The organism is Cellulomonas terrae (assembly GCF_007990265.1).
GTDB lineage: Bacteria > Actinomycetota > Actinomycetes > Actinomycetales > Cellulomonadaceae > Cellulomonas > Cellulomonas terrae.
On sequence record NZ_BJWH01000020.1, the window covers coordinates 1 to 57,181 of the forward strand.

The following is a 57,181-nucleotide window of genomic DNA, read 5'->3' on the forward strand; positions in this document are numbered from 1 at the left end:
TCCTCGAGATCTTTCGATCTCATCCGAGAGGCTTTGTCGTTCTGAATCCTACCTGGCGTTCGGACCGCTTCCCGCCACCCGTTCGGGCGGCAGCTGCGGGCCGGAAGCCCGTCCCCGTCCGGTCTCAGGGCGCACGAAGCGCCTGTCAACACGATCGGGGGTGGCCACCCTAGGGACCAGCCACCGTGGTTCGATCCGCGGTGTCCGTTCCTCCCTGCCGGGCGACATCGAGAACATTACGCGCGTGTTGCGGCAGGTGGCAAATCCCGTCGCGGTGACCCCGGTCACCAGGCTGCCGAGACGGGTGAACCCGCAGGTCATGCGGCCGAGATGACGGCGGCGGGCCCCCGCCCCCGCGAGGGGGGTCGAGGACCCGCCGTGGTGCGGTGCGGCCGCGATCTACGCAGACCGCCCCAGAACCGGCTCAGGCCTGTGCGTCGACCACCGCGAGCGTGCGCTTGCCCCGCCGCAGCACCGCCCAGCGACCGTGCAGGAGGTCGTCGGCCGTGAGCACCGCGTCCTCGGCGGCGACCCGGACGTTGTTCACCGACGCGCCGCCCTCGGCGATCGCTCGTCGCGCCGCACCCTTGCTCGCCACCACACCCGTCGCCGCGAGCAGGTCCGCGATCGCGTCTCCCGCGGCACCCGGTGCGGACGGCAGCTCGGCGACCGCTGCCGCCAGCGTGGCCGCATCGAGCTCCGTCAGCGAGCCGCGGCCGAACAGCGCCTGGCTCGCTGCCACGACCAGCTCCGTGGCCGCCGCCCCGTGGACCAGGGACGTCACCTCGTAGGCGAGGGCGCGCTGCGCCTCCCGTGCCGCCGGCCTCTCGGCGACGGCCGTCTCCAGCTCGGCGATCTGCTCGCGCGTGCGGAAGCTGAACACCTTGAGGTACCGCACGACGTCGGCGTCGTCGGTGTTCAGCCAGAACTGGAAGAAGGCGTACGGCGTGGTCAGCTCGGGGTCGAGCCAGACGGTGCCGGACTCGGTCTTGCCGAACTTGGTGCCGTCGGCCTTGGTGATCAGCGGCGTCGTCAGCGCGTGCACGGCCACACCCTCGGCCTTGCGGATCAGCTCGACGCCCGAGAGCAGGTTCCCCCACTGGTCGCTGCCGCCGGTCTGCAGGGTGATCCCGTGCCGGCGGTACAGCTCGAGGTAGTCCATGCCCTGCAGGATCTGGTAGCTGAACTCGGTGAAGCTGATGCCGGCGTCGCTGTTGAGACGTCGAGCGACGGTGTCCTTGGCGAGCATGGTGCCGAGGCGGTAGTGCTTGCCGACGTCGCGCAGGAAGTCGATGGCCGACAGCGGGGCGGTCCAGTCCAGGTTGTTCACCATCGTCGCGGCGTTCGTTCCGTCGAACCGCAGCAGCGGCTCGATCTGCTTGCGGATGCGCTCCACCCAGACCGCGACGACGTCGCGCTCGTTGAGGGTGCGCTCCCCCGCCATCTTCGGGTCGCCGATCAGACCCGTCGCACCGCCGACGAGGCCGAACGGCGTGTGGCCGGCGTCCTGCAGGCGACGCACGGTGAGGATCTGGACGAGGTTGCCGATGTGCAGGCTGGGCGCGGTGGGGTCGAACCCGCAGTAGAGGGCGACGGGTCCGGCGGAGAGCGCGTCGCGGAGGGCGTCGAGGTCGGTGGTCTGGGCGATCAGCCCGCGCCACTCGAGCTCGTCGAGGATGTGGTTCACAGGGTCTCCAGGCAGTAGGCCGGTGAAGGACCGGCGGGTGGGGCGGTGAGCGAGGGCGTCCAGCCGGCGTCGTCGTCCCTCACGGGACGTCTACCGACGCCGGCGCGCGATACGCCGGGCGATACGCGGAGACCGTGCGCTCGTCCGTCAGCCAGTAGCGCCAGGGGAACCTGGTGCCCTCGCCGCCCGAGCCCGAGACCCCGACGCGGGGGCCGGTCTTGTGGGTCGGCTGGACCACGACCTGGTGGCGGTGCAGCACGATGTCACCGCCCGCCTCCGTGACGTCGGCGCCGTTGGCGCGCAGGTCCAGCCCGAGCGCGACCGCGAGCCGCGCGGGACCACGGGCGAGCTGACGCTCGGAGTCGACGACGCCGACGGCCTCCCGCCGCCGCCAGGCCAGGTCCTTGCCCTCGACGATCTCCCCGGCGCGCAGCAGGACGGCCGACGGGCTGCCGGTGGGCTCGGTGACGATGTTGAGGCAGTGGTGCAGGCCGAGGTGGCGGTACACGTACAGCCGGCCCGGCTCGGCGAACATCACCGCGTTGCGTGCCGTGCGGCCGCGGTACGCGTGGGAGCCCGGGTCGTCGGCACCGCCGTAGGCCTCGACCTCGGTGATCCGTAGCGTGACGTCACCCTCGGGCGAGCGCGCGGTGAGGTACGCGCCGAGCAGGTCGCGCGCGACCGCGTGCACGTCCCGGCTGAACCAGACCCGCGCCGGGACGGCCACGGGCGCGCGCCGACCGGCGGCATCCGGGGTCTCGAGCGGTTCCGTGGGGCTCACCCGAACATCTTGCCGCACGACTCGGCCGCGGCGATCCGGGTTTCCGGACTCGCGACGCCAGACGATCGACGGGGGAAGGACGAACAGGGGTCGACCCCGTCGGGACTGACGACACCCCTGAGGTCCGCGGCAGGAGGTGGACGGGTGGACCTCGCCCGAGGAGGACACGACCATGCTCGGAGGACGGATGGTGACGCGGGAGCGAGCGGCTACGGCGCGGGCCGGTCGGTGAGCAGGGCGCCGTACGCGTCGAGCCGGACGTCGGCGCGCTCGCGCGTGCGCTCGCGAGCGAAGTGCGCCGCCTCGTCGGCCATCCAGGTCAGCCAGTGCTCGCGGGCGTCGGACCCGTCGCGGGCGAGGCCGCGCGCGAGACGCAGGTCGGCGGGCGCCTCGACCCAGACGCGCAGCACCGCGACGGGGTCGACGGCTCGGCGGGCCGACCCGCACCCCTCCACCACGAGCAGCGCCGGTACCGGGACGTCGACCCACTCCTCGAACGTGCCCGAGTACCAGTCGTAGCGCTGGTACCGGCCGGGCGTCCCGCGGCGGAGCGGCTCCAGGACCTGGGCGGACAGGCGTGGCCACAGCGAACCCTCGAGGCCCGACCAGCCCTCGTAGAGGTCGTCGAGGTGCAGCACCGTCGCGCCGCGTGCACCGAGGGCGTCCGCGAGGGTCGTCTTGCCCGAGCCCGCCGGGCCGTCGACGGCGATGACGCGCACCCCACCGAGCCTCGGCGGCGCGGCGAGCGCGCGTTCGAGGAGGTCGTCGGCGATCACGACGCCCAGGTACGCAGCTCCGCCGCGCGGGACCGGGCACGCTCGAGCTGCTCCGCGACGCGTACCGGTGCCGTCCCGCCGTAGGCCGAGCGCGACGCGAGCGACCCCTCGACCGTCAGCACCGTGCGCACCTCGGGTGTCAGGTGCGGCGAGATGGCGGCGAGCTCGTCGTCGGTGAGGTCCCACAGCTCGATGGCCGGCTCGTGCTCCTCGCACGCCCGGACACAGGCGCCCGCGACCTCGTGCGCGACCCGGAACGGCACCCCGTTGCGGACCAGCCACTCGGCGATGTCCGTCGCCAGCGAGAAGCCCTGCGGCGCGAGCTCCGCCAGGCGGTCGGTGTCGAACTCGAGCGTCGCCACCATGCCCGCGAACGCCGGGAGCAGGACCGAGAGCTGGTCGACCTGGTCGAAGACGGGCTCCTTGTCCTCCTGGAGGTCACGGTTGTACGCGAGCGGGAGGCCCTTGAGCGTGGTCAGCAGCCCGGTCAGGTCACCGACGAGGCGGCCCGCCTTGCCGCGCGCCAGCTCGGCGACGTCCGGGTTCTTCTTCTGCGGCATGATGCTCGACCCCGTGGAGTAGGCGTCGTGCAGCCGGACGAAGCCGAACTCCTTGGTCGCCCAGAGGATGACCTCCTCGGCGAGCCGCGACACGTCGACCGCGAGCATGGCCGCGACGAAGGCGAACTCCGCGACGACGTCGCGCGACGCGGTGCCGTCGATCGAGTTCTCGACCGGTCCGTCGAACCCGAGCTCCGCGGCGACCGCGGCGGGGTCGAGACCCAGCGACGAGCCCGCCAGCGCCCCGGAGCCGTACGGCGAGCGGGCCGCGCGGGCGTCCCAGTCGACCCAGCGCTCGACGTCCCGCAGCAGCGGCCACGCGTGCGCGAGCAGGTGGTGCGCCAGCAGCACCGGCTGCGCGTGCTGGAGGTGGGTGCGGCCCGGCATCGGGGCCTCGCCTGCCCGTGCGGCCTGGTCGACGAGCGCGTCGACCACGTCGAGCACCAGCCGCGCGAGACCGCGCGACTCCTCGCGCAGGTACATGCGCACGAGCGTGGCGATCTGGTCGTTGCGCGAGCGTCCCGCCCGGAGCTTGCCGCCGAGGTCGGCACCCGCACGGTCGATCAGGCCGCGCTCCAGGGCGGTGTGCACGTCCTCGTCCTCGAGCACCGGCAGGAAGTCGCCGCTCGCGACGTCGGCCCGCAGGCGCTCCAGCGCGTCGACCATGCCGGTGAGCTCGTCGTCCGTGAGCAGGCCCGCACCGTGCAGGACGCGAGCGTGGGCGACCGACCCGGAGATGTCGTGCCCGGCGAGCCGCCAGTCGAAGTGCGTCGACTGGGACAGCGCCTGGAGCGCCTCCGACGGGCCGCCGGCGAACCGGCCGCCCCAGAGCGAGACGTTGCCCGCCGGCTGCACCGGGCCGGCGGACGACGGGGTGAGCTCGTCAGCCACCGATCCCGCCCTGCGAGCCGAGGTCGACGCCGTTGCCGAACCGCACGTCGCGCGCGGCGGCGAGCTTGGAGGACAGGCCGTAGATCTCGATGAACCCCTTGGCGGCCGACTGGTCGAACGAGTCGCCCGTGTCGTACGTCGCGAGGTTGAAGTCGTAGAGGCTCGCGTCCGAGCGGCGACCCGTGACGGTCGCCCGACCGCCGTGCAGGACGACGCGCACGTCCCCGGACACGTAGCGCTGGGTGTCGTCGACGAACACCTCGAGCGACTTCTTCAGCGGCGAGAACCACTGGCCGTCGTAGACCAGCTCGGTCCAGCGCTGCTCGACGCCCCGCTTGAACCGGGCCTGCTCGCGCTCGACGGTGACGTTCTCGAGCTCCTGGTGCGCGGCGATCAGCGCGATCGCGCCCGGCGCCTCGTAGACCTCGCGGGACTTGATGCCGACGAGGCGGTCCTCGACGATGTCGATCCGGCCGATGCCCTGGGCGCCCGCGCGGCGGTTCATCTCCTGGATCGCCTGCAGCGGGGTGACCGGGACGCCGTCGAGCGCGACCGGGACGCCGGCCTCGAACGTGATGATGACCTCGTCGGCGACCGGGGGGAACGTCGGGTCGTCGGTGTAGGTGTAGACGTCCTTCGTCGGACCGTTCCAGATGTCCTCGAGGAAGCCGGTCTCGACTGCGCGGCCCCAGACGTTCTGGTCGATCGAGAACGGGTTGTGCTTCGTGGTCTCGATGGGCAGGGCGTTGCGCGTCGCGAACTCGATGGCCTTGTCGCGGGTCAGGGCGAGGTCCCGGACGGGCGCCAGGCACGTCAGGTCGGGTGCGAGCGAGGTGATGCCGACCTCGAAGCGGACCTGGTCGTTGCCCTTGCCGGTGCAGCCGTGCGCGACGGTCGTCGCACCGAACTGGCGGGCCGCGCGGACCAGGTGCTTGACGATGACGGGACGGGACAGAGCGGAGACCAGCGGGTAGCGGTCCAGGTACAGCGCGTTCGCCTTGAGCGCGGGCATGCAGTACTCGGTCGCGAACTCGTCGCGGGCGTCCGCCACGTACGCCTCCACGGCGCCGCAGTCGAGGGCGCGCTGACGGATCACGTCGAGGTCCTCGCCGCCCTGGCCGACGTCGACCGCCACGGCGATCACCTCGGCGCCGGTGGCCTCGGTGATCCAGCCGATGCCCACGGAGGTGTCCAGGCCGCCGGAGTAGGCGAGGACGACGCGCTCAGTCATTGTTCTTCTCTCTTCGAGGTCGGGAGGGGTTCGGGCTTCAGTCTGACGGACGGGTCGCGAGGGCCAGGAACCGTGCCGCGAGCGCGACACCGGTCTCCCCCTCGCGCGCGATCACGAGCACGGTGTCGTCCCCGGCGATCGTGCCGAGCACGGCGGGCAGCACCGAGTGGTCGATGGCCGACGCGAGGAACTGGGCGGCCCCGGGCGGGGTGCGCAGGACGACGAGGTTGCCGGACGCCTCCGCGGTCACGAGCAGCTCCGCGCAGAGGCGGGCGAGACGGGCCGCGAGCATCTCCTCGTCGGGACCCGCCGCCGGCGTGCGCAGGCCGCCCTCGGCCGGGACGGCGTACGCGAGCGCGCCGGACGGGGTGCGGATCTTGACCGCGCGCAGCTCGACGAGGTCGCGCGAGAGCGTCGCCTGGGTGACGGTGACGCCCTCCGCGGTCAGCAGCTCGGCGAGCTGCTGCTGCGAGTGGACCGTGCCCCGGGTGAGCAGGGCGGTGACGAGCGCGTGCCGCGCGGCCTTGGTGTGCGGGACCGTGACGCTCATCGGCCCTCCACCAGCCACGACAGGAGCGCCTTCTGGGCGTGCAGGCGGTTCTCGGCCTCGTCCCAGACGACCGACTGCGGGCCGTCGAGCACCTCGGCGGTGATCTCCTTGCCACGGTAGGCGGGCAGGCAGTGCAGCACGAGGGCGTCCGGCGCCGCGAGCGCCATCGCCGCGGCGTCCACCCGGAACGGCACGAACGGCGTCTCCCGGTCGGCTGCCTCGGACTCCTGGCCCATCGAGACCCAGGTGTCGGTGGCGACGACGTCCGCTCCGGTGACGGCCTCGGCGATCGTGTGCACCACCGTGACCGAGCCGCCCGTCTGCGCCGCGATCGCCGTGGCGTCCGCGAGGATCCCCGCGTCCGGGAGGTAGCCGTCGGGCGTCCCGATGCGCACGTGCATCCCGGCCGTCGCACCGCCGAGCAGGTACGAGTGCGCCATGTTGTTGGCGCCGTCACCGACGTACGCCAGCGTCAGCCCGGCGAGCCCGGCGACTCCCCCGCGGTGCTGGGCGACGGTCACCAGGTCGGCGAGGATCTGGCACGGGTGGAAGCTGTCGGTGAGCGCGTTGACGACCGGGACGCCCGCGTGCGCGGCCATCTGCTCGAGCCGCTGCTGGGAGAACGTGCGCCACACGATCGCCGCGACCTGCCGGCCGAGGACCCGAGCGGTGTCCTCGATCGACTCGCGCTCACCGATGCGGGCCAGCTTCCCGTCGACGCTCAGCGGGAAGCCTCCGAGCTCCGCGATGCCGGCGGTGAACGAGACCTGCGTGCGCAGGGTCGGCTTGTCGAAGATGACGGCCACCGCGCGCGGGCCCGTCAGCGGCGTGCGGATGAACCGGTCGTCGCGGAACGCGAGCGCGAGCTCGAGGACCTCGAGCTGCTCGCGGGGGTTGAGGTCGTCGTCGCGCAGGAAGTGCCGGGTCATGACAGGTCACCGCCGACGAGGTCGCTGGAAGCACAGTCGTCGCGCAGGAGGTGCCGGGTCATGACAGGTCCTGCGGGACTGCGGCGAGGAACGCGACGAACTGGTCCGCCTGGTCCTGCGTGAGCACGAACGGGGGCGCGAGGCGGATGGTGCTCGGGGTGCACGGGTTCACGATGAACCCCGCCTCGAGCGCACGCGCCGCGACTGCGGCGGCGACGGGCGTGGTGAGCTCGATGCCGATGAGGAACCCCTCGCCGCGGACCTCCGCGACGAGCGGGTTGCCGGTTCCGGCCAGCCGGTCGCGCAGCGTGGCGCCGAGCGCGCTGACGTGGTGCAGGAGCCCGTCGCGCTCGATCACGGCGATCGTCGCGAGCCCGGCGGCCGACGCGACGGGGTTCCCGCCGAAGGTGGTGCCGTGCTGCCCGCGACCGAGCAGCGTCGCGGTCTGCTCGCCGTACGCGATGAGCGCGCCGACGGGGAAGCCGCCGCCGAGCCCCTTCGCCACCGTCACGGCGTCGGGCACGATGCCGCCGCCGACGTGCGGGAGCTGGTGGGCGAACCACGCGCCCGTCCGCCCCATGCCGGTCTGCACCTCGTCGAGGATCAGCAGGGCGCCGTGCTCCGCCGTGAGCGTGCGGGCGCGGGCCAGGTAGCCGGGCGAGAGCGGCCGGACGCCGGCCTCGCCCTGGATCGGCTCGACGAACAGTGCGGCGACCTGGTCGCCGTCGACCGCGAACGCGGCCTCGAGCGCGTCGGTGTCGCCGAACGGCACGAACTCGACGCCCGCGGGCAGCGGCTCGAACGGCTCGCGGTACGCCGCCTTGTGGGTGAGCGCGAGGGCGCCCATCGACCGGCCGTGGAACGAGCCCTCCAGCGCGAGGATCCGCGGCCGGTCGGTGCCGCCGTTGCGGCGGGCGAGCTTGAACGCGGCCTCGTTGGCCTCGGTGCCCGAGTTGGTGAGGAAGACCCGCGACCCCTCGGGGGCGCCGGCCAGGGCGAGCAGCCGCTCGGCGAACGCGATCTGGGTGGGGCTGCCGAAGAAGTTGGAGACGTGCCCGAGCGTGCCCAGCTGCGCGCTGATGGCCGCGGTCAGGGTCGGGTGCGCGTGACCGAGCGAGTTCACGGCGATCCCGCCGAGCAGGTCGAGGTAGCGGGTGCCGTCGGCGTCCCACACGTACGGACCCTCGCCGCGGACGAGCACCCGCTGCGGCGGACCGAACGTGTCCATCACGGCGTGGGTGTACCGGTCGGTCCACTGCGCCACGGAGCCGTCGGCGGCCAGCACCGGGAGGTTCGCGTCCGTGGCTTCCGGGGACCGGTGCCGGGCCCGTGCGTTCTCGAGCGCGGTCACAGGGTCACCTCGGGGTCGTGGGGGATCACGGGGATGGGAGCCGTGAAGGGGGCGTCGGCGGGCTCCTCGTCAGGCAGGACCATGGTGCCGATCCCGTCGGACGTGAAGACCTCGACCAGGATCGAGTGCGGGGCGCGTCCGTCGATGACGTGGGCGCGGCCGACGCCACCCTCGACGGCCCGCCAGCAGGCCTCCATCTTCGGGCGCATGCCGGCGTCGAGACCGGGGAGGAGCTCGGCGAGCGAGCTCGCGGAGATGCGGCGCACGAGCGAGCTCGTGTCGGGCCAGCTGGTGTAGAGGCCCTCGACGTCCGTCAGCACGATGAGCTTGCGGGCACCGAGGGCGACCGCGAGCGCGGCTGCGGCGGTGTCCGCGTTGACGTTGAGCACGGTGGTGGGGTCGTCGAGGTCGGGCGCGACGGTGGACACCACCGGGATGCGGCCGGCGTCGAGCAGGTCGAGCACCGCACCGGGGTTGACCTTGACGACGTCACCGACCTGACCGATGTCGACGCTGACGCCGTCCACCATCGCCCGGCGCCGGCGCGCCTGGAACAGCCCGCCGTCCTCGCCGGACAGGCCGACGGCGTGCGGCCCGTGCGCGTTGAGCAGCCCGACGAGCTCACGCGACACCTGGCCGGTGAGCACCATCCGCACGACGTCCATGGCCTCGGGCGTGGTGACGCGCAGGCCGCCGCGGAACTCCGACTCGATGCCGAGCCGGTCGAGCATGGCGTTGATCTGCGGTCCCCCGCCGTGCACGACGACGGGCTTGAGCCCGACCTGGCGCAGGAACACCATGTCCTGGGCGAACGCGCGCTTGAGGTCCTCGTCGATCATCGCGTTGCCGCCGTACTTCACGACGACGAGCGCGCCCGCGAACTTCTGCAGCCACGGCAGGGCCTCGATGAGGACCTCGGCCTTCTGGTCGGCGCGCAGGTCCGTGCGGGTGTTGAACGTGAAGTCGCTCATGTGGAGTACGCGCTGTTCTCGTGGACGTAGTCGTGCGTGAGGTCGTTGGTCCAGACGGTGACCACCTCGCCGCCCGCGTGCAGGTCGATGAGCACGTGCACCTCGCGGCTCGCCGCCAGGTCCACCTCGGACCGGGGCCGGAACGCTCCCCCGGCCTTGCACACCTGGACGCCGTTGATGGTGACGTCGAGCTGGTCGGGGTCGAAGGCGGCCACGCTCTCCGGCACGGTCCCGACCTGCGCGAGCACGCGGCCCCAGTTGGGGTCGTTGCCGAACATCGCGGCCTTGAACAGGTTGGAGCGGGTCACGGCCCGGGCGACCGCGAGCGCGGCGTCCTGCGTCTCGGCGCCCATGACGGTGACCGCGATGTCGTGCGTGGCGCCCTCCGCGTCGGCGACCAGCGCCCGGGCGAGCTCGCCGCAGACCTGGGTGAGCGCGGCGGTGAACCCCGCGGGGTCCGGGATCGCGCGGCTGGCGCCGGAGATCATCAGCGTCACCGTGTCGGAGGTCGACATGCAGCCGTCCGAGTCGACGCGGTCGAACGTCTCGGAGGTCGCGGTGCGCAGCGCCGCCGCCGCGGTCTCGGCGTCGACGACCGCGTCGGTCGTGATGACGCAGAGCATCGTGGCCAGCCCGGGCGCGAGCATCCCCGCGCCCTTGGCCATGCCCCCGACGGTCCACGCTCCCCGGTCGCCGTCGACGTGCAGGTGCGCGGTCTTCGGCACGGAGTCGGTCGTCATGATGGCGACGGCCGCGTCCGGGCCACCGTCGGGCGACAGCGCCTCGACCGCGACGTCGATCCCGGCCAGGAGCGTGTCGATGGGCAGGCGCTCCCCGATGAGCCCGGTCGAGCAGACCACCACGTCTCCTGCGGAGACCTCCAGGGCGGCGCCGACCTTCTCGGCGGTCACGTGCACGTCGAGGAAGCCCTCGGGGCCGGTGCACACGTTGGCGCCCCCGGAGTTGAGCACGACCGCGCTGACGACGCCGTCGGAGACGGCCTGACGCGACCAGACGACGGGTGCCCCGACGACCCTGTTCGTGGTGAACACCGCTGCGGCGGCCTGCGAGGGCCCGTCGTTGACGACGAGCGCGAGGTCCGGTCGACCGGACGACTTGAGGCCCGCGGTGATGCCGGAGGCGCGGAACCCGGCCGCCGCGGTGACACCGGGCGAGGGTAGGGCCGTGGTCTCGATGGTCACGGGGCGACTCCGTCCAGGGGAAGGCCGAGCGACTCGGGGAGGCCGAGCGCGAGGTTCAGGGACTGCAGGGCGCCACCGGCGGTGCCCTTGACCAGGTTGTCGATCGCGGTGACCGTCACGACGCGGCCCGCACGCTCGTCGACCGCGACCTGCACCAGCGCGGTGTTGGCGCCGAGCGTCGCCGCCGTGGTGGGCCAGTGCCCCTCGGGCAGGAGGTGCACGAACGGCTCGTCGGCGTAGGTCTGCTCCCAGGCGGCCCGGACGGCTGCCGGGTCGACGCCGGCGGCGAGGCGTGCGGTGGCGGTCGCGAGGATGCCGCGGGCCATCGGCACGAGCGTCGGGGTGAAGGAGATGGTCACATCTGCGGCGCCCGCGGACCGCAGGTTCTGCGCGATCTCCGGGATGTGCCGGTGGGTGCCGCCGACGGCGTACGGCTGGGCCGCGCCGAGCGCCTCGCTGGCGAGCAGGTGCGTCTTGAGGGACTTGCCCGCACCGGAGTAGCCGTTGGCGAGCACCGCCACGAGGTCGGTGGGCTCGATGAGCCCGGCAGCGATGCCCGGCTGCAGGCCGAGGGTGACGGCGGTGACGTTGCAGCCGGGGACGGCGATCCGTCGCGCGGCGGCGAGGGCCGCCCGCTGGCCGGTCGCGGTCCGCTCCCCCGGGTGCAGCAGCTCGGGGAGCCCGTACGGCCAGGTGCCCGCGTGGGCGCTGCCGTAGAACTCCTCCCAGTCGCCTGCGTCGGCGAGCCGGTGGTCGGCGCCGAGGTCGACGACGATCGCACCGTCCCCGCGCGCCTCGAGCTCGGCGGCGATGGCGCCGCTGGCACCGTGCGGCAGGGCGAGGACGACGACGTCGTGCCCGGCGAGCTCGTCGACCCCTGTCGGGGCGAGCACCCGGTCCGCGAGAGAGCGCAGGTGCGGCTGGTGGGCTCCGAGCAGCGTGCCGGCGTTGGAGTGGGCGGTGAGGGTCCCAATCTGCGCCTCGGGGTGCGCGAGCAGCACGCGGAGCATCTCGCCTCCGGCGTACCCGCTGGCACCCGCGACTGCGACCGTGAACGTCATATGCATGAACATACACAAGGCTGTACGAAGATACGAACGCGTTTCCGGAAGATCGTCGCGTGTCGCCGCGTTCCCCCAACGTGCGCGCCATCCGAGCCACCGCCGCAGGCGGTCCCGACGTCCTCGAGCTCGCCGAGCTCCCCGACCCCGAGCCCGCCGCCGACGAGGTCCTCGTCCGGGTCGCGGCCGCCGGGGTCAACTTCATCGACACGTACCGCCGGTCCGGCGTGTACACGATGACCTTCCCGCACGTCGTGGGGTCGGAGGGCGCCGGCACGGTCGTCGCCGTCGGCGCCGACGTCAGCGAGATCGCCGTCGGCGACCGCGTCGCGTGGTCGTCGGCGCCCGGGTCGTACGCCGAGCTCGTGGCCGTGCGCGCGTCGAAGGCGCTCCTCGTGCCCGAGGGGGTCTCCGACCAGGTCGCCGCGGCGCTCCCTCTGCAGGGGCTCACGGCGCACTACCTGGTGACCTCCACGTTCCCCGTCCAGGCCGGGCACGACGTGCTCGTGCACGCGGCTGCCGGAGGCGTCGGCCTCCTGCTCACCCAGCTGGCGGCGCAGCGGGGCGCGCGCGTGATCGCGACCGTGGGCAGCGTCGAGAAGGAGCGCCTGGCCCGCGAGGCCGGCGCAGCCGACGTGATCCGGTACCGCGAGCTCGACGACCTCACCCGCGACCTGCCCGCCGAGGTGCGCGCGCTGACCGGCGGCCGGGGCGTGCACGCCGTCTTCGACTCCGTCGGCAAGGACACGTTCGACGCGTCCCTGGCCTCGCTGCACCGCCGCGGGACGCTCGTCCTGTTCGGCGGCTCGTCGGGTCCCGTCCCGCCGGTCGACCCGCAGCGGCTCAACGCGGCCGGCTCGCTCTTCCTGACCCGCCCCACGCTCGACGACCACATCGCCACCCGCGACGAGCTCGACTGGCGCGCGCGCGAGCTGTTCGACGCCGTGCGCGCCGGTGCGCTCGACGTGCGCGTCGGCGCCACGTTCCCCCTGGCCGACGCGGCCGACGCCCACCGCGCGCTCGAGTCGCGCTCCACCACCGGAAAGGTCCTCCTGCTCCCGTGACGATCAACGTCCTCCCTGCTGTCCGCACGCTGAACGTCGAGGTCTGGTCCGACATCGCCTGCCCCTGGTGCTACATCGGCAAGCGTCGCTTCGCCACGGTGCTGGCCGACTTCCCGCACCGCGAGCACGTCGAGGTGACCTGGCGCGCCTACGAGCTGTCGCCGAGCACGCCGGTGGGCCCCGGGCGGCCCGAGATCGAGATGCTGGCTGCCCTCAAGGGCATCCCGCACGACCAGGTGAAGCGCATGTTCGCGCAGGTCACGGCGGTGGCAGCGGGCGAAGGCCTCGCGTACGACTTCGACCGCGCGCTCGCCGTCAACACGTTCGCCGCGCACCGCCTGGTCCACCTCGCCCGGACCACCGGTGGAGCCGACCTGGCCGAGCGCACGTTGGAGGCCCTCTTCTCGGCGCACTTCGAGCACGGCGCCGACCTCGGCGACGACGACACGCTGGTCCGGATCGTCAGCGCCGCGGGCGTCGACGCCGACGAGGCGCGCGCCGCGCTGGGGGACGACACCGGGGCCGACGCCGTCCGCGCCGACGAGGACGAGGCGCGCGCCCTGGGCGTCACCGGTGTGCCGTTCTTCGTGGTGGACCGCCGGATCGCCGTGTCCGGTGCGCAGCCGGCCGACGTGTTCGCGCGGCTGCTGGAGACGGCGTGGCGCGACGCGAACCCGGTCCAGGTGCTGGCGACGGCCGACGGGGCGGCCTGCGTCGACGACGCCTGCGCCATCTGACGGGGACGAACCGGGCGATACGGTGGCGCTGCGCACTGCCGCGCCTACCCGGAGGCTCTGATGACGACGTCGCTCCTCGACACCCTCGGCGTGACCGTCCCCTCGACGGTCCCCACGCACTGGTACAACCTGGCGGCCGACCTGCCGTCGCCCTGTCCCCCGGCACTGCACCCGGGGACGCGTGAACCGCTGACGCCGGACGACCTGGCGCCGCTGTTCCCGATGGCGCTGATCCTGCAGGAGGTCAGCACCGAGCGCTGGGTCGAGATCCCGGAGCCTGTCCGGGAGATCTACGCGCTGTGGCGACCGTCCCCGCTGATCCGCGCCCGCCGCCTGGAGCGCGCGCTCGGCACCCCGGCGCGGATCTACTACAAGTACGAGGGCGTCAGCCCGGTCGGGTCGCACAAGCCGAACACGGCCGTCGCGCAGGCGTACTACAACGCGGCCGAGGGCATCACGCGGCTCACCACCGAGACGGGTGCCGGGCAGTGGGGCGCGTCGCTGGCCATGGCGTGCGCGCTGCTGGGGCTGACGTGCGAGGTGTGGCAGGTCCGCGCGTCGTACGACGCCAAGCCGTACCGCCGGATGCAGATGGAGACGTACGGGAGCATCTGCCACCCGTCGCCGTCCGACCTCACCAACGCCGGCCGCGCGATGCTCGCGGCCGACCCGGAGACCACCGGCTCGCTCGGCATGGCCATCAGCGAGGCGGTCGAGGCCGCCGCGAGCGACCCGGACGCGCACTACTCGCTCGGCAGCGTCCTCAACCATGTCCTCCTGCACCAGAGCGTCATCGGCCAGGAGGCCCTCGCGCAGCTCGACACGATCGAGGAGAGTGCCGACGTCGTCTTCGCGTGCGCCGGCGGAGGGTCCAACCTCGGCGGGCTCGCGTTCCCGTTCCTCGGCCGCAACCTGCGCGAGGGCGCGACGACCCGGGTCGTCGCGTGCGAGCCGGCTGCGTGCCCGTCGCTGACGCAGGGCGAGTACCGGTACGACTTCGGCGACGTCGCGGGCCTCACACCCCTGCTGAAGATGCACACCCTCGGCAAGGACTTCGTGCCGCCGCCCATCCACGCCGGTGGCCTGCGGTACCACGGGATGGCGCCCATGGTGTCCCACGCCGTCGAGCTGGGCCTGATCGACGCGATCGCCGTCGACCAGGAGACCGCGTTCGCCGCCGGCATCGAGTTCGCCCGCGCCGAGGGGATCATCCCCGCGCCGGAGTCGACGCACGCCGTCGCGGGGGCCATCGCGCACGCCCGCGCGGCCACCGAGGCCCAGACGATCGTCATCGGCCTGTCCGGCATCGGGGTCCTGGACCTGCCCGCCTACCACGACTACGTGTAGGCACGACGAAGGCCCGCGCCCCCGGCAGGGACGCGGGCCTTCGTCGTTCGTCAGCGGGTGCTGACCGGTGCGCTCGTGCTCGGGCTCACGTTCGCGGTGTCGTTCGGGACGAACGTCGCGGTGTACGTGTGCCGACCGGACGGGACCGTGCCGATCGCGATGCCCAGGACCACGTTCAGCCGCTTGACCACCGTGGTGCCCTCCCGGATCTCGACCGTGCCGGACGGCACCCGACCGTTGTTCGTCGCGACCGTCACGAACGCGACCGACGGGAGGAACCAGAGGCCGGGCGTCACCGAGAGCCCGGTCGTCGTCGTCACCTTCTCCACCACGACCGTCACCGGCGCCGACTCCGAACCCGCCACGGTGCCGGTGCCGGCGTACCGCGCCACCACGTCGTAGCTGCCCGCCGGCGTGCCCGCCGGGAGCCGCAGCGTGGCCGTGCCGTTCCGCAGCGTCGACGTCCCGAGCACCGTCTGCCCGGAGACGAACTCCACGGAGCCCGTGACCCGCTCGTCGGACTCGACCGTCGCGGTCAGCAGGACCCGGGACGTCGAGCCGTAGACCTGGCTCGACGGCGATGCCGTGAGCGTGGTGGTCGACGACGGGATGCCGGCCTCGACGGTCAGCGGGAGCGTCACCGTCGTGCCGCTCGGGCTGGCCACGAGGGTGAGCGTGTGCGCGCCCCCGCTCGTGCCCGCCGGGATGGTCACCGAGACGTCGGCGTTGCCGCCGCTGACCGGTGCCGACCCGATCGAGACCCCGTCGAGCTGCACGTCCAGGCTGGTGTTCTGCGGCGAGCCGAGGCTCGTCAGGTCCAGCTTGGTGACCGGGAACGCGAGCGTGTCACCGGCGGCGACCGTCGAGGGCACGGTCGGCACGCCGACCGCCTGGCGGGCGAAGTCCGGAGCGAGGTCCGGGTTCGCCTGCAGGTAGCTGATCCACCCGTCCCGGTCGATCAGACCGGAGTCGCGCGCACCCGTGCCCTCGGTGAACACCCGGAAGTTGTCGCCTCCGGTGATGAGGAACGAGAACGTGCCGATGCGGTAGTCGGCGGCCGGGTCGATCGGCTGACCGTCGACCGTGATGGACGTGACCCGCGACCCCGCCGGGGCGGCGTTGTCGTAGGTGTACGTCACGTTGTCCGACAGCCCCAGCTGCAGGTACGGCCGGGACGGGATCGTCCCGTCCGCGTTGGTCTGCCACTGCTGCTCCAGCATGACCTTGACCTGGGCGCCCGTGAGCGTCGTGGTCCAGAGGTTGTTGACGAACGGGAGCACCCCGTTGGCCTCGGCCGTGGTCACCACACCGTCCGGTGCGTAGAACAGGTCGGCGCGCAGGCCGCCCGGGTTGACCACGCCGATCTGCGCGCCGCCGAGGTTCTCCGGAGCGAGCGTCTCCCGCAGGGCGTTGGCCACGAGGCCGCCCAGCGTGGACTCGTTGGCCCGGTCGTCACGCGCGGTGGGCGCCGCCGTGTAGCCGTTCGGGCCGTAGGTGCCGCCCGCGTAGGCCGTGGTGATGTCGGCCGTGACCGACCCGACCGGGACCGAGCCGACCTCGTTGGCGTACGCCAGCGCCGCGGTGACGATCGTGTTGACCTCCGCGACCCGCGGGTAGGTCGCGACCAGCTGGGCCGCGAACGCCGCCTCGTTCTGCGCCGGGGTGTTGCCCGGGACGCCCGGGGCGACGAGCCGCGGCACGTTCGTCTGCGTGTGCGAGACGACCTCGTCGGTGCTCGGGTCGTAGGTGAGCACGACCTTGCCGATGAACTCGCCGTAGCTGCCGGTCTGGAGGATCGGCCGCGTCGCGTCCGGGTCACCCGGTACGGGCGCCGCCCACGCGTACTGCTTGTGGGTGTGGCCCGTGAAGATGGCGTCCACCGCGGCGGAGGTCTCCGTGACGATCTCCGCGAAGGCGCCGCCGGCGGCGACCTCCTCCTCGAGCGACGACCCGTCGGGCGTCCCGGCCCCCGCACCGTCGTGGTAGGCGGCGACCAGCACGTCGGCCTCGCCGTTGGACTCGTCACCGTCGCTCAGCTGCGCGGCGACGCGGTTGACCGCGTCTACCGGGTCGCCGAAGTCGATCGTCGTGATCCCGCCCGGGGTGACCAGCGACGGCGTCTCCTGCGTGACGGCGCCGATGACGCCGACCGAGACACCGGCCATGTCGAGGATCGTGTACTCCTCCAGCGCCGGCGTCGTGGTGCCCTTGAGGTAGACGTTCGCCCCCAGGTAGTCCCAGTCCGAGGCGGCGGCCACCCGGCCGGTGAGGTCAGCGAACCCCTTGTCGAACTCGTGGTTGCCGACTGCGGACGTGCTCAGCTCGAGGGCGTTGAGCACGTCGAGCGTGGGCTGGTCGTCCTGGACCGCCGACGCGAACAGCGACGCCCCGATGTTGTCGCCTGCCGACAGGAACGTCACCGGGTCACCCGCGGCCTCGGCTGCGGCCCGCTCCTTCTCGATGGTGCCCGCGAACTTCACGGTGTGGTTGTCGATCCGGCCGTGGAAGTCGTTGATGTCGAGCAGCGTGAGGTTCACGGGCTTGGCGGCGCCGTTGACCAGGCCGACGAGCACCGGGTCGTGGTCGGAGGACCGGTAGGCGTTCGACTCGTAGAACAGCGTGCCGTGGTAGTTGTACCGGTCGTACTGGAGCGCGATGGACTCCTCGGCGTTGATCTCCCAGATGTCCGCACCCGTGGCCCGCTCCATGGCGGGGCCGTTGAGCAGCACGTGGTCGAGCGAGCCCGACAGGCCGCTGAACGAGTAGGAGAACTGGCCGTCCGCGAGCGCGGTCGCGACGTCGGTGTACCCGGCGTCGTACAGCGTCTGCATCGGGTCCTCGAGCGTGTACGCGTTGAAGTCACCGATCAGCGCGACCGACTCCGCGGAGCCCTGCACTGTCGGCACCCAGTCGCGCAGCGCCGTCGCCTGCCGGACGCGGGACTCGTTCGAGGCGCCCTGACCGTCACCGGTGTCGGCGTCCCCGGGCCACGGACCGGCCGAACCCTTCGACTTGAAGTGGTTGACGGCGACGAAGAACGGCTCGCCCCCGCCGACCGGCGTGAAGACCTGCCCGATCGGCTCGCGGGCGTTGTTGAACGCCTGGCCGTCACCGCTCTGGTCGCCCAGCGCGCGGGAGTCCCCCGTGCGCTCGACTGCGGCGGTCTTGTAGATCAGCGCGTTGGTGATGACGTCCAGCTCCGCGGCCGGCGGCAGCTCCGTCGACGACGGGACGAACGCCCAGACGTCGGAGCCGGCGGCGGCGTTGAGGGCGTCGACCAGCGTGCCGAGCGCCTCGTCGGCCACGCCGTCGACCCTCGCCGAGTTCTCGATCTCGAGCAGACCGACCACGTCGGCGTCGAGCGCGTTGATCGCTGCGACGATCTTGTCCTGCTGCCGCTGGAGGTCGTCCGGGTCCCACGCTCCGCGCGGGTCGCAGCCGCCGTTGACGGTGACCGGGTCACCCGTGCGGTCCTTGAACGAGGTGCAGTTGGCGGTCGTCGCGCCGAGGGTCGTGAAGTAGTTGAGCACATTGAACGACGCGACCTTGAGGTCGCCGCCCACGGCGGTCGGCGCCGTCGTGCGGTCATTCTCGAACGTCACCGAGGCCGGCCCGGGAACCGTGGGGTTGAGCTTCCAGACGTTGTTGCGGAAGTCGACGACGACGGGCGCGGTGATGGTCGCGGCGGCGCCGACGCGGACCGGGTTGGCCAGCGAGACGTACGGGGGCGTCAGACCGGAGTTGGCGGCGGACAGGAAGTTGGTGGACGAGCCGTCGTCCAGCACCACGCCACGCGCGGCGTTGTCCGCGGCGGCGGCGAGCGCCTCGGCCGAGCCGGGCCGGCCGACCTCGGTGGGCTGGAGCAGCGGCAGGGTGCCGGCCGCGAGGCCGACCTCGCCGTACTGGTTGGTGGAGAACGTGTTGGTGATGGTGAGGTCACCGGTCGGCTGGAACAGCATCGACTCCAGGGCCTCGCGCGCGGCGTCCGTGGTCGGCCACGACGCGGAGACCGGGGTGACCGGGTCGGCGGCGGGCAGGTCGACCAGGTCGGCGGCCGCCGCGACGGTGATCTCGGTGAGGCCGTTGAACTCGGAGACGACACCGGTGACCTGCACGTGGTCACCGATCGCGACAGCCCCGGCGGTGGCCGACGAGAACACGAACACGGCGTCGGACGCGCCCGGTGTCGCGTCGGTCGCCCCACCGGTGCCCGGCGTCTGGATCACGTAGCCGTTGAACCCGCCCGTGGGGTACGCCGCCGTCACGACGCCGTCCGTGGTGACGGTCTGTCCGGCGAGCGGGGACGTCGCACCCGTCCCCTGGACCTCGGCGATCGTGGCCGCGACCGGGGTCGGGTCGACGGGACCGCTGCCGGCGATGCCCGGGGTCGGGGTCGCGGCGGTGAAGTCGGCTGCGTTGTTCGCGGTGTTCGTCACCGTTGCGTTGCGCGTGACCGACTGGGTGTTCGAGGCACCGAGCGCCGGGCCGCTGCCCGCATACCCGGAGGCCGCCGCGCCGTAGCCGACGAAGTCGACGACGGGGTCGAGCGCCGTGCACTCGACGCCGCCGCACGCGAGGGCCGTCGTGGAGGACACGAGGGCGACCTTGCCCGCCGTGCCGCTCATCGGGATGGTTCCCGTCGCGCTGCCGGTCACCGGCGTCGTCCCGCCCGCGCCGGCCGCCTCGACGACGACGTAGGCGGCGCCGGGGGCGATCACGCCGGTGAGCGGCGTCGTCTGCCACGTCACGCCCGCCGAGGACGCGTACTGCACCGACCAGCCCGTCACGTCGACAGGGGCGGGGCTCGCGTTCACCAGCTCGATGAAGTCGTTGGTGTAGGTGGCGCCGCTGTTGCCGCCGCCGCCGTACACCTCGTTGATCAGGACCCGTGGCGTGGTACCGACCGCGGCATGTGCAGCGCCGGCCGTGATCACCCCACCCGTCAACGCCAGAGCGAGGGCGGCGACGCCCCCGCTGATCGACTTCATCGCAGGACGCACGTCGAGCTCGCTTTCGTCGGGAACGCACAAGTGGCCGCTCGTGACGGCCTGGACAACTGTCGCTGTTCGTCCGATTCGTGGCAACTACTCGCCGGTAACTATTGAGTGAACACATCCGATGATTCGTCCGGGTACGACGCAGCCCCCGTCGACGGCTGGTCGACGGGGGCTGCGGACCGGTGATCAGGCGCGCAGCGACGCCCCGAACCGGCTGTGCGCCTCGGCCACGATCGCGTCCCGGACCGCCGCCGACTCAGCTGCGGTCAGCGTCCGGTCGGCGGCCCGCAGTCGGAGCGAGAAGGCCAGCGACTTGTGGTCCTCGCCCACCTGGGGACCGGTGTAGACGTCGAACAGCCGGACCTCCTCGACGACGTCGCCGACCGGGCTCGCAGCCGCGCCGACGCGGACCGCGTCCAGCACGTCGGCAGCCGGGACCGAGGAGGCGACCACCAGGGCGACGTCCTCCTTGTTGACGGGGAACGTCGAGACCGGCACCGCCTGGACCGGATCGGGTGACGCCGCGGCGAGCACCGCGTCCAGGTCCAGCTCGAACGCGACCGCACGAGCCGGCAGGCCGAGCGCAGTCACGACGTTCGGGTGCAGCTCGCCCGCGTGGCCGGCGAGGGTGCCGTCGGCGGTCGTCAGGCGCGCGCACCGGCCCGGGTGCCACGGCGCGTGGTCGGCGTCGGCCGCCGCGGTGAGCTCCACCCCGACGACGTCCGCGACCAGACGCGCGGCCGCGATCGCGTCGGTGTGGTCGGCCCGGCGACCGGGGCCCCACCAGCCTGCCGGCTCCCGCAGACCTGCGAGGACGCCGGCGACCCGACGTGGCTGCGGCGGCACGGCGGCGTCGATCGCCGCCAGCTCCTCGTCGGACGGGCGCACGCCGCCCGGCAGGCGTGGTGCCGCGGGCGCTCCCTCGACCGGACGCGTGACCAGGCCGAGCTCGAAGATCGCCAGGTCGGTCTCCCCCCGGCTCACGTTGCGTCGCGCCGTGTCGAGCAGCGTGACCAGCAGGTTGGTCCGCAGGTACGGCTGCTCGTCGGAGAGCGGGTTGACCAGCTTCACGGCACGGCGACGCGCGTCGTCCGCGGGCAGGTTCAGCGCGTCGAGCTGGTCGGTCCCCACGAACGGGTAGCTGAGCACCTCGACGAGGCCGGCCTCGGCCAGCGCGCGTGCGACCGAGCGCCGCGCGCGCTGACCCGAGGTCAGGCCGGCGCCTGCCGGAGCGACCGGGAGCGTCGACGGGATCGCGTCGTAGCCGCGCAGGCGGGCGACCTCCTCGACGAGGTCGACTCCCGCGACGAGGTCCGGCCGCCACGACGGTGCCGTCACCGTGACCGCGTCGGCGCCCGCGTCGGCCACCTCGCAGCCGATCGACACCAGCGTCTGCCGCACCTCGTCGGCCGTGAAGGGCACGCCGACGAGCCGCGCGGGCAGGTCGAGCGCGAGCTCGAACGACGGCACGGGCACGCGACGGTCGACGTCCGTGAGCGGACCCGCGACTCCGCCGCCGTGCTCGACGAGGAGTGCGACCGCCCGCGCGACCGCCACCGGTGGCAGCGCGGGGTCGACGCCCCGCTCGAACCGCTTCGCCGCCTCGCTGGGCAGCTTGTGGCGACGAGCCGCACGCGCGACCGTGATCGGGTCGAAGTGGGCGGCCTCGATGAGCAGGTCGGTCGTCGTCGCGCTGACCTCGCTGTCCCCGCCGCCCATGACGGCCGCGAGGCCGATCGGCCGGGCACCGCGCTCCCCGCCGGGGCTGTCGGTGATGAGCAGGTCCTCGGGGTCGAGGACGCGGTCGACGTCGTCGAGAGTCCGGATCCGCTCCCCCGGGTTCGCGCGGCGCACCACGATCGGCTCGGACAGGTGCGCCAGGTCGTAGGCGTGCAGCGGCTGGCCGAGGTCGAGCATCACGTAGTTGGTGACGTCGACGGCCAGGCTGATCGGCCGCATCCCGGCCTGCTGCAGCCGGCGCTGCATCCACGCGGGCGACGGGTCGTTCGCGCGCACGCCGCGCACGACCTGCGCGACGAAGCGGTCGGCGCCCGGGACGCCGTGGATCGGGGCGGCGTCGTCGATCTCGACCGCGAAGCCACCACCGGCGGGACGCTCGTCGCCCGAGGGCAGACCGTGGTCGGTGAACGTCGCCCCCGTCGACAGGCTGTACTCGCGCGCGACCCCACGCATCGAGAAGCAGTACCCGCGGTCCGGGGTCACGTTGATCTCGAGGACCTCCTCGCCCAGCCCGAGCAGCTCGCGCGCGTCGGTGCCGACGGGCGCGTCCAGCCCGAGCTCGGACAGCACGATGATGCCCGCGTGGTCCTCGCCGAGCCCGAGCTCGCGTGCCGAGCAGATCATCCCGTCGGACACGTGCCCGTAGGTCTTGCGCGACGCGATCGCGAACGGCCCGGGCAGGACTGCGCCCGGCAGCGCGACGACGACACGGTCACCGACGACGAAGTTGTGCGCGCCGCACACGATGCCGCGCGGGTCACCCCCGGGCTCGTTGTGCTCCGGACCGACGTCCACCCGGCACCAGTTGATCGTCTTGCCGTTCTTCTGCGGCTCCGGTGTCAGCTCCACGACCTCGCCGACGACCAGCGGACCGGTCACGGCGGCCGCATGGATGGCCTCCTCCTCCAGACCGACACGGACGAGGTCCGCCGCCAGCTGCTCGGCCGTCAGGCCTGCGGGGAGCTCGACGTGCTCGGCGAGCCACGTCAGAGGGATGCGCGGCATCAGATCTCCGTCCCGAACTGCAGGGAGAAGCGGACGTCGCCCTCCACCATGTCGTGCATGTCGGCGATGCCGTGGCGCAGCATCAGGGTGCGCTCGATGCCCATGCCGAACGCGAAGCCGGAGTAGACGTCGGGGTCCACGCCGACGGCCCGCAGGACGTGCGGGTTGACCATCCCGCAGCCGCCCCACTCGATCCAGCCGGGTCCGCCCTTCTTCTGCGGGAACCAGAGGTCCATCTCCGCGCTGGGCTCGGTGAACGGGAAGAACGACGGCCGCAGGCGCGTGCGCGCCTCGGGACCGAAGATCGCCTGCGCGAAGTGGTCCAGCGTCCCCTTGAGGTGCGCCATGGTCAGGCCCTTGTCGATCGCGAGACCCTCGACCTGGTGGAAGACGGGCGTGTGTGTGGCGTCGAGCTCGTCGGTGCGGAACACCTTGCCCGGGCACGCGATGTAGACCGGCAGCTCACGCTCCAGGAGCGCGCGGGCCTGGACCGGCGACGTGTGCGTGCGCAGCACCAGCCCGGGGGCGTCCACGAAGAACGTGTCCTGCATCTGCCGCGCCGGGTGGTCCACGCCGAAGTTCAGCGCGTCGAAGTTGAACCACTCCGCCTCGAGCTCCGGCCCCTCGGCGATCTCCCAGCCCATCGCGACGAAGATGTCGGCGATGCGCTCGGAGAGCGTCTCCAGCGGGTGCCGCGCACCCCGGGGGCGGCGGTCGGTGGGGAGCGTCACGTCGACGGACTCCTCGACGAGCACGCGCTGGTCGCGCTCGGCCTCGAGCTCGGCCTGCCGGTCCGCCAGCGCGCGGGCGAGGCGGCCCTTGGCCTGGCCGAGGAGCTTGCCCGCGGTCGCCTTGTCGGCGGGCGCAAGCCCACCGATGGCGCGGTTGGCCAGCGCGATCGGGCTGCGCTCCCCCACGTGCTCGAGGCGCGCGGACTTCAGGGCGTCGAGGTCGGCCGCGGCCGCGAGGGCCTTCAGCGCGTCCTCGACGGCGGACTCGATGCCGTCGGCGTCGAGCGGGGACAGGGCGGTGTCGTCGGACATCCTGACCTTCCAGTGGTTCTGGGCGGCCTGCACGCGAGAGCGCACGGCCTTGGCCTGTACGCGACGGCACGGCCAGCGGACAAGTCTAGAGGCGCCCGACCCAGGTCCTGGCGGCCGGTCCAGCGGTGGACGGCCTGCTCACGTGCGCGTCAGTGGCGCAGCCCGGGAACGGGCCCGGGAAATCGGCGACCACCGGCCGCCTGCGCACGCGCTGTCATGGTCGCCATGATGCCACGGCGGTGGCTACCGCCCCAGCGCAAAGGTCTCGACCCGCTCGTACAGGGGTCCCCCACCCCGACCGGCGCCGGGCGCGGACGAGACGAGGGTCAGCTCGTCGACGAGCCATCGAGGACCCTCGTAGACGGCGAGCGCGCGCACGAGGCTCGCCGCGAGGTCCTCGTCGTCCGGGACCTGCGCGTCCGGCCGCTGACCCGGTCGCGTCGAGCGCCGCCGCGGCGGACGGCTCCCGGGACGCACCCGCCCGACGGTGAGGTGCGGTCGGTCCCGTGGCCGGTTGTCGGCCACCCCGACCGCCGACTCACCCGCCTCGACGCACCCGCGCGTCACCGCGCGCTGCGACTCCACGTCCCCGCCGACCCCGACCCAGAGCGTCCGGTGCGAGAACACCCCCGCGCCGCGCAGTGCCAGCTCGTACGGCTCGATCCCCACGGCGAGCTCCGCCAGGTCGGCCGTCAGTCCGGGGACGACACCGTCGGGGACCTCGCCGTAGAACGCCACCGTGAGGTGCCAGGTCTCCCGCGCGGACCAGCGCACGGCCGACGAGGTGCCCGCCGGTGCCCCCCGCACGGATGCGAGGGCCAGGTCCAGGTGGTCGAGGACGTCGTCGGGCGGCCACACCGCGGCGAAGAGCCTCATCGCTGCGCCCGCGAGCTGGCGTACAGGCAGACGGTCGCCGCCGTCGCCAGGTTCAGCGACTCGGCGCGCCCCCGGATCGGCACCCGCACGACCGCGTCCGCGAGGGCGCGGTCCTCTTCCCGCAGCCCCCACGCCTCGTTGCCGAACACCCACGCCGTCGGGCGCGCGAGGTCGGGCACACCGTCCGGTGCGTGGCCGGCGACGTCGAGCAGGTCGTCGAGGTCGTGGTCGCCGGCGCCGTCCGCGGCGAGCACCGACAGGCCGGCGGACCGCAGCGCGGCGACGGCCACGGCCAGGTCGACGCCGGTGACGACCGGCAGGTGGAACAGGGACCCCGCCGTCGACCGGACGACCTTCGGGTTGTGCACGTCGACGCTCTCGGCGGTCAGCACCGCGGCGTCCGCCCCCGCCGCGTCGGCGGCCCGGATGACCGTCCCGGCGTTCCCGGGGTCCCGCACGTTCGCGAGCACCGCGACCAGCCGCGGTCCGGCCAGGTCCGCCAGCGTGTGCGACGTGAGCGACGCGACCGCCACGACCTGCTGCGCGTCGGGGCTCATCGCGTCGAGCACCTCCGCCGTCCCGACCGACACCCGGATCCCCCGCTGGTGGGCACGGTCGACGATCTCGGGGTACCGCTGCGCCGCCTCGGTCGTCACGTAGACGTCGTGCACCTCGGCGGCCAGCACGGCCTCACGCACCGCCTGCGGCCCCTCGACGACGAACCGTCCGGCCCGCTGCCGGACGGACCGGCCGCTCAGGGACCGCACCGCCTTCACCCGCTCGGCCCGGGGATTGGTCAGGGTGGGGGTGCTCACCTGGACATCATCGCGTGCCCGGACGCCGAGCCGGGTCCATCAGCCCCGGACGGCGACGGGCCGGGTCGAACAGCTCGGCGAGGTCCGACCAGAACGCGACGCGGGGCGGCGGTCCGGCCACGACGGGGTCGTGGACCGAGAACACCCGGCCGACGTAGTGCCCGAGGTCGTGGCCGACGACGGAGACCGTCGTCCGGTCGACCGTGAGCACCGGGGCCTCGGAGCGGCGGTCCCCTGCCGGCAGGTAGCACCACGCGAAGAACGGGACGAGCGCCGGGACCGCCCGCAGCTCGGCGCGCGCCACCGCCTCGCGCTCGTCGTCGGCCGTCGGGCGCGGACCCCACGGGGCCGGCCAGAAGTCGTGCTCGAGGACGTCGGCGACCACACCGTCGACGGGCGCCTGCACCCGCCTGCGCAGGGAACGGTCGGAGCCCGTGCGCCAGTTCGGCCACTGCGGGCCGCGCGGCATCCCGATGCTCAGGAACGCACGGTGGACCGGCGCGAAGCGAAACCCGAAGCGCTCCTCGGCGTGCTCGACCTCCTCGGTGGTGAGCCCCGCAGCGAGCGGCTCACCCGCGTAGGACAGCAGGTTGTGGGCGTCGACGGCGACGTCCCAGGCGCGGCGCGCGCGAGCGGGGTCCACTCTCAGGGACACACCGTCGGCGACCGCACGGCCGGAGCATAGCGAGCACGACGAAGCCCCCGCGAGCACGAGGCTCCGGGGGCTCCGGGTTCGCCGAGCCACCGCCCGGCCCCGCGGCGAGGCGGGTCGGGCGGTCGGGCTCAGCAGCGAACGAGGGTCACGCGGCCTTCGGCGCGTTGACGTCCTCGGGCAGCGCGGCCTTGGCGGCCTGGACGAGAGTCGCGAACGTCGCGGCGTCGTTCACAGCCAGGTCGGCCAGCACGCGGCGGTCCACCTCGATGCCGGCGAGCTTGAGGCCCTGGATCAGGCGGTTGTAGGTCAGACCCTGCTCGCGGGACGCAGCGTTGATGCGCTGGATCCACAGCTTGCGGAAGTCCTGCTTGCGCACCTTGCGGTCGCGGTACGCGTAGACGAGGGAGTGGGTGACCTGCTCCTTCGCCTTCCGGTACAGGCGCGACCGCTGACCGCGGTAGCCCGCAGCGCGCTCGAGGGTTGTACGGCGCTTCTTCTGGGCGTTGACCGCCCGCTTCACGCGTGCCACGTGATGCTCCTTGCTTGTCTCAGGCTCGGACCGGGTGACCGGGGCGCAGGTGCGCCCGCGGGATCACTTCCCGAGCAGCTTCTTGATACGGGGGGCGTCGGCAGGGGAGACGACGAGGTCGCCGGCGATGCGGCGGGTGCGGCGGCTCGACTTGTGCTCGAGCAGGTGGCGACCGCCGGCCTGCTCGCGCATGACCTTGCCGGTCCCGGTGACCCGGAAGCGCTTCTTGGCACCGGAGTGCGTCTTGTTCTTCGGCATGGCTGCCGTGTCTCCTTGTCCTTCACATCGCACGGGTTCGTACGACTCGTCTGGTGCGGTCCGACCGGGGGGCCGGGCCGTCCGTTCGTGCTGGCTAGCTCGCCTCTTCGGAGGCCGTCGTGCTGGTCTGTGCCTTCGCCGGGGCGGCCGGACCAGGTCGCGGCGCGGGCCGCGGCGTGGCGGTCGGCCGGGGTGTGGCCGGCTTGGGGGTGGCGGCCGGCTTCGGCGTCGCCGGCTTCGGTGCGGCCGGTGCCGTCGCGGGCTGCGACGTCTCGGACGACGGGGCCGGCGCGGCTGCGGGGGCCGGTCGTGCAGCCGCCGCGGGACGCGGTGCTGCGGCGGGCCGGGTTGCTGCGGCCGGACGCGGGGCCGTCGTCGCACGAGGTGCGGCGGCGGGTGCGGGCGGACGAGGCGTGCTGGGACGAGACGTCGCCGGCCGCGGGGGGGCGGCGGCGGGCTTCTCGACCGGGGCGGGAGCCTCGGCCTCGACCGGAGCCGCGACCTCGGCCGGTGCCTCGACGGCGGCCGGCGCGTCGACCACGGGAACGGTCTCGGCGACGACGGGCACCTCGGCGGCAGCCGGCGCGACGGGCTCGGCCTGCTCGACCGGGTTCGCCGCCGCAGCAGCGGCAGCAGCGGCCGCCGCGGCGTTCTGCTCACGGGCGGCAGCAGCCTGCGCCGCACGGCGCTGCTCCTGCTTCTGGTCGGCCTTCTTCTTCATCGGGCCGAGCACCATGATCATGTTGCGCCCGTCCTGCTTGGGCATGCTCTCGATGAAGCCGAGCTCGGACACGTCGTCCGCCAGCCGCTGGAGCAGGCGCACGCCCATCTCCGGGCGCGACTGCTCGCGGCCACGGAACATGATCATGACCTTGACCTTGTCGCCGGCCGTGAGGAACCGCTCGACGTGGCCCTTCTTGGTGCCGTAGTCGTGCGGGTCGATCTTCAGCCGGAAACGGATCTCCTTGAGGACCGTGTTGGTCTGGTTCCGCCGGGCCTCGCGGGCCTTCATGTCTGCTTCGTACTTGAACTTGCCGTAGTCCATGATCTTGCAGACGGGCGGACGAGCGTCAGGTGCCACCTCGACGAGGTCGAGGTCGGCGTCCTGCGCCAGGCGCAAGGCGTCCTCCACGCGGACGATGCCGACCTGCTCGCCGTTGGGGCCGACCAGGCGGACCTCGGCGACGCGGATCCGATCGTTGATGCGGGGCTCGCTGATGTGGTGCTCCTCTAGGTTCGTCGTGGTGACCGCCGGGAACGAGGAAGGCCCCCGTCCTGGTCACAGGAGGAGGCCTCGAGGTCCGCCGGGTGAGCTCGGCCGCGGCCATGCTCACGCCACCGGGAGCGGCTCGCGCCGTCCGGTGCGGACTGTGACCCGGTCTCTGTCGACGGTGCGTGTTCGACGCACCGAACTGTCGAGGCCCAGGTGGGAGGAACTCCACTTGTGCGCCTGGGCAGCAGCAATCACCACCCAGGTCAGTCAACTGCCTAGGTTACCAGAGCGAGCCCGAACACCCGAATCGGTGGCGGGCGCCCCCCTGTGCCGATGAGAGGATCGGCCTATGAGCGAGACCAGCCCGGAGACCGACCCCACCACGACCGCCACCCGCGACATCGCCGACGTCGCCGCGGTCGAGGTCATCACGACCGCGGCCGTCCACCTGATGAGTGCGGCTGCGGTCAAGTGCGGGCTCGCGGAGGACGGGCCGACGGGTGCCGGCGCCGACTTCCTCGACCTCGACGAGGCGCGCAAGCTCATCACCGCCCTCGCCGCCCTGGTGACGGCCTCGGCCCCCGACATCGGCAACCAGCACGCGCGGTCGCTGCGCGACGGGCTGCGCTCGCTCCAGCTCGCGTTCCGCGAGGCCTCGCCCTTCCCCGACGCGCCCGGCGAGGGTCCGGGCGAGAAGTTCACCGGCTCGGTCGTCTGACCCGCACGCGTCGTGCCGGGGACGCGCCCCGCCGCCGGACGACGCGCACCGACGGGACGTGCCGTGCTGCGGGACGCTCCTGCACCGCAGGAGCCACGCCGCGGCCCCGGACCAGCGCGAGGACGACGAGCCCGCCGACGGCGAGACCCCCACCGACCACGGCCGCGGTCAGGAAGCCCGCCCCCGGTGTCGCGCGGTCGATCACCGCACCGCACAGCGGGGCGCCGAGCGCGTTGCCGACCGTCGACATCGTGCCGCTCCACCCCATGACCTCGCCGCGGCGGTGCTCGGGGACCAGCCGGACGAGCGTCGCGTTGATCGAGGACAGCGCGGGCGCGCAGGGCAGACCCGCGACGACGACCGCGACCGCGAGCCACACCGGCCCGCTCGCGAACGCGGCCGGGAGGGTCGCGAGCGCCAGCAGGGCGACGAGCAACAGCGGCGAGGGGTCGCGGTGGCTGGCCCCGTGGACGAGTCCCCCGACGACCGACCCGCCGGCCCAGAGCGCGATCATCCAGCCGACGTCGGCGGAGCGCCCGGAGTCGTTGAGCGTCGCCACGAGGGACACGTCGGTGCCGACCAGCACGAACGACGCCGCGACGCCCGCCAGGAGCAGGACGACGAGCGCGGGACTGACCAGCCGCTGCTTCGGGAGCTCCGGCTGCGCCTCGGCCGAGAGCGCGCTGCGCGTCGGCGGGTTCGCCCACATGAGCAGCACGCCGCCGCCGACCGTCAGCGCACCCACGACCGTGAGCGCGACCGAGGTCGACGCCTGCGTCGCCAGCAGCACCCCGACGACCGGCGAGAGCATGAACGTCAGCTCGACGGCGACGGAGTCGAGCGAGAACGCCGCCTTCTGGTGCGCGATCGGGACGAGGACCGACAGCGACTGCCGGCTGACCGAGAAGACGGGCACGAGGAACAGCCCGGCGACGAACGCGGCACCGACGAGCAGCTCGTAGGACAGGTGCGGCGCGACCAGCCAGACGGCCGACTCGACCGCGACCGACGGCGCGATCGCGCGTCGCAGCCCGAGCCGGTCGACCAGACGACCCCGCCACGGTGCCCCGAGCGCCATGCCGACGGTCGCGGCGCCCACGACGAGACCGGCCTGGCCGTAGCCGCGGTCCAGCGTCGAGACGACGTGCAGCGTGAGGACGACGCCCACCATCGCCGCGGGGATGCGCGCGAGGAAGGAGACGACGAAGAGTCGTGCGACGCCGGGCAGGCGCAGCACAGCTCCGTAGGTCGTCGAGGGCATCCGACGATTGTCACCGCTGCAGCTGCGTGTCCTCGCCCTGATTTCCTCCGGCCGGGCGGGGCGCGCCCGGGGAGCACGAGCGCGCCAGACGCACAGACGTGCCTCGTATCCTGGGCCGATGCAGCCCGACGAGCCGCTCCCTCGTGACGTCCCGCCCTCCCGCCCCGAGCCGCCGGTGACAGAGATCACGCGGGTGAACCCGCCCGCGCCGGCCGCGGCTCCGTGGTACCCGGGGACGCCCGCGGCACAGCCGGAACCACCGGCGGAGCGTCGTCGGCCCGGCGCGGCGGCGATCGTGCTGGCGGTGCTGCTCGTCGCCACGCTCGTCGGTGCCGGCCTCGTCCTGGGCCGCATGCTGACGACCAACGAGGCCTGGCAGGAGTCCACCCAGCAGTGGGAGACGCTGGCGCGCTCGACCGCGGAGGAGCTGGCGGCGTCGCAGGCCGACCTCGCCGCGACGCAGGCCGAGCTCGACGCCACGACGACGCAGCTGGCCACCGCCCAGCAGCGGATCACGCAGCTGGCCGACGAGAAGGCTCAGCTCGGGGACACCAGCGCGTCGCAGCAGCAGCTGGCCGACTACCAGTCACGGGTGTCGCAGGCGGCCGGGCAGGTCGCGACGGCGCTGGCCAGCTGCGTGGACGGTCAGCAGCGGCTCATCGGGTACCTGCAGAACTCCGACCAGTACGACCCGGCCGACCTCGAGCGGTTCACGTCCGACGTGCAGACGGTGTGCGCCCGCGCGACCGACGCTAACGCCGCGCTCCAGCGCGAGCTCGAACGATGAGGCGGCGGCTGGCCGTCGTCGCCCTCGTCCTCCTGACCAGCGGCTGCACCCTCCTGCCCGCCCCGCCGGCACCCGTGCCGACGGACGTCATGCCCACCGACCTGCCGCAGCAGACCCCGACGTCCAGCGGGAACCTGTCCCCCGACGGCTTCGACTCCGCCCAGCGGATGGCGGTGCGGATCCGGAACATCGGCTGCGGCACCCTGTCGACCGGCTCCGGGTTCGCGCTCGACGACCACACCCTGGTGACCAACCGGCACGTCGTCAGCGACTCGTCGACGCTCCAGCTCAGCACCTACGACGGCCGGGACATCGGCGCCGCGGCGGCGAGCACGGCCGCCCTGGCCGACCTGGCGATCGTGCGCACCGACGACGCCCTGCCCGCCGCGCCCGAGCTCGCGCCCGCCGACCCGGCCGTGGGCGACCAGGTCACGGTCGTCGGCTACCCGCTCGGGCGCGCGCTCACCGTGACCACCGGGCAGGTGCTCGCCAGCCAGACCGACCCGCTCAACGCGAACCTCGGCGCGGTCCTCGTCACGGACGCGCCCGTCGAGCACGGCAGCTCGGGGTCGGCGGTCCTCGACAGCGACGGCCGCGTGGTGGGGGTGGTGTACGCGAAGGACTCGAACGGGCACAGTTTTGTGGTGCCCGTGAGCACGCTGCGGGCCATGCTGGACGACGAGGCGTCGTTCACGCCCACCGCGCCCTGCGCCGGCTGACCCGATCCCGGGAGGACCCCATGGCTGTTCCGCACTTCGACCCCGCCAGCCTCACCAACGCCGCGAACGACACGTTCACCGTGCGTCGCGTGTTCGGGGAGGCGTACGAGCGCAACGGCACCCTCGTCATCCCCGTCGCCCGCCTGTGGGGCGGGACCGGCTCCGGGTCGGGCGGGGGCGAGGCAGGCACGCCGGCCTCGGACGCCGAGACCGCGCGCGGCGGCGTCCAGGAGGGTCACGGCGGTGGCGGTGGCTACGGCGTGCACGTCAAGGCCGTGGGCGTCTTCGTCGTCGACGAGACCGGCGCCCACTGGCAGCCGGCGCTGGACCTCAACCGGGTGATCCTCGGGGGTCAGATCGTGGCCGCCGCCGTGCTCAGCACGTTCGCGCTCGCGTGGGCGGTGAAGCGCGCTCGCTAGCCGGCCGCCCGTGGCCGCAGCTCCACGGAGTCGACGCGCGTCGCCACCAGCTCCACGCCGGCCAACGCACCGTTGACCTGCGCGAGGACCGCGTCGAGCCCCGCACGGTCCAGCCCGGCGACCAGCGCGACGACGACCGCGACCTCCGCACGGCTCCCCGGGACCGCGTCCACCGACACCACACCCGGCACGGTCGCCACCGCCGCGACGATCGCGTCGCGGACCTCCGGGTCGACGCGCTCGGCGATGACCGCCGGACGCCACGGCTCCTGCTGCGCGAGCGCCCACACGGCCGGGCGCGGGACGAGCACCGTCGTCGGACCGCCGGGGTCGACGACCAGCACCTCCCAGCCCTCGGTCACCGCCGAGAGCGCGGCGCGCGCGACGTCCGACGGCACGGGCCGGGCGTCCGTCCGCCACGCGGCCATCGTCGCGACCGACGTGAACACCGGCAGGGCGGTCCGCCCGTCGGGGGCCTGCAGCGCGACGATCCCGGCTGACGCCTCCTTGTCGACGGTGTGCGCGTGGCCGTCGTGCACGACGACGTCCTCGACCTCGAGCTCCGCGAGCACCGGCACGAGCACGCGCGTCCCGGCCAGCGCGTCGACCAGTGCAGGGACCGTCCCCGAGCCGTCCTGGAGCGCGGCCAGAGCGGCAGCGACCGCCGGGTCGGCGCTGCCGTCGTCCCCCGCGAACGGGGACGACGGCGGGAGCTCGCGACCCGTCACGGGCGTCCGGCGACCTCCAGCGCCTCGGGCAGCGTGAACGCGCCGGCATAGAGCGCCTTGCCGACGATCGCGCCCTCGACGCCCAGCGGCACGAGCGTCCGGAGCACGCGCAGGTCCTCCAGGCTGGAGACGCCGCCCGACGCGATCACCGGGGCGTCCGTCCGGGCGCACATCTGCTGCAGCAGCTCGACGTTCGGGCCGTTGAGCATGCCGTCCTTGTTGACGTCCGTGACGACGTACCGGGCGCACCCGGCGTCCTCGAGGCGGGCGAGCACCTCCCAGAGGTCCCCGCCGTCCTTCGTCCAGCCGCGCGCGGCCAGCGTCGTGCCGCGGACGTCGAGCCCGACCGCGACCTGCTCGCCGTACGAGCCGATGAGCCGGGCGGTCCACTCCGGGTTCTCCAGGGCGGCCGTGCCGAGGTTGATGCGGGTCGCACCCGTGCCGAGCGCGCGCTCCACCGAGGCGTCGTCGCGGATGCCGCCCGACAGCTCGACCTTGACGCCCTTGCCGACGAGCTCGGCGGTGACCTCGGCGAGCAGGTCGGCGTTCGACCCGCGCCCGAAGGCCGCGTCGAGGTCGACGAGGTGGATCCACTCCGCGCCGCCCTCGTACCAGTCGAGCGCAGCGGACAGCGGGTCGCCGTAGCCCGTCTCGGTGCCGGCGGCGCCCTGGGTCAGGCGGACGGCCTGGCCGTCGGCGACGTCGACGGCGGGCAGCAGCTCGAGGCGGTCGGTCATGCGGTCACTCCGGTGAGGTCGAGGGGGCGAGTGGGCTCAGGGACGAGACCCAGCGGGCGAGCACCGTGGCGCCGGCCTCGCCGGACGACTCGGGGTGGACGGCGAGCGCGACGAGCGGCCCGTTCTCGACGGCGACCACGAAACGCTCGTCGCCGGACGGCCAGATGACCACCGGGACGACGAGGCGGGTGTCCGCGGGCCAGTCGTCGAGCAGCGGGAACGTGCGGGGCGCGCGGGCGTCGGGGAGGTGGAAGCGGGCACCGTCGAGGCCGTCGAACAGGGCGGACCGGGACGGCGCCTGCACCGCGACCTCACCGGGGGGCGTCCCGACGGAGTCCACGACCCCGGCCCACTCCCCCAGTCCCTCCGTCACGGCACCGTCCTCGACGACGTCGGTGAACATCACGTGCATCCCGACACCGATCGCGAGCACCGCCCGACCGCCCGCGAGCCGGCGGTCGACCACCTGGTCGGCGCCGAGCCTGCGCAGGGCGGGCATCACGTCCGCGGCCCGGGCGCGGCCGGCGATCACGAGCCCGTCGGCGACCAGGGCCGTGCGCTTGTCCGCCGTGACCTCGACCCGCGCCCCGGCGGTGGTCAGGGCCTGCGCCAACGGTCCGTGGTCGTCGGCGCCGTGGTCGAGCACGACGACGAGAGGCTGAGCAGGCACCGGGACACGGTACCCGCGGGCGCGGGACGGCACGCTCGCGCGCCGGTCCGCGAGACGCCTACCTGCGCTTCGCGGAGCTCGCGATCGTCCGCATCGCCTGCCAGCGGGACATGCCGACGCTCGTGACGACGCCCTCGACCTCGCCCGCCTGGACGGAGCCGAGCAGCAGGTCCTCCAGCACCGGGGGCGCGTCGGACAGCACGAGGCCCGCGGGCAGGTCGCCGTCGCGCTCCCCGCCCGCCCAGCGCGACGCCGTGATCTGCCCCTCGCGCCGCTCCAGCAGGATCACCGGCACCGTGCGCAGCAGCTTCGAGATCGCCGCCGCGCCGTCCGCCGCGGCCCGCGGGTCGCGCAGCGCCGCGATGGCCCCGATCGGCGTCGGCACGACGTCGACGTCGACCTTCGCGATCGCGCACGCCGCGGCGAGCGGGGCGGGCGCGGCCACCTGTGTGATCACCAGGACGACCGAGGGGTCCTCCGTGGCTCCGTCCAGCAACGAGGACAGGTCGTCGGGGACCTCGATGTCGTCGGGAAGGTCGTCGTCGACCATCAGAGCGCACCCTTCGTCGACGGGATGCCCTCCACGCGCGGGTCGAGCGCGACGGCGAACCGCAGGGCCCGGGCGAGCGCCTTGAACTGCGCCTCGACGATGTGGTGCGGGTCGCGGCCCGCGAGCACGCGCACGTGGATGCTGAACGCGGCGTGGTGCGCGATGGACTCGAGCACGTGCCGGGTCAGCGACCCGGTGAAGTGCCCGCCGATCAGGTGGTACTCCTGACCGGGAGGCTCCCCCGTGTGCACCAGGTACGGCCGGCCGGACACGTCGACCACGGCCTGCGCGAGCGCCTCGTCGAGCGGCACCGTGGCGTCACCGAACCGCGAGATGCCGCGCTTGTCGCCCAGAGCCTGGCGCAGCGCCTCGCCGATCGTGATCGCGACGTCCTCGACCGTGTGGTGCGCGTCGATGTCCGTGTCCCCCGTCGCTCTGACGGTGAGATCGATGAGCGAGTGCTTGCCCAGGGCCGTGAGCATGTGGTCGTAGAACGGCACCGTCGTCGAGATGTCCGTACGGCCGGTGCCGTCGAGGTCGAGCTCGACCAGCACGCTCGACTCGCTCGTGGCGCGCTCGATGCGCGCGGTACGCCCAGCGTTCTTGGGGCTCACAGTCCTGCCACCTCACTCAGGGCGTTCTTGAACGCCACCATGTCCTTCGGGGTGCCGACCGACACCCGCAACCACCCGTCCGGTCCGACCTCCCGGATCAGCACCCCGCGGTCGAGCAGACCCTGCCAGATCGCGTGCCGGTCGTCGAACAGGCCGAACAGCACGAAGTTCGCGTCGGAGTCCGCGACGGTCAGCCCCTGCCCGCGCAGCCACACCACGAGGGCGTCGCGCTCGTCGCGCAGCGACCCGACCTGCGCCATGAGCGCGGGCGCGTGCCGGAGCGCCGCCCGGGCGACCGCCTGGGTCACGGCCGACAGGTGGTACGGCAGGCGGACCACCCGCAGCGCGTCGACGAGGGCCGGCGCCGCGGCCAGGTAGCCGACGCGCGCTCCGGCGAGGCCGAACGCCTTGGACATGGTCCGGCTGACCGCCAGGTGCGGGTGGTCGGGCAGCAGCTCGAGCGCCGAGGGGACACCCGTGCGGCGGAACTCGCCGTAGGCCTCGTCGACCACGACGACGCACCCGCCCGGCACCCGCGCCGCCGCGTCGAGCACCGCCAGCACCGTCGTGGCCGGCAGGGCCGTCCCTGTCGGGTTGTTCGGGCTGGCCAGGAGCACGACGGACGGCGCGTGCTCGGCGATCGCCGCGCGCGCGACGTCGGGGTCGAGGCTGAAGTCGGCCTCGCGCCGCCCCGCGACCCACCCGGTGAACGTGTCCCGGGCGTACTCGGGGTACATCGAGTACGTCGGCGCGAAGGACAGGACCGTGCGCCCGGGACCGCCGAACGCCTGCAGGACGTGCAGCATGATCTCGTTCGAGCCGTTGGCGGCCCACACCTGGTCCGTCGTCAGCTCGACGCCCGACTCCACCCGCAGGTAGCCGGCGAGGTCGGCGCGGAGGTCCTCGAAGTCGCGGTCGGGGTAGCGGTTGAGGCCCGCCGCGGCACGCGCGACGGCCTCCGCGATGTCGGCCACGACGTCGGGGGCGGGGGCGTACGGGTTCTCGTTGACGTTGAGCAGGTGCGGCACGTCGAGCTGGGGTGCGCCGTAGGGCAGGAGGCCGACGAGGTCCGGACGCAGCGGCAGCACGCCGTTCGGCTGCTCGGTGTCGAGGTCAGAGGTCACCCGACGAGTCTAGGGAGCCGGTGCGGACGCCTGCCGCGCTGTCCACTGCGCCAGCCGGGCCAGCCCGTCGTCCAGGCCGATCCGTGGCGTCCAGCCGAGGGCCTCCCGCGTGCGTCGCTGGTCGAACCAGTGGGCGGTCGAGAGCTGCTCGGCGACGAACCTCGTCAGCGGGGGCTCGCCCGCGAGGGGGAGGGTGCGCCAGGCGGCGTCGAGCACCGACCCGGCACCACGGGCGAGGGTGGCGGGCACGTGCCGCCGGGGCACGGCCACGCCGCTGGCCGCGCAGATGCCCGCGAGCAGCTCGACGACCGGACGCGGTTCCCCGTTGGTGACCACGTAGGGCTCGCCGTAGACGGCCGGGTCGGCGTGCAGGGCCGCGACCAGGGCGTCCACGGCGTTGTCGACGTAGGTCGTGTCGATGAGCGCGGCCCCGTCGCCGAGGACCGGCAGCCGGCCCGACCGCGCGCGGTCCACGATCCGGCCGACCAGCTGGGTGTCGCCCGGCCCCCAGACGACGTGCGGTCGCACGACGATCACGTGCAGGCCGGCGGGGTCGTGCGCCGCGAGCGCGAGGAGCTCCGCGGTGGCCTTGGTCCGCGCGTAGTGCCCGCGCGCGTGCTGGGGGTCGGCGGGGCCGGCGCCCGCACCGGCCAGCGAGCGCCCGTGGTGCGCGACGGACGGCGTCGAGACGTGCACGAACCGTCCGACGCCCGCCGACCGCGCCTCGTCGAGCAGCAGCCGGGTCCCGCCCACGTTGACGGCCTCGAACTGGTCGTACGGTCCGACGATCGTCACCTTCGCCGCCAGGTGCACGACGGCGACCCGGTCCCGCAGCGCGGACCGCACGACGTCGGGGTCGGTGACCGACCCGGCCACGTCCTGCGCCCCGACGACCTGGGACGGGCTGCGCTGCAGGGTCCGGACGTCGAGACCGTCGGCGACGAGCCGTGCGGCGACCGCCCGCCCGAGCATGCCGCTCGCCCCGGTCACCAGCACGCGGGTCACAGGCGTGCCCGCTCCCCCGCCAGCACGCGCTCGGCCCACACGGCGACCCGCGTCCGGTCGATCTTCGAGCTGTGCCGGACGTCCGTCGGGAGCTGCTCCACCACCAGCACGGCGGCGACCGTGGTGCCCTCCAGCGCTGCGCGGACCGCGGCGGCCAGGTCGGGCGCCGCCACGACCGGTCCGTGCGAGTACACCTCGGGCTGGACGACCACCACGACCTGCTGCGCACCCCTGGGCCCGACGCCGACAACAGCCGCGGACACGACGGAGTCGACCGTCTGCGCGCGCTGCTCCAGCCCGACCGGGGTGCGGACGCCGTCCGCCGTCACCAGCACGTGCGCGAGCCTGCCCTCGACCCAGAGCCTGCCGTCCGCGTCGAGGTGCCCGACGTCCCCGGTCCGGTGCCAGCCGGGGTCCCGTGCCGAGGCGTGCTGGGTGAGCCAGAGGCCGTCGTACCGGTCCTTGACGTGCGCGGCCGCGACGAGCACCTCGCCGGTGACGCCCGCCCGCTGGTCCGGCACCCCCGTCGGCTCGCCGGCGACGTCCAGGCCACTGAGCGCCACCCGGACTCCCGCGACGGGCCTCCCGACGCACACCCCGTCACCGGCGCCGGCGTCGCGGAGCTCGTCGAGCGACACGTCGGCGACGACGAGCGCTTCCGTCATCCCGTACGGCGTGTGGGCCTGCGCGGCCGGCATCAGCGCCGCCGCGGCCTCGAGCAGGTCGATGCCGACGGGTGCGCCCGCCGAGAGGAACCGCCGGACGCCCGCGAGCGCGGCGAGCTCCGACCCGTCGGCCGTGCGGACGACCGAGCGGAGCGCGGCGGGCGACGCGAAGACGACCGCCGCGTCGATCGCGCGGACCGCCTCGGCCAGCGCGCGGGCCGTGAGCGTCCCCGGTGACGTGACGTCCATGTCCGGGCTCGCGCTCGTGGCACCCAGCGCCGGGCCGAGCAGGACGAACGGCGCGAACGCCGCGACGAGAGGGCTGTCCGGTCCGATCCCGTAGGTGCGAGCGACGACGTCGCGCATCGCGGCGAGCCGGCGGTGCGTGTAGACGACCCCCTTCGCGGGGCCGGTCGACCCGGACGTGAACAGGACCGCCGCGTCGGCGTCGGGGTCAGGCCACGGGAGGTCGTCGGTGGAGGCGCGCCCGAGTGCGGCGAGGTCGTCCAGCGACGCACCGACGCCGAGGGTCCGCGCCACTCCCGCGCGCAGCGGTCCGGCGCTGACCAGCGTCGGCGCCCAGCGCAGCCACCGCGCGGCCACCAGGGCCTTCTCGATCCCGACGACCACGGCGGGGTCCGCCGCACGCACCGCCCGGGTGAGCCCCTGGACACCGAGCCCGGCGTCGGCGACGACCACGACGGCCCCGAGCCGCAGGCACGCGTAGAGGACCGCCGTCAGGTCCGCCCCGGGCGGTACCAGGAGAGCGACCCGGTCGCCCGGTCGCACACCGCTCGCCGCGAGGCCACGGGCGAGCTGGTCGGTCCGGGCGGCGAGCGCCGACCAGGTCACGCGGCGGGAGCGCGCGCCCGCGAGCTCGATCAGCGCGGTGCCGTCGTCGTCGGCCCGCTCGACCAGGGTGGCGCCGAGGGCCCGGTACGGCTCGTCGGCCACCGCGGGCGGTGCCGGCGCGTCGCGGGCGTCGAGCCAGCGCAGGACCGCACCGGCGACGTCCGCGTCCTCGACCACCAGGTGGCCGGCGCCCTCGAACCGGTGCACGTCGGCGTGCGGGAGCCGCTCGCGCAGGTCGCGCAGGTAGCGCGCGGAGAAGACCGGGTCGCGTGGACCCCACAGCAGGAGCGCCGGGACGTCGAGGCCCCGCACGCCGGTCGCGATCCGGTCGAGCTCCGGTCGGCTCGGGTGGTCGGGGGTGGCCGGGATGTCCGCGACGAACCCGCCGATCCCCGCCCGCCGGTCGGCGGTGCGGTACGGCGCGCGGAAGCCGTCGGCGACCGTGGGCGTCAGGCGCGGGTGCGCGAGCGCGAGCGTGGTCTCGAGGAACGCCGGCGTGCTGACCGTGCCCACCGGGAGGACCCCGCGGGCCGTCGCCACGCGCAGCGCGGCGGGCATGGCGTCGTCGACCTCGTGGTGCACGGCGGTGTTGGTGAGCACGACGCCCGCCAGCAGGTCCGGGTGGTCGAGTGCCCAGCCGAGGCTGACGAGGCCTCCCCAGTCGTGCCCGACCGTGACGACCGGCCCGGCGAGCCCGAGGTGGTCGGTCAGCGCACCGAGCTGGGCGACCCGGTCGGCGAGGCGGTGCTGCTCCCCCGTCCGCTCGGAGTAGCCCATCTCCAGCTGGTCGACGGCGACGACCCGCCACGGGCGCTGGGCCCGCGCGCCCGCCGCGACGAGCCGGCGCCACAGGAACGACCACGTCGGGTTGCCGTGCACGCACAGGAGCGTGCCGACGGGTTCGGCGTCCAGCGTCGCGGCGTTGTCGAGCAGGTGCCACGTCCGCGGACCCACCTCGACCGTGCGCGACCAGCGCGGGTCGATCCCCCCGGCCGCCAGGACCTCCGCGGGTGGCCGCGACGCCGCGGTCACCAGACGATCTCGGCCATCGCGGTGTGCAGACCGGAGCCGACGCCCATGCACAGCACCCGGTCTCCCGTGCGCAGCGAGTCCGCCTGGTCCGCGAGCGTCATCGGCAGCGCCGCCGGCCCGACGTTGCCCCAGCGGGGGAACGTCGTCGGCACCTTGTCGACGTCCAGGTCCAGCGCCTCCACGATCGAGCGGGTGTGCACCGACGAGACCTGGTGCGTGACGATGCGGTCGACACCCACCCAGTCCCACTCCGGCTGCGCCTCGCGCCACGCGTCCACGACGAGCTCGAGGCCTCCGGCCAGGAGCCCCGCGGGATCGGTCTTCATCCCCTCGACGCCGCCGACGCACAACTCGTGGTGCTGGGTCGCCGAGCGGGCGACGCCGCCGACGAGCCGGTGGGCGCCGGGGTGCAGGTGCGCGGGGCCGAGGACAGCCGCGGCAGCGCCCGCACCGAGGGTGAGGGTGGCGAACTCCTCGAGGAACTGCTCCCGGGTGGTCCCCGGCGCGGTCAGCCGGTCCAGCGTGGCCTCCTGCGTCGGACGCGGGTCCTCCCCGTTGACGATCACCGCGTACCGGACCTGGCCCGAGTCGATGAGCTGCGCCGCGAGCGTCATGCCGTTGACGAAGCCGAGGCACGCGTTGGTCAGGTCGAACCCGAGCGCGCTGGACGGCAGGGACAGTCCGGAGTGGATGCGGGAGGCGACCGACGGCTCGAGGAACGTCCTGGTCACGGACGTGTTGATCAGCAGGCCGACGTCGCCCGCGTCGATCCCGGCCTCCGCCAGCGCCTTCGCGCCGGCCGCCGTGGCGGCGTCGTCGAACGTCATCTCCTCGTCCCACCACCGGCGCTCGTGCACGCCGGCGACGCGGGACAGCAGACCGGACGGGAGGCGCAGGCGCTTCAGGGTGGGCGCGAGGCGCTCGTCGAACACGGTCGACGGGACGACGACCGGCGCCTCGATGCCGACGACGGCGAGGAGGGCGACATCGCGGTGGCGGAACGTCGCGTTGCCTGTCACAGGCTGTCCTCTCGACGGGGGCGGTGGTCGCAGGCACGGGGTCGGCGCGGTCCGCGCACGTGGTCGCTCAGAATCGGGCTCGCACCGCCTCGCCGTGCGCAGGAAGTCCCTCGGCGTCCGCGAGCGCGACGATCTTGTCCGCGACCTCCGCGAGCGCGTCGGCGTCGTACTCGACGACCTGCACGGCGCGCAGGAACGAGTGGACACCGAGGCCGCTGGCGAAGTGCGCGCAGCCCCCCGTGGGGAGCACGTGGTTGGACCCGGCCATGTAGTCGCCGAGCGAGACCGGCGAGTACGCGCCGACGAAGATGGCCCCGGCGCTGGTGACGCGCTCAGCGAGCTCGGCGGCACCGACGGTCTGGATCTCCAGGTGCTCGGCACCGTACGCGTTGACCACGTCGAGGCCCTGCTCCAGGTCGTCGACGAGCACGATCGCCGACTGCTCGCCGCGCAGCGCCGTCGTGACCCGCACGCGGTGCATCGTGGCGTCGACCCGGTCGACGAGCTTGGCCTCGACCGCACCCGCGAGCTCGACGGACGGCGTCACCAGGACGGCGGCGGCCAGCGGGTCGTGCTCGGCCTGGGACACGAGGTCGGCAGCCACGTGGGACGCGTCGGCGGTGCCGTCGGCGAGGATCGCGATCTCCGTCGGTCCGGCCTCGGCGTCGATGCCGACGATCCCCCGCACGAGTCGCTTGGCGGCGGCGACGTACACGTTGCCGGGGCCGGTGACGACGTCGACGGGCTCGCAGAGCGTCTCCCCGTCGACCTCCTCGGTGCCGACCGCGCCGTAGGCGAACATCGCGACCGCCTGGGCGCCGCCGACGGCGTACACCTCGTCGATGTCCAGGAGCGCGCACGTGGCGAGGACGACCGGGTCGGGCAGACCGCCCTGGTCCTTCTGCGGGGGTGACGCCACGGCGAGGGACCCCACGCCGGCCGCCTGCGCGGCGACGACGTTCATGACGACCGACGACGGGTACACCGCGAGCCCGCCCGGGACGTACAACCCGACACGACGGACCGGGACCCACCGCTGGCGGACCTGCGCACCGGGCGCGAGCTCGACCGTGAAGTCGGCGGGCCGCTGGGCGCCGTGCACCTGGCGGACGCGCCGGATGGTCTCTTCCAGCGCCGCCCGGACGGCGGGGTCGAGCACCCCGACGGCGGCGGCGATGACGTCGGCCGGGACCCGCAGGTGCTCCGGTCGGACGCCGTCGAACCGCTCGGCCAGGTCGCGCAGCTCGGCGGCACCGCGTGCGCGGACGCCGGCCAGGAGCGGCGCGACGATCTCGGCGGCGTGCTCGACGTCGACCTCGGCACGGGGGAGCTCGTCCAACAGCTCGCGACGCGACAGGGAGCGACCGCGCAGGTCGATGCGGGTGATCACGTTCCCGAGCATAGGACGGACCCCTGCGCACGGCCTGACCACGACCACCGGGCGGGCCGTGCGCTGCGCCACACTCCTCGAGGGAGGCAGACTGCTCCCATGACCCAGGTGCCGATCTCCGACGACTCGATCCGGCTCGGCCAGTTCCTCAAGCTGGCCGACCTCGCCGACTCCGGTGCGCACGCCCGTGCGCTGCTCGAGGACGGCGCCGTGACGGTGAACGGTGAGGACGAGTCCCGTCGCGGGCGGCAGCTGGTCAAGGGTGACGTGGTCGAGGTGGACCTGCCGACGGGCTACAAGGAGGCCACGGTCGGCTGACCGGTCACTCCGAGCGGTACCGCGGCAGCGCTGCCGCGAACAGGTCGTCCCACGCTCGGACCGGGCGTCCGGCGACGTGGTCGTCGAGCTGGTCGAGCGAGGCGTGCCAGCCCCCGCCGTAGCCGCGCGCCGCCGCCTCCTCCAGGTCCAGGTGCTCGAGCACGAGGACCGCGCCGTCACCGTCCGCACGGATGTCGACCGTCACGCGGCTGTCCGGCTCGCCGGGGAACTGCCACGCGACCACCAGCCGGCGCGGGGCGTCGCACTCGAGGACGTCCCCGGCGGCGTTCTGCGGCGAGCCGGCGACGTCGTCGCCCATGCGCAGCTCGTACCGGCCTCCGACGACGAGGTCGCCGTAGACCGGGCCGAGCCAGCGCGCCAGCCGGACCGGGTCGGTGACCGACGACCACAGGTCCTCGGGTGTCGTCGCGTAGCGCCGCTCGAAGCGGACCGTCACGCCGTTCGGGGTGGGGGTGAGCACACCCCACACGTCAGTCGTCATCTCTGCTCCTCCGCCCGCGGGCGATCTCGGTCTCCAACGCGTCCAGGTGCCCGCCCCAGAACCGGCGGACCCGCCGCGCCCAGGCCTCGACCTCGTCGAACGCCTCGGGCCGGACGGAGTACAGCCGGACCGTGCCCTGCGGCACCGAGTCCACGACGCCGGCCTCCCGCAGCACGCGCAGGTGGCGCGACGCGGCGGGCTGGCTGATGCTGAACTCTGCCCCGACGGCGGTGGCCAGCTGACCGGCGGTGCGCTCACCGTCGGCGAGGAGCTCGACGAGCCGTCGTCGCACCGGGTCCCCCAACGCGTCCATCACCTGCATGGCAGCATGTTTCCACTTTGGCTTATATAACGCAAGGGATATAGTCTCGGACCGTGGATCTCACCCGGCTTCCCGACGACCTGCCCGCGCCGCCCGACGACGGCGCGGCCGACCACCTCGAGGGCACGCCGCTCCCCCCGATCGCCCTGCCCGCGACCGACGGCTCCACCGTCCCGCTGGACCGGCTCGCGCCCGGCCGCACGATCCTCTACGCCTACCCGCTCACCGGCCGGCCCGGCACTGACCTGCCCGAGGACTGGGACGCCATCCCCGGCGCGCGCGGGTGCACGGCCGAGGCGTGCGCGTTCCGCGACCACCATGCCGACCTGCTCGCCGCCGGTGCGTCCGCGGTGTACGGCCTGTCGACCCAGGACACCGCCTACCAGCGCGAGGCCGTCGACCGTCTGCACCTGCCGTTCCCGATGCTGAGCGACGAGGCGTTCGCACTCACGCGCGTGCTGGACCTTCCCACGTTCGACGTCGCCGGCCGCACGCTGCTGCGCCGCCTCACGATGGTCGTGCGCGACGGCGTCGTCGAGAAGGTCTTCTACCCCGTGTTCCCACCCGACCGGCACGCGGCCGAGGTGCTCGCGTGGCTGGTCAGGACGCCAGGCAGCTAGGGCCGAGCAGCGCCTTCAGGTCACCGAACAGCGACGGCGACCGCTCGACTCGCAGCCCGTGGTCGAGCCGCATGACGGTGGCACGGCCAGGGCTGGTCAACCGCAGGTGGACCTCGGTCACGCCCGGGTGCGTGGAGAGCACCTCGCGGAGCCGCTCGACCACCGGCGGCGTGCACCGGGACACCGCCATCGAGACGACGACCGGCGCGTCCGCCGCCTGCGACACGTCCGGCAGCGACACCTCCATGGCCTGCAGCTGCATGGTCTCGTCGCGCCGCCGGACCCGCCCGCGGACCACGACGACCGCGTCCTCGGCGAGCGCCGTGGAGTACGCCAGGTAGGTCTCCCCGAAGAACATGATCTCGACCGAGGCCTCCATGTCCTCGATGGTGACCGCGGCCCACGGGTTGCCCTGCTTCGACATCTTGCGCTGCAACGACGTGATGAGTCCGGCGATGACCACCGTCGACCCGTCCGGCCGCTGCTCGTCCTGCAGCAGCGTCGCGATCGACACGTCCGCCGCGGCGGCGAGCACGTGCTCGAGCCCCGACAGCGGGTGGTCGGAGACGTACAGGCCGAGCATCTCCCGCTCGAACGCCAGCCGCTGCTTCTTGTCCCAGTCCGGCAGGTCCGGCACCACGACGGCGAATCCCTGCCCACCGTCGTCGCCGCCCAGGAGGTCGGCGAACAGGTCGAACTGCCCCTCGGCCTCCTTGCGCTTCACGCCGATGACGGAGTCGACCGCCTGCTCGTGCACCAGCAGCAGCGCGCGCCGCGCGTGGCCGAGCGAGTCGAACGCACCGGCCTTGATGAGCGACTCGATGGTCCGCTTGTTGCAGACGACGGCCGGGACCTTGTCGAGGAAGTCGGTGAAGGACGTGAACGCGCCCTTCTCCTCGCGCGCCCGCACGATCGCGTCGACCACGTTGGCGCCGACGTTGCGGATGGCGGTCAGACCGAACCGGATGTCCTTGCCGACGGCCGTGAAGTTGGCGGACGAGGAGTTCACGTCCGGGGCGAGCACCGTGATGCCCATGTGCCGGCACTCGCCCAGGTACAGCGCCGACTTGTCCTTGTCGTCGCGCACGCTGGTCAGCAGGCCGGCCATGTACTCGGTCGGGTAGTTGGCCTTGAGGTAGGCGGTCCAGTAGGAGATGACCCCGTACGCGGCGGAGTGGGCCTTGTTGAAGGCGTACCCGGCGAACGGGACCAGCACGTCCCACACCGCCTGGATGGAGGCGTCGGAGTAGCCGCGCTCGCGCATGCCGGCCTGGAACGGGACGAACTCCTTGTCCAGGACCTCCTTCTTCTTCTTGCCCATCGCGCGCCGCAGCAGGTCGGCCTGGCCGAGCGTGTAGCCGGCGAGCTTCTGCGCGGCGCGCTGCACCTGCTCCTGGTAGACGATCAGCCCGTGGGTGATGCTCACGACCTCCTCGAGCGGCGCCTCGAGCTCGGGGTGGATCGGTTCGACCTTCTGCAGGCCGTTCTTGCGCAGCGCGTAGTTGATGTGGGAGTTCATCCCCATCGGGCCGGGCCGGTACAGCGCGATGACGGCCGAGATGTCCTCGAAGTTGTCGGGGCGCATCTGGCGCAGCAGCGAGCGCATGGGACCGCCGTCGAGCTGGAACACGCCCAGGGTGTCGCCGCGACCGAGGAGCTCGTACGTCGCCGGGTCGTCGAGCGGGACCTCCTCGATCTTGATGGCCGGCTTGCCGTTCATCTCGATGTTCTCGAGCGCGTCGTCGAGGATCGTGAGGTTGCGCAGGCCGAGGAAGTCCATCTTGATCAGGCCCAGGGACTCGGACCCCGGCTGGTCGAACTGCGTGATGATCGCGCCGTCCTGCGGGCGCCGCATGATCGGGACGATGTCCAGCAGCGGCTCGCTCGACATGATGACGCCGGCCGCGTGCACGCCCCACTGCCGCTTGAGGTTCTCCAGCCCCTTCGCGGTCTCCAGCACGCGCTGCGCCTCGGGGTCGGCCTGCACGACCTGGCGGAACTCGTCGGCCTCCGCGTAGCGCGGGTCCTGCGGGTTGTAGATGCCCGAGAGCGTGATGTCCTTGCCCATCACGGCCGGGGGCATCGCCTTGGTGAGCTTCTCCCCCATCGCGAACGGGAAGCCGAGGACGCGCGAGGCGTCCTTGAGCGCCTGCTTGGCCTTGATGGTGCCGTACGTGACGATCTGGGCGACGCGGTCCTCGCCGTACTTGTCCGTCACGTACCGGATGACCTCACCGCGCCGACGCTCGTCGAAGTCCACGTCGACGTCGGGCCAGGAGACGCGCTCCGGGTTGAGGAACCGCTCGAAGATCAGGCCGTGCTCGAGCGGGTCCAGCTCGGTGATGCCCATCGCGTACGACGCCATCGACCCGGCCGCGGACCCACGACCGGGTCCGACGCGGATGCCCTGGTCCTTGGCCCAGTTGATGAAGTCGGCGACGACGAGGAAGTAGCCCGAGAACCCGAGCTGCGTGATGACGCCCGTCTCGTACTCGGCCTGCGTGCGGACGTCGGACGGGATCGCCCCGTGGTACCGCTTCTGCAGGCCGGTCTCGACCTCCTTGATGAACCAGGAGTCCTCGCTCTCCCCCGCCGGGACGGGGAAGTTCGGCATGAAGTTGGCGTCGGTGTTGAACTCCACCTCGCACTGCTCCGCGATGAGGACCGTGTTGTCGCACGCCTCCGGGATCTCCGCCCAGGTGCGCCGCATCTCCTCCGCGGACTTCAGGTAGAACTGGTCGGTGTCGAACTTGAACCGGTCGGGATCGGCCAGGGTCGAGCCCGACTGGACGCACAGCAGCACCTCGTGCGCGTGGCTGTCCTCGTGCTTCGTGTAGTGCAGGTCGTTCGTCGCGACGACGGGGGCGCCGATCGACTCGGCAAGCCTTCGCAGGTCCTTGATGACCCGCGTCTCGATCTCGAGCCCGTGGTCCATGAGCTCGACGTAGTAGTTCTCCTTGCCGAACAGGTCCTGCATCTCGCCCGCGGCGCGCACGGCCTCGTCGAACTGGCCCAGGCGGATGCGCGTCTGCACCTCGCCCGACGGGCAGCCGGTGGTCGCGATGAGCCCGTCGCTGTAGGTGCTCAGCAGCTCGCGGTCCATCCGGGGCCACTTGCCCATCTGCCCCTCGAGCGACGCGAGCGAGGACATCCGGAACAGGTTGTGCATGCCCTTCGTGGACTTCGCCAGGAGCGTCATGTGCGTGTACGCGCCGCGCGCCGAGACGTCGTCGGCGGCCTGGTGTGACTCGCCCCAGCGCACGCGGTTCTGGTCGAACCGGCTGGTGCCCGGCGTGACGTACGCCTCGACACCGATGATGGGCTTGATCCCGTGGTTCTTGGCCTTCTGCCAGAAGTCGAACGCCCCGAACAGGTAGCCGTGGTCCGTGATGGCGACGGCGGTCTGACCGAGGCGGTTGGCCTCGGTGAACAGGTCGTCCAGGCGCGCCGCGCCGTCGAGCATCGAGTACTCGGTGTGCACGTGGAGGTGGACGAAGTCGGAGCCCCCAGCTGATGCCATGCGGGCGATCCTACGTCGCCCCGGTGACACTCTCCGGCGCGTCGCGCACCGTGTCGGGAGACGTGACGACCTTCACCGCGTCGCGGTGCCAGATGCCCTCGTCGAGGTAGCGCTCGGGGCTCGCGACGTAGCCCAGCCGCGCGTAGAACCCGAGCGCCTGCTCCTGGGCGCTGAGCTCCACGGACACGACCCTGACGCCGTCCGCGACGACGCCGAACCGCTCGAGCGCCGCCGCCTCGAGGGCGGTCATCAGCAGCGCCCCGACGCCCAGCCCACGCGCCGCGCGGTCGACCGCGACCCGTCCGACGTGGGCAGGCTCACCCGCGTGGTGGGGCGGCAGGAGGCGGGCCGTGCCCAGTGCCGAGCCGTCGTCGTCGACCGCGAGGACGTGCAGGGTCGACGGGTCGTCGTCGAGGGCGTCCATCTCGCGCTCGGGGGCCACGTTCTGCTCCTGCACGAACACGGCCATCCGGATCGCGGTCATCGCGGCACGCTGCTCGGGCGTCTCCACCCGGACGACGCGCACGCTCACGCGTACCCGTCCTGCAGCACCGCCAGCGACCGGAGGAGGTCCTCGGGGTACTCGCTGGTCAGCTCCAGCCAGTCCCCGGTGCTCGGGTGGTGGAAGCCGAGCCGCATGGCGTGCAGCCACTGCCGGGTCAGGCCCACCCGCGCGGCCAGGCTCGGGTCGGCGCCGTACGTGAGGTCCCCGACGCAGGGGTGCCGAGTCGCCGCGAAGTGCACGCGGATCTGGTGCGTGCGCCCCGTCTCCAGGTGCACCTCGACCAGGGAGGCCGCGGGCAGCATCTCGAGCACCTCGTAGTGGGTGATCGACGGCTTGCCGTCGGCGACGACGGCGAACTTCCAGTCCGAGCTGGGGTGCCGGCCGATGGGGGCGTCGATCGTGCCCGTCGTCGGCTCCGGATGGCCCTGCACCAGCGCGTGGTAGACCTTCTCGACCGTGCGCTCCTTGAACGCCCGCTTGAGCACCGTGTACGCGTGCTCGGACTTGGCGACGACCATCAGCCCGGACGTGCCGGCGTCCAGGCGGTGCACGATCCCCTGCCGCTCCGCCGCACCCGACGTCGAGATCCGGTAGCCGACCGCGACGAGCGCGCCGACGACGGTCGGGCCGGTCCAGCCGGGCGACGGGTGCGCGGCGACGCCGACGGGCTTGTCGATGACCACCAGGTCGTCGTCGTCGTACACGATCCGCATGCCGGGCACCGGCTCGGCGACGACCTCGATGCTCTCCGCCGGAGCGACGTCCGGGATCTGGACCTCGAGCCACCCGCCCGCGGACAGCCGGTCGGACTTGCCGAGCTCCCTGCCGTCGAGCTGCACGCCTCCGGCCTCGGCGATCTCGGCAGCGCGCGTGCGGGACAGGCCCAGCAGCCGCGCCAGCGCCGCGTCGACCCGCTCGCCGACCAGCCCGTCCGGCACGGGCATCGCGCGCGTGTCAGGCATTCTGCTCGGTGGCCGTCGTGGAGGGCTCGTCGGTCACGGCCACGGCCTCGTCGTCCGCGGCCTCGTCGGCCGGCTCGGTCTGGCCGTGCCCGTCACGGGTCCCGTCGATGTGCACGCCGAGCGCCGCCAGGACCACGACCATGACCGCCGCCGAGACGATCGCGATGTCCGCGACGTTGCCGACGAACCAGTCCGCGTACGCGATGAAGTCGACCACGTGACCCCGCGCGATCCCGGGCTCCCGGACCAATCGGTCGACGAGGTTGCCGAGCGCGCCGCCCAGCAGCAGCCCCAGCGCGACCGCCCACGCCCAGGACCCGATCCGGCGGCTGGCACGGACGATGACGACGATCACCACGGCCGCGACGATGGTCAGCACCCACGTCATCCCGGTGGCGATGGACAGCGCCGCACCGGGGTTGAAGACCAGCTGCACCCCGAGCAGGTTCCCCACCAGGTCCCGGCGCTCACCCTCCACGAGCGAGCTGACCGCCCACGCCTTCGACACCTGGTCGAGCACCAGCACGACGGCGGAGAGCGAGAAGAGCGTGGTCAGCAGGGCACGCCGACGGGTGCTCGGTGGCGCGTCAGGCTGGTCGTCCGTGGTGGTGGGCACCGCAGGAGTCTACGTGCGCGTCAGCGACGCTCCTCGCGCTGCTTGCACTCCACGCAGAGGGTCGCCCGCGGGAACGCCTGCACGCGCGCCTTGCCGATGGCCTTGCCGCACGACTCGCAGGTGCCGAACGTGCCGGCCGAGATCCGCGCCAGCGCGCGAGTCGTCTGCGCCAGCAGGTCCCGCGTGTTGTTCACGAGCGTGAGCTCCTGCTCCCGCTCGAGCGCCGACGAACCGGAGTCCGCCTGGTCGTCGCCTGCCCCGTCCCCGGAGTTGCGCAGGAGGTCGGACAGCTCGGCGTCCGCAGCGGCGAGCTCGCTCGTCAGGCGGTCGATGTCGCTGGTGAGCTCCTCGGCGATGTCCTTGACCTCCCGAGCGGTCCACGGCTTCTCGCCGTCCCGCACCGGGAACTGCTTGACCAGCTTGGTCAAGTCCTTGATGTCGGTGCTGACGTCAACCGCGCTGAGCGCGTCGTTGATGGCCACGAGCGGGCCCCCCTGTCCTCGAAGTGTCGCGACTGTATGCGTGCGCAGTCCGGGACACAACACGCCACGCCGGGTGAAACCCGGCGTGGCGGTGTGCAGCTGTCGACCTGACCTGTGGTGATGCACGCAGGCATCCCGGCGGGTGGTCGCCGGAACACGTGTGTCAGAGGTTCTGGCCGTCACCGACCGTCTGCGGCTGGCCCGAGCGCGGCGGCAACGCGTTGCCCCGGTTGTCGAGGTCGCCGAGCAGGTTCTCCAGGTAGCTCTTGAGGCGGGTCCGGTAGTCACGCTCGAACACCCGCAGCTCGTCGATCTTGCGCTCGAGGAGCGACCGCTCCTGCTCCAGCTGACCGAGCGTGCGCTGCGACGTCTCCTCGGCCTCACGGACGATGCGGTTGGCCTGGCTCTTCGCCTCGCTGATCAGGCGGTCGGACTCCTCCTGGCCGCTGCGGACGTAGTCGTCGTGCAGCTTCTGGGCCAGGGCGAGCATCCCGGTGGCGGACTCGGGCTCGCTCGTGCGCGGCCCACCCTGCACCGGCGCGACGATCGGCGCCTGCTGCGCGACCGGCGCGGCGATCACGGGCGCGGGAGCCGGGACCGGCTCGGGCGTGGGCTCCGGCTTCGGGGCCGGCGCGGCCTGCTGGGCGCCTGCACGGCTCAACTCGGCGATGCGGCGCTCGGCCGCGGCGAGCTTCGTCTTCAGGTCGTCGTTCTCACCCTGCAGGTCGCGCAGCGTGTTGACGACCTCGTCCAGGAAGTCGTCGACCTCGTCCTGGTCGTAGCCCTCGCGGAACTTCGTGGCCTGGAACTTCTTGTTCAAGACCTCGTCTGCAGTCAGCAGAGCCATCGTCATCACCTCAGTCGGTAGTGCTCGGTCGGGCCGGCGGCAGTCCACCGACCGCCTCGGGCCACGGTAGCGGAGAATGCAGCGAGCGCACGTCCCGGCGACACGTGCAGAGACGCGTGCGGCGTCGGATCAGATGCTGCTGAGGATGCTCATCAGGATGGAGCATCCCAGCACCAGCACCAGGAAGGCCAGGTCCAGTCGGATGGATCCGATGGCCAGCGGGGGCAGGACCCTGCGCAACGCCTTGAGCGGCGGATCGGTCACCGTGTACGTCGCCTCGGCGATCACCAGCGCGATCCCGGAGGGGTGCCAGTCCCGCGCGAAGAACTGCACCCAGTCCAGCACGAGCCGGATGAGCAGCAGGATGAAGAACGCGAGGACGACGTAGAACAGCAGGGCTGCGACGAGTTGCACGCGTCAGCTCTGGTTGTAGAAGCCCGCGCGCGTCGGCGGCTCGGCGACGGGGCCGGCGGCCTCACCAGCAACCTCGACGTGGGCGGGCGAGAGCAGGAACACCTTGCTTGTCACACGCTCGATCGCGCCGTGCAGCCCGAAGATCAGGCCCGCGGAGAAGTCGACGAGACGCTTGGCGTCCGCGTCGTCCATGTCCGTGAGGTTCATGATGACGGGAGTGCCCTCGCGGAACGCCTCACCGATCTTGCGGGCGTCGTTGTAGGAGCGCGGGTGGATCGTGGTGATCCGCCGGAGCTCGCCGGCGACGGGAGCGGCCTGCGGCGCAGCCTGCGTGGGCAGGCTCGTGCGCGTCGGCCGGTGCAGCGGCGTGACCTGGGCCTCGTACTCCTGCGGCACCGCGACCTCCTGGTCGTCGAACTCCTCGAGGTACTCCTCGTGCTCCGACCGGTCGTCGGCCAGGCCGAGGTACAGCATCGTCTTGCGCAGCGCTCCGGCCATCGCGTTGGCTCCCTCCCCGGATCTCTCCGGACCATCCCGGAGCCCGTGCCGGTCCAGCCGACGACGATGGGCTCCCTCTGCCGGTCACGCTAGCAACGCCCGTGTTCCGCCCGCCTCGCGACACGCCCGACAACCTCGCCCTTCACCTCGGATCGGTCGCCGCGGCGGGCCGCACGACCCCGGCGAACCGGCCCGTGCGCTGCGAGCGCCGGAACGAGAACAGCGCCGGGTCGGTCCAGGTGTCCCTCGCCAGGTGCGTGACGTGCACGACGCCCGCCGCGTCCAGCACCGCGGCGACCCCGGCGGGCAGGTCGAGCGCCGGCGTGCCCCACGACGTCGTCGCCCGTGCTCGCGGGAGGACGGAGGCGACCTCGTCCTGCAGAGCGGCGGGCACCTCGTAGGACTGTCCCGCGATCGCGGGACCGATCGCGGCGCGCAGGCGCTCGACGGACGCGCCCTGCTCCACCATCGTCGCGAGCGCCGCCTCGACGACGCCGGCCACCAGTCCTCGGCGCCCGGCGTGCACGGCGGCCACGACCCCCGCCTGGGGGTCGGCGAGGAGGAGCGGGACGCAGTCGGCCACGAGCACGGCCACCGCCACGTCGGGCGAGACGGACACCAGCGCGTCGGCCTCGCCCACGGACACCGTGCCGGGTGCGGGCGGCTGCGACAGGACCACGACCCCGGGACCGTGCACCTGCGTCGCGTACGCCACGGCCGCGCCGGCCCACCGTTCGAGACCGGCCCGGTTGCGGTCCACGGCCGACGGGTCGTCGCCGACCGCGTAGCCGAGGTTCAGCGCGTCGTACGGCGGCCGGCTGACACCGCCTCGTCGCGTGCTGAAGCCCGCCCGCACGCCCGCGCCGAGGTCGACCTCGACGACGGGCGGGACGTCGGTCCCGGGCTGCGGTCCGGTCACTTGAGGAAGTCGGGCACGTCCAGCTCGTCGCGGTCACGGTCGCGGCGGGGGGCGTCCTCCGTGAAGATCCGGGGCACCTCCAGCGCACCGGTGATGGGCGTCGGCTCGGCCTCGGTGGACAGGAACGCCGGGACGTCGGGCTGCGTCGTGGGGGCAGCGTGGTTCTGCGTGTACGAGCCGACGGGGACCAGCTGCTCCTCGGGGTCGAGGACCGGGCGGGGCGCCGGGACGCGCGGAGCCACCGACGGCACCTGCCGCGCGGGGCTGCCGCTGATCTGCCCGAGCGCGCGCGCGTCGCGGCGGACGGTCGGCGAGCCCGAGTCGAAGCCGGCCGCGATCACGGTGACGCGCACCTCGTCGCCGAGGGCGTCGTCGATCACCGCACCGAAGATGATGTTGGCCTCGGGGTGCGCGGCCTCCTGGACCAGGCGCGCCGCCTCGTTGATCTCGAACAGTCCGAGGTCCGAACCACCCTGGATGGACAGCAGCACCCCGTGGGCACCGTCGATGCTGGCCTCGAGCAGCGGCGACGAGATCGCCATCTCCGCAGCCTGGACGGCACGGTCGTCGCCACGCGCGAAGCCGATCCCCATGAGGGCCGAGCCGGCGCCCTGCATGACCGACTTCACGTCGGCGAAGTCGAGGTTGATGAGGCCCGGCGTCGTGATCAGGTCCGTGATGCCCTGGACACCCGACAGCAGCACCTGGTCGGCCGAGTGGAACGCGTCGAGCACCGAGACGGACCGGTCGGAGATCTGCAGCAGCCGGTCGTTGGGGATGACGATGAGGGTGTCGACCTCGGCGCGCAGCGCCTCGATGCCCGAGTCGGCCTGCACGGAACGGCGGCGGCCCTCGAACGTGAACGGCCGCGTCACCACACCGATGGTCAGGGCGCCGAGCGAACGGGCGATCCGGGCCACCACCGGCGCGCCACCGGTGCCGGTGCCGCCACCCTCGCCCGCGGTGACGAAGACCATGTCGGCGCCCCGCAGGACGTCCTCGATCTCGTCCTTGTGGTCCTCCGCCGCCTTCTTGCCGACCTCGGGGTCGGCGCCGGCGCCGAGACCCCGGGTGAGCTCGCGGCCGACGTCGAGCTTGACGTCCGCGTCCGACATGAGCAGGGCCTGGGCGTCGGTGTTGACGGCGATGAACTCGACACCCTTGAGGCCGACCTCGATCATGCGGTTCACGGCGTTGACGCCGCCGCCGCCGATGCCGACGACCTTGATGACCGCCAGGTAGTTCTGCGGAGCTGCCACGGTGGGTGCCTCTCGTTCTGTGCCGGTCGCGGCCGGGGCCACGGGGTCCGTCCGCGTCCCGCACGGCGGCGGACGAGCGTCGGGGTGAAACCTTCACCCTCTACTTGAGGGTTATAGTTATGTCAGGTGCGTTGTCAGTGCGTGACGCTAGGTGCCACCCGGACCTCGATCAACGACCGCGCCGCGCGTGTCGGGACTTGTCGACGAAACTTCACTTCGTGACGGGCAGCCGGGGCGCGGACACGTCGATGACCGTCGCGCCGGCGGCCGCCGGGGAGGCCCGGAGCGCGGAGAGCACCGCGATCTTCAGGGGCGTCTCGCTGGCGCTCCCCCAGTCCACCTGCACCTGGTCGCGCAACGTCATCGTCACCGTGTCCTGCGTGCGCGCCGAGACGTCGGCGACCTGCGCGAGCAGGTCCGGGGGCAGCTGCTGGAGCACGCTCAGCACCGCACCGAGCGTCCGCTTGTCCCCCACCGGCACGTCGACCACGGGCAGCCCCTCGGGTGCCGCGTCGACACGGCCCACCTGGACGCCGTCCATGTCGAGCAGGGCGAAGCCTGCCGGCCCCGGCGTCGCCCCCGGGGTCGCCGCGTTCGGCTGCTCGGGCACCGCGGCCACGGGCTCGCGGGCGACCAGCACCACAGCGAGCCCCTGCGGCCACTCGCGCGTCACCCGCGCCTCCCGGACACCGGGCACCTCCAGCACGTCGTCGCGCAGCCGGACCGTGTCCAGGCGCGGCAGCGGCGTCGCGCCGTGCGCGCCGACGACGTCCAGCACCTGGTCGACCGCGACCACGGTCCCCGCACCCTCGACGCGCACCAGCGCCGGGTCCAGCGCGAGCACCGGGGAGAAGAACAGCAGCCACCCGAGCGCGCCGACCACGACCGTGGAACCGGAGACGAGCAGCAGCTGACGCCGCGCCAGGTTGCGACGGGCGCGCGACCGTTCGGCGAACCGCGCCACCGAGCTGGTGGACACCACGGGCGGCGCGACCGGGCCGGAGTACCGGCGCGCCCCGCCCGCGCTGTAGGTCGTGACGGCGCGGCTGAAGGGCGCAGGCTCGTCCTGCGGCACGGCGGGGGTCGGCGACGTGACGGGCTTCCCGCGGGGCACCGCCCTCGTGGCGGGCGTCGGGGACGACGGGGGCGCGCCGCGGCGCGGGGCGGCGGGCCGGCCGGCTGCCGGGGTGCGCGGACCGGCCGGGCGGGACGGGCTCATGCGCCCGGTCGCCCGCCGGCGAGCGCGTCCAGCACCACCGAGGCGAGCAGGGTCACGTCGCCGGCCCCGACCGTGAGCACGAGGTCGCCGGGGCGTGCCGCGGCGGCGACGGCCCGAGCGGCGTCGAACCGGTCGGGCACGAAGGACGCCTTGCCGGGCGTGGGGACGTTGTCCACGAGCAGGGCGCCCGTGACCGAGGGGTCGGGGTCCTCGCGCGCGGCGTACACGTCCGTGACCACCACGACGTCGGCGAGGTCGAGCGCGGCGCCGAACTCGACGGCGAAGGTGCGCGTGCGCGAGTAGAGGTGCGGCTGGAACAGTGCGACGACGCGGCCGTCGCCGACGACCGACCGGGCGCCGCGCAGCAGCGCCGCGACCTCCGTCGGGTGGTGCGAGTAGTCGTCGACCACCCGGACGCCACCGACGGTCCCGCGGTCCTCGAAGCGCCGCCCGGTCCCGCGGAACGCCGCGAGACCGTCCGCGGCGTCGGGCACCCCGAGGCGTCGCGCCGTGGCCCAGGCGGCTGCGGCGTTCAGGGCGTTGTGCGCGCCCGGGAACGCGAGCCGGACGGTGGTGGTCACGTCTCCGGCAGTGAGCTCGAACGCCCAGCGCCCGTCGTCGGCGCGCAGCTCGCCCACCCTGACGTCGGCGCCCGGTGCGACGCCGTAGGTGACCACCGTGACGTCGCGCGCCGCGAGCGGGCCGCGGACCCGGTCGACGAGTCGTGCAGCCCCTGCGTCGTCGGCACACACGACGAGCGTGCCACCGGGCCGGATGCGCTCGGTGAACCGGACGAACACGTCCTCGAACGCCTCGGCGGACCCGTAGTGGTCGAGGTGGTCCGGCTCGACGTTCGTGACGACGGCGACCAGGGGCGCGTACGCGAGGAACGAGCCGTCGGACTCGTCGGCCTCCGCGACGAACGCCGGGCCGGCGCCGTCCCGGCCACCGCCGAGCGGTCCGTCGGCGGAGAACACGGTGCCGCCGATCGCGAAGGACGGGTCGGCGCCGGCGTGCAGCAGCACGGTCGCGATCATCGCCGACGTCGTGGTCTTGCCGTGCGCGCCCGCCACCGCGACCGCGTCCCGGTCGACCATGAGCGAGGCGAGCGCCTCCGAACGGTGCAGCACCCGCAGGCCGCGCTCCCGGGCACGAGCGAGCTCCGGGTTGGACTCCCGGACCGCCGACGAGATCACGACGGTGTCGACGTCGTCGACGAGCGACGCGTCATGACCGACGTGCACGTCGACGCCCGCCTGACGAAGAGCGGGCAGCGCAGGCCCGTCGGCCGCGTCGGACCCGCTGACCGGGACACCTCGCGCGGCGAGCAGCGCCGCGACCGCGGACATCCCCGCCCCCCCGACGCCGACGAGGTGGACCCGACCGAGATCGGTCGGGCGCAGCCCGGCGGTCATGGCAGCTCCTTCTCGACCAGCCTGGCCACCCGGGCGGCGGCGTCCCGGACACCGACACCGGCGGCCGCCCTGCCCATGCGCTCCCGCGTCTCCGCCGCAGCGTCGCCGACCAGCAGGACCGGCAGGTGCGCGCGGATCCAGTCCGGGTCGAGGTCGCCGTCGTCGACCAGGAGCCCACCGCCCGCCGCGACCACGGCTGCGGCG

General features: G+C 73.4%; 55 protein-coding genes (1 of these 55 cut by a window edge). 9 read left to right on the forward strand and 46 right to left on the reverse strand.

Annotated features, from left to right (window positions below; all coding sequences use genetic code 11):
* Positions 1-424: 424 nt before the first annotated feature.
* The 11 genes from tyrS to argC all read right to left on the reverse strand — a co-directional run bounded on the left by tyrS (position 425) and on the right by argC (position 11,990).
* Positions 425-1,687 (reverse strand): tyrosine--tRNA ligase, encoded by a 1,263-nt coding sequence (tyrS, locus tag CTE05_RS15845; RefSeq protein ID WP_146847280.1) that lies wholly within the window; start codon positions 1,685-1,687, stop codon positions 425-427.
* A 79-nt stretch (positions 1,688-1,766) separates the two neighbouring features.
* Positions 1,767-2,468: a DNA-3-methyladenine glycosylase gene (locus CTE05_RS15850; protein WP_246123696.1), complete on the reverse strand. Its 702-nt coding sequence runs from the start codon at positions 2,466-2,468 to the stop codon at positions 1,767-1,769.
* A gap of 209 nt (positions 2,469-2,677) precedes the next feature.
* Entirely contained in the window at positions 2,678-3,244 is a 567-nt protein-coding gene (locus CTE05_RS15855; RefSeq protein WP_146847281.1) for a uridine kinase family protein, read from the reverse strand.
* Entirely contained in the window at positions 3,241-4,695 is a 1,455-nt protein-coding gene (gene argH, locus CTE05_RS15860) for an argininosuccinate lyase (RefSeq protein ID WP_146847282.1), read from the reverse strand. The genes CTE05_RS15855 and argH overlap by 4 nt, the downstream gene beginning before the upstream one ends.
* A complete protein-coding gene (locus CTE05_RS15865; protein ID WP_146847283.1) occupies positions 4,688-5,926 on the reverse strand; it encodes an argininosuccinate synthase in 1,239 nt (412 codons plus the stop codon). The genes argH and CTE05_RS15865 overlap by 8 nt, the downstream gene beginning before the upstream one ends.
* Before the next feature lie 37 nt (positions 5,927-5,963).
* Complete coding sequence (locus CTE05_RS15870; RefSeq protein WP_146847284.1) at positions 5,964-6,476, reverse strand: arginine repressor; 513 nt, start codon at positions 6,474-6,476, stop codon at positions 5,964-5,966.
* A complete protein-coding gene (gene argF / locus CTE05_RS15875; RefSeq protein ID WP_146847285.1) occupies positions 6,473-7,405 on the reverse strand; it encodes an ornithine carbamoyltransferase in 933 nt (310 codons plus the stop codon). The genes CTE05_RS15870 and argF overlap by 4 nt, the downstream gene beginning before the upstream one ends.
* 58 nt (positions 7,406-7,463) lie before the next feature.
* Positions 7,464-8,756 (reverse strand): acetylornithine transaminase, encoded by a 1,293-nt coding sequence (locus CTE05_RS15880; protein WP_146847286.1) that lies wholly within the window; start codon positions 8,754-8,756, stop codon positions 7,464-7,466.
* A complete protein-coding gene (gene argB / locus CTE05_RS15885; RefSeq protein WP_146847287.1) occupies positions 8,753-9,727 on the reverse strand; it encodes an acetylglutamate kinase in 975 nt (324 codons plus the stop codon). Before argB ends, CTE05_RS15880 begins: the two co-directional genes overlap by 4 nt.
* Positions 9,724-10,929: a bifunctional glutamate N-acetyltransferase/amino-acid acetyltransferase ArgJ gene (gene argJ / locus CTE05_RS15890; RefSeq protein ID WP_186814898.1), complete on the reverse strand. Its 1,206-nt coding sequence runs from the start codon at positions 10,927-10,929 to the stop codon at positions 9,724-9,726. The genes argB and argJ overlap by 4 nt, the downstream gene beginning before the upstream one ends.
* Positions 10,926-11,990, reverse strand: a complete 1,065-nt coding sequence (gene argC, locus CTE05_RS15895; protein WP_222595499.1) for an N-acetyl-gamma-glutamyl-phosphate reductase — start codon at positions 11,988-11,990, stop codon at positions 10,926-10,928. The genes argJ and argC overlap by 4 nt, the downstream gene beginning before the upstream one ends.
* 80 nt (positions 11,991-12,070) lie before the next feature.
* Between argC and CTE05_RS15900 the strand changes: the two genes are divergently transcribed.
* The 3 genes from CTE05_RS15900 to CTE05_RS15910 are packed head-to-tail and all read left to right on the forward strand — an operon-like array spanning position 12,071 to position 15,138.
* Complete coding sequence (locus CTE05_RS15900) at positions 12,071-13,054, forward strand: quinone oxidoreductase family protein (protein WP_146847354.1); 984 nt, start codon at positions 12,071-12,073, stop codon at positions 13,052-13,054.
* On the forward strand, positions 13,051-13,791 hold the full coding sequence (locus CTE05_RS15905) for a DsbA family oxidoreductase (protein WP_246123697.1): 741 nt from the start codon (positions 13,051-13,053) through the stop codon (positions 13,789-13,791). Before CTE05_RS15900 ends, CTE05_RS15905 begins: the two co-directional genes overlap by 4 nt.
* Before the next feature lie 60 nt (positions 13,792-13,851).
* Positions 13,852-15,138, forward strand: coding sequence for a TrpB-like pyridoxal phosphate-dependent enzyme (locus CTE05_RS15910; protein WP_146847289.1), 1,287 nt, complete (start codon positions 13,852-13,854; stop codon positions 15,136-15,138).
* 50 nt (positions 15,139-15,188) lie between these two features.
* Here the strand turns inward: CTE05_RS15910 and CTE05_RS15915 are convergent, their stop codons facing one another.
* From CTE05_RS15915 to infC, 9 genes are all read right to left on the reverse strand, one after another.
* Positions 15,189-20,126: an ExeM/NucH family extracellular endonuclease gene (locus CTE05_RS15915; RefSeq protein WP_146847290.1), complete on the reverse strand. Its 4,938-nt coding sequence runs from the start codon at positions 20,124-20,126 to the stop codon at positions 15,189-15,191.
* A gap of 195 nt (positions 20,127-20,321) precedes the next feature.
* Positions 20,322-22,880 (reverse strand): phenylalanine--tRNA ligase subunit beta, encoded by a 2,559-nt coding sequence (pheT, locus tag CTE05_RS15920; protein ID WP_146847291.1) that lies wholly within the window; start codon positions 22,878-22,880, stop codon positions 20,322-20,324.
* The gene (locus CTE05_RS15925; protein WP_146847292.1) at positions 22,880-23,923 is read right to left on the reverse strand and encodes a phenylalanine--tRNA ligase subunit alpha; all 1,044 of its coding nucleotides are present in this window, start codon (positions 23,921-23,923) and stop codon (positions 22,880-22,882) included. The genes pheT and CTE05_RS15925 overlap by 1 nt, the downstream gene beginning before the upstream one ends.
* A 243-nt stretch (positions 23,924-24,166) precedes the next feature.
* Positions 24,167-24,799 (reverse strand): RNA 2',3'-cyclic phosphodiesterase, encoded by a 633-nt coding sequence (gene thpR / locus CTE05_RS15930; RefSeq protein ID WP_146847293.1) that lies wholly within the window; start codon positions 24,797-24,799, stop codon positions 24,167-24,169.
* A complete protein-coding gene (locus CTE05_RS15935) occupies positions 24,796-25,614 on the reverse strand; it encodes a TrmH family RNA methyltransferase (protein WP_246123698.1) in 819 nt (272 codons plus the stop codon). Before CTE05_RS15935 ends, thpR begins: the two co-directional genes overlap by 4 nt.
* 7 nt (positions 25,615-25,621) lie before the next feature.
* Positions 25,622-26,257 (reverse strand): hypothetical protein, encoded by a 636-nt coding sequence (locus CTE05_RS15940; RefSeq protein ID WP_146847294.1) that lies wholly within the window; start codon positions 26,255-26,257, stop codon positions 25,622-25,624.
* A gap of 157 nt (positions 26,258-26,414) precedes the next feature.
* A complete protein-coding gene (gene rplT, locus CTE05_RS15945; RefSeq protein WP_146847295.1) occupies positions 26,415-26,798 on the reverse strand; it encodes a 50S ribosomal protein L20 in 384 nt (127 codons plus the stop codon).
* Positions 26,799-26,861: 63 nt separating this feature from the next.
* Positions 26,862-27,056: a 50S ribosomal protein L35 gene (rpmI, locus tag CTE05_RS15950; RefSeq protein WP_028046910.1), complete on the reverse strand. Its 195-nt coding sequence runs from the start codon at positions 27,054-27,056 to the stop codon at positions 26,862-26,864.
* A 94-nt stretch (positions 27,057-27,150) separates the two neighbouring features.
* Entirely contained in the window at positions 27,151-28,275 is a 1,125-nt protein-coding gene (infC, locus tag CTE05_RS15955; protein ID WP_146847296.1) for a translation initiation factor IF-3, read from the reverse strand.
* Positions 28,276-28,618: 343 nt separating this feature from the next.
* Between infC and CTE05_RS15960 the strand changes: the two genes are divergently transcribed.
* Positions 28,619-28,987 (forward strand): DUF1844 domain-containing protein, encoded by a 369-nt coding sequence (locus CTE05_RS15960; protein WP_146847297.1) that lies wholly within the window; start codon positions 28,619-28,621, stop codon positions 28,985-28,987.
* Here the strand turns inward: CTE05_RS15960 and CTE05_RS15965 are convergent.
* Entirely contained in the window at positions 28,968-30,248 is a 1,281-nt protein-coding gene (locus CTE05_RS15965) for an MFS transporter (protein WP_146847298.1), read from the reverse strand. The genes CTE05_RS15960 and CTE05_RS15965 overlap by 20 nt on opposite strands.
* Before the next feature lie 118 nt (positions 30,249-30,366).
* On the opposite strand from CTE05_RS15965, the gene CTE05_RS15970 reads away from it, so the two are divergent.
* Genes CTE05_RS15970 through CTE05_RS15980 form a run of 3 tightly spaced genes read left to right on the forward strand, consistent with a single transcriptional unit; the run spans position 30,367 to position 32,173 of the window.
* Complete coding sequence (locus tag CTE05_RS15970) at positions 30,367-31,035, forward strand: hypothetical protein (protein ID WP_246123699.1); 669 nt, start codon at positions 30,367-30,369, stop codon at positions 31,033-31,035.
* Positions 31,032-31,754, forward strand: coding sequence for a S1C family serine protease (locus CTE05_RS15975; protein WP_146847299.1), 723 nt, complete (start codon positions 31,032-31,034; stop codon positions 31,752-31,754). The genes CTE05_RS15970 and CTE05_RS15975 overlap by 4 nt, the downstream gene beginning before the upstream one ends.
* 20 nt (positions 31,755-31,774) lie before the next feature.
* Positions 31,775-32,173, forward strand: a complete 399-nt coding sequence (locus CTE05_RS15980) for a spore germination protein GerW family protein (protein ID WP_146847300.1) — start codon at positions 31,775-31,777, stop codon at positions 32,171-32,173.
* Here the strand turns inward: CTE05_RS15980 and CTE05_RS15985 are convergent.
* The 10 genes from CTE05_RS15985 to hisD form a co-directional block, all read right to left on the reverse strand.
* Positions 32,170-32,901 (reverse strand): SseB family protein, encoded by a 732-nt coding sequence (locus tag CTE05_RS15985; protein WP_146847301.1) that lies wholly within the window; start codon positions 32,899-32,901, stop codon positions 32,170-32,172. The genes CTE05_RS15980 and CTE05_RS15985 overlap by 4 nt on opposite strands.
* Positions 32,898-33,638, reverse strand: a complete 741-nt coding sequence (gene priA / locus CTE05_RS15990) for a bifunctional 1-(5-phosphoribosyl)-5-((5-phosphoribosylamino)methylideneamino)imidazole-4-carboxamide isomerase/phosphoribosylanthranilate isomerase PriA (RefSeq protein ID WP_146847302.1) — start codon at positions 33,636-33,638, stop codon at positions 32,898-32,900. The genes CTE05_RS15985 and priA overlap by 4 nt, the downstream gene beginning before the upstream one ends.
* A 4-nt stretch (positions 33,639-33,642) precedes the next feature.
* A complete protein-coding gene (locus CTE05_RS15995) occupies positions 33,643-34,308 on the reverse strand; it encodes a type 1 glutamine amidotransferase family protein (RefSeq protein ID WP_146847303.1) in 666 nt (221 codons plus the stop codon).
* 58 nt (positions 34,309-34,366) lie between these two features.
* Positions 34,367-34,858 (reverse strand): hypothetical protein, encoded by a 492-nt coding sequence (locus CTE05_RS16000; protein ID WP_146847304.1) that lies wholly within the window; start codon positions 34,856-34,858, stop codon positions 34,367-34,369.
* Positions 34,858-35,472: an imidazoleglycerol-phosphate dehydratase HisB gene (hisB, locus tag CTE05_RS16005; protein ID WP_146847305.1), complete on the reverse strand. Its 615-nt coding sequence runs from the start codon at positions 35,470-35,472 to the stop codon at positions 34,858-34,860. The genes CTE05_RS16000 and hisB overlap by 1 nt, the downstream gene beginning before the upstream one ends.
* Entirely contained in the window at positions 35,469-36,596 is a 1,128-nt protein-coding gene (locus CTE05_RS16010; RefSeq protein WP_146847306.1) for a histidinol-phosphate transaminase, read from the reverse strand. Before CTE05_RS16010 ends, hisB begins: the two co-directional genes overlap by 4 nt.
* A gap of 9 nt (positions 36,597-36,605) precedes the next feature.
* Entirely contained in the window at positions 36,606-37,601 is a 996-nt protein-coding gene (locus CTE05_RS16015) for an NAD-dependent epimerase/dehydratase family protein (RefSeq protein ID WP_281286193.1), read from the reverse strand.
* The gene (locus tag CTE05_RS16020) at positions 37,598-40,150 is read right to left on the reverse strand and encodes an alpha/beta fold hydrolase (protein ID WP_246123700.1); all 2,553 of its coding nucleotides are present in this window, start codon (positions 40,148-40,150) and stop codon (positions 37,598-37,600) included. The genes CTE05_RS16015 and CTE05_RS16020 overlap by 4 nt, the downstream gene beginning before the upstream one ends.
* Entirely contained in the window at positions 40,147-41,169 is a 1,023-nt protein-coding gene (locus CTE05_RS16025) for a 3-oxoacyl-ACP synthase III (protein ID WP_146847308.1), read from the reverse strand. Before CTE05_RS16025 ends, CTE05_RS16020 begins: the two co-directional genes overlap by 4 nt.
* A 67-nt stretch (positions 41,170-41,236) precedes the next feature.
* Entirely contained in the window at positions 41,237-42,559 is a 1,323-nt protein-coding gene (hisD, locus tag CTE05_RS16030) for a histidinol dehydrogenase (RefSeq protein ID WP_146847309.1), read from the reverse strand.
* Between the two features lie 99 nt (positions 42,560-42,658).
* On the opposite strand from hisD, the gene CTE05_RS16035 reads away from it, so the two are divergent.
* A complete protein-coding gene (locus CTE05_RS16035) occupies positions 42,659-42,877 on the forward strand; it encodes an RNA-binding S4 domain-containing protein (RefSeq protein ID WP_146847310.1) in 219 nt (72 codons plus the stop codon).
* A gap of 4 nt (positions 42,878-42,881) precedes the next feature.
* On the opposite strand, the gene CTE05_RS16040 is transcribed toward CTE05_RS16035, so the two are convergent.
* Positions 42,882-43,379, reverse strand: a complete 498-nt coding sequence (locus CTE05_RS16040) for an SRPBCC family protein (RefSeq protein WP_146847311.1) — start codon at positions 43,377-43,379, stop codon at positions 42,882-42,884.
* Positions 43,369-43,701: an ArsR/SmtB family transcription factor gene (locus CTE05_RS16045; RefSeq protein ID WP_146847312.1), complete on the reverse strand. Its 333-nt coding sequence runs from the start codon at positions 43,699-43,701 to the stop codon at positions 43,369-43,371. Before CTE05_RS16045 ends, CTE05_RS16040 begins: the two co-directional genes overlap by 11 nt.
* Positions 43,702-43,754: 53 nt before the next feature.
* Between CTE05_RS16045 and CTE05_RS16050 the strand changes: the two genes are divergently transcribed.
* A complete protein-coding gene (locus tag CTE05_RS16050) occupies positions 43,755-44,321 on the forward strand; it encodes a peroxiredoxin (RefSeq protein WP_146847313.1) in 567 nt (188 codons plus the stop codon).
* Here the strand turns inward: CTE05_RS16050 and dnaE are convergent.
* The 13 genes from dnaE to murG form a co-directional block, all read right to left on the reverse strand.
* The gene (gene dnaE, locus CTE05_RS16055) at positions 44,302-47,841 is read right to left on the reverse strand and encodes a DNA polymerase III subunit alpha (RefSeq protein WP_146847314.1); all 3,540 of its coding nucleotides are present in this window, start codon (positions 47,839-47,841) and stop codon (positions 44,302-44,304) included. The genes CTE05_RS16050 and dnaE overlap by 20 nt on opposite strands.
* A gap of 10 nt (positions 47,842-47,851) precedes the next feature.
* Positions 47,852-48,373 (reverse strand): GNAT family N-acetyltransferase, encoded by a 522-nt coding sequence (locus CTE05_RS16060; protein WP_246123701.1) that lies wholly within the window; start codon positions 48,371-48,373, stop codon positions 47,852-47,854.
* Positions 48,370-49,308, reverse strand: a complete 939-nt coding sequence (locus CTE05_RS16065; RefSeq protein WP_146847315.1) for an RluA family pseudouridine synthase — start codon at positions 49,306-49,308, stop codon at positions 48,370-48,372. The genes CTE05_RS16060 and CTE05_RS16065 overlap by 4 nt, the downstream gene beginning before the upstream one ends.
* Positions 49,301-49,924: a signal peptidase II gene (locus tag CTE05_RS16070; RefSeq protein WP_146847316.1), complete on the reverse strand. Its 624-nt coding sequence runs from the start codon at positions 49,922-49,924 to the stop codon at positions 49,301-49,303. The genes CTE05_RS16065 and CTE05_RS16070 overlap by 8 nt, the downstream gene beginning before the upstream one ends.
* Positions 49,925-49,944: 20 nt before the next feature.
* On the reverse strand, positions 49,945-50,406 hold the full coding sequence (locus tag CTE05_RS16075) for a TraR/DksA family transcriptional regulator (protein WP_146847317.1): 462 nt from the start codon (positions 50,404-50,406) through the stop codon (positions 49,945-49,947).
* Positions 50,407-50,569: 163 nt separating this feature from the next.
* Positions 50,570-51,253, reverse strand: a complete 684-nt coding sequence (locus tag CTE05_RS16080; protein WP_146847318.1) for a DivIVA domain-containing protein — start codon at positions 51,251-51,253, stop codon at positions 50,570-50,572.
* A 129-nt stretch (positions 51,254-51,382) separates the two neighbouring features.
* Positions 51,383-51,667, reverse strand: coding sequence for a YggT family protein (locus CTE05_RS16085; protein WP_146847319.1), 285 nt, complete (start codon positions 51,665-51,667; stop codon positions 51,383-51,385).
* A 3-nt stretch (positions 51,668-51,670) separates the two neighbouring features.
* Positions 51,671-52,165, reverse strand: a complete 495-nt coding sequence (locus CTE05_RS16090) for a cell division protein SepF (RefSeq protein WP_146847320.1) — start codon at positions 52,163-52,165, stop codon at positions 51,671-51,673.
* A 142-nt stretch (positions 52,166-52,307) separates the two neighbouring features.
* Positions 52,308-53,084 carry a peptidoglycan editing factor PgeF gene (pgeF, locus tag CTE05_RS16095; protein WP_146847321.1) on the reverse strand — a complete coding sequence of 259 codons (777 nt, stop codon included), beginning with the start codon at positions 53,082-53,084 and terminating at the stop codon, positions 52,308-52,310.
* Positions 53,081-54,343, reverse strand: a complete 1,263-nt coding sequence (gene ftsZ / locus CTE05_RS16100; RefSeq protein ID WP_146847322.1) for a cell division protein FtsZ — start codon at positions 54,341-54,343, stop codon at positions 53,081-53,083. Before ftsZ ends, pgeF begins: the two co-directional genes overlap by 4 nt.
* A 211-nt stretch (positions 54,344-54,554) precedes the next feature.
* On the reverse strand, positions 54,555-55,562 hold the full coding sequence (locus CTE05_RS16105) for a cell division protein FtsQ/DivIB (protein ID WP_146847323.1): 1,008 nt from the start codon (positions 55,560-55,562) through the stop codon (positions 54,555-54,557).
* Complete coding sequence (murC, locus tag CTE05_RS16110) at positions 55,559-56,977, reverse strand: UDP-N-acetylmuramate--L-alanine ligase (RefSeq protein ID WP_146847324.1); 1,419 nt, start codon at positions 56,975-56,977, stop codon at positions 55,559-55,561. The genes CTE05_RS16105 and murC overlap by 4 nt, the downstream gene beginning before the upstream one ends.
* Positions 56,974-57,181, reverse strand: the 3' end of a protein-coding gene (murG, locus tag CTE05_RS16115; RefSeq protein WP_146847325.1) for an undecaprenyldiphospho-muramoylpentapeptide beta-N-acetylglucosaminyltransferase. The gene runs 929 nt beyond the window's last position; the window shows 208 of its 1,137 coding nt (coding positions 930-1,137); its start codon lies beyond the right edge, outside the window — the gene reads right to left on this strand; its stop codon occupies positions 56,974-56,976. The genes murC and murG overlap by 4 nt, the downstream gene beginning before the upstream one ends.

Excerpts from the sequence above, each read along its gene's own strand:
- CTE05_RS15960 (WP_146847297.1), top strand. The coding sequence starts at position 28,619 with ATGAGCGAGACCAGCCCGGAGACCGACCCCACCACGACCGCCACCCGC.
- CTE05_RS15965 (WP_146847298.1), bottom strand. The coding sequence starts at position 30,248 with ATGCCCTCGACGACCTACGGAGCTGTGCTGCGCCTGCCCGGCGTCGCA.
- CTE05_RS16065 (WP_146847315.1), bottom strand. The coding sequence starts at position 49,308 with ATGCCTGACACGCGCGCGATGCCCGTGCCGGACGGGCTGGTCGGCGAG.
- CTE05_RS15975 (WP_146847299.1), top strand. The coding sequence starts at position 31,032 with ATGAGGCGGCGGCTGGCCGTCGTCGCCCTCGTCCTCCTGACCAGCGGC.
- CTE05_RS16000 (WP_146847304.1), bottom strand. The coding sequence starts at position 34,858 with ATGGTCGACGACGACCTTCCCGACGACATCGAGGTCCCCGACGACCTG.
- CTE05_RS16035 (WP_146847310.1), top strand. The coding sequence starts at position 42,659 with ATGACCCAGGTGCCGATCTCCGACGACTCGATCCGGCTCGGCCAGTTC.
- CTE05_RS15865 (WP_146847283.1), bottom strand. The coding sequence starts at position 5,926 with ATGACTGAGCGCGTCGTCCTCGCCTACTCCGGCGGCCTGGACACCTCC.
- CTE05_RS15980 (WP_146847300.1), top strand. The coding sequence starts at position 31,775 with ATGGCTGTTCCGCACTTCGACCCCGCCAGCCTCACCAACGCCGCGAAC.
- dnaE (WP_146847314.1), bottom strand. The coding sequence starts at position 47,841 with ATGGCATCAGCTGGGGGCTCCGACTTCGTCCACCTCCACGTGCACACC.
- argF (WP_146847285.1), bottom strand. The coding sequence starts at position 7,405 with ATGACCCGGCACTTCCTGCGCGACGACGACCTCAACCCCCGCGAGCAG.
- CTE05_RS16045 (WP_146847312.1), bottom strand. The coding sequence starts at position 43,701 with ATGCAGGTGATGGACGCGTTGGGGGACCCGGTGCGACGACGGCTCGTC.
- CTE05_RS16105 (WP_146847323.1), bottom strand. The coding sequence starts at position 55,562 with ATGAGCCCGTCCCGCCCGGCCGGTCCGCGCACCCCGGCAGCCGGCCGG.
- argB (WP_146847287.1), bottom strand. The coding sequence starts at position 9,727 with ATGAGCGACTTCACGTTCAACACCCGCACGGACCTGCGCGCCGACCAG.
- CTE05_RS15970 (WP_246123699.1), top strand. The coding sequence starts at position 30,367 with ATGCAGCCCGACGAGCCGCTCCCTCGTGACGTCCCGCCCTCCCGCCCC.
- CTE05_RS15925 (WP_146847292.1), bottom strand. The coding sequence starts at position 23,923 with ATGTCCGACGACACCGCCCTGTCCCCGCTCGACGCCGACGGCATCGAG.
- argC (WP_222595499.1), bottom strand. The coding sequence starts at position 11,990 with ATGACGTTCACGGTCGCAGTCGCGGGTGCCAGCGGGTACGCCGGAGGC.
- rpmI (WP_028046910.1), bottom strand. The coding sequence starts at position 27,056 with ATGCCGAAGAACAAGACGCACTCCGGTGCCAAGAAGCGCTTCCGGGTC.
- CTE05_RS16080 (WP_146847318.1), bottom strand. The coding sequence starts at position 51,253 with ATGGCTCTGCTGACTGCAGACGAGGTCTTGAACAAGAAGTTCCAGGCC.
- priA (WP_146847302.1), bottom strand. The coding sequence starts at position 33,638 with ATGACCGACCGCCTCGAGCTGCTGCCCGCCGTCGACGTCGCCGACGGC.
- thpR (WP_146847293.1), bottom strand. The coding sequence starts at position 24,799 with ATGAGGCTCTTCGCCGCGGTGTGGCCGCCCGACGACGTCCTCGACCAC.
- CTE05_RS15910 (WP_146847289.1), top strand. The coding sequence starts at position 13,852 with ATGACGACGTCGCTCCTCGACACCCTCGGCGTGACCGTCCCCTCGACG.
- CTE05_RS16090 (WP_146847320.1), bottom strand. The coding sequence starts at position 52,165 with ATGGCCGGAGCGCTGCGCAAGACGATGCTGTACCTCGGCCTGGCCGAC.
- CTE05_RS15870 (WP_146847284.1), bottom strand. The coding sequence starts at position 6,476 with ATGAGCGTCACGGTCCCGCACACCAAGGCCGCGCGGCACGCGCTCGTC.
- murC (WP_146847324.1), bottom strand. The coding sequence starts at position 56,977 with ATGACCGCCGGGCTGCGCCCGACCGATCTCGGTCGGGTCCACCTCGTC.
- CTE05_RS15915 (WP_146847290.1), bottom strand. The coding sequence starts at position 20,126 with ATGAAGTCGATCAGCGGGGGCGTCGCCGCCCTCGCTCTGGCGTTGACG.
- pheT (WP_146847291.1), bottom strand. The coding sequence starts at position 22,880 with ATGCCGCGCATCCCTCTGACGTGGCTCGCCGAGCACGTCGAGCTCCCC.
- CTE05_RS16040 (WP_146847311.1), bottom strand. The coding sequence starts at position 43,379 with ATGACGACTGACGTGTGGGGTGTGCTCACCCCCACCCCGAACGGCGTG.